A 57,671-nucleotide genomic window follows, 5' to 3' on the forward strand; every position below is an offset into this window, starting at 1 on the left:
TCAAGGTAACACAGGTGCTACTGGTGCTACCGGCGCTACTGGACCTCAAGGTGCTCAAGGTAACACAGGTGCTACCGGACCTCAAGGTGCTCAAGGTAACACAGGTGCTACCGGACCTCAAGGTGCTCAAGGTAACACAGGTGCTACCGGACCTCAAGGTGCTCAAGGTAACACAGGTGCTACCGGACCTCAAGGTGCTCAAGGTAACACAGGTGCTACTGGTGCTACCGGCGCTACTGGACCTCAAGGCGTTCAAGGTAACACGGGTGCTACTGGCGCTACTGGACCTCAGGGTGTTCAAGGTAACACAGGTGCTACTGGTGCTACTGGTGCTACCGGCGCTACTGGACCTCAAGGCGTTCAAGGTAACACAGGTGCTACTGGTGCTACCGGCGCTACTGGACCTCAAGGCGTTCAAGGTAACACAGGTGCTACTGGTGCTACCGGCGCTACTGGTATAGGAGTTACTGGACCTACTGGACCTTCTGGTGGACCTACCGGACCTACTGGGCCAACTGGACCTAGCTTCCCTATAGCAACAATTGTTGTAACAAACAATATTCAGCAAACAGTACTGCAATTTAATAACTTTATTTTTAGTACTGCAATTAACGTAAACAATATTATCTTCAACGGCACAGATACAGTTACTGTTATTAACGGTGGTATTTATGTAATTAGCGTATCCATTTCTACAACTGCGCCAGGATGCGCTCCACTCGGAGTAGGAATTTCAATTAATGGAGCAGTCGCAACTGATAATTTCTCTTCAAATTTAATAGGCGACTCACTTTCATTTACTACAATCGAAACATTAGCAGCTGGTGCAAGAATTTCTGTTCAATCTACTCTTAATGAGATTACGATCCCTGCGACAGGAAATACTAACATCCGCCTTACTGTATTTAGAATCGCTTAAATTTCATCATAGATTGTTTATGACAAATAAAAAAAGAGCGAGGAAACTCGCTCTTTTTTTGTTATGTACAATAATTCATTACTATTCTAATTCAATTGAAACATTTTTTTGTGGTACAAATGTAGAAATTGCATGTTTATAAATAAGCTGTTGCTTACCTTCTGTTTCCAGCAGGACTGTAAAATTATCAAATCCTTTAATTAGTCCACGAAGCTGGAAACCATTTAATAAGTACAGCGTAACAAACGTATTTTCTTTACGGAGTTGATTTAAAAACTGATCTTGAATATTGATTGATTGCTTCATGTCGAATCCTCCTCTTTTTCTCTACTTACTATTATTCGACTTTACTTGTAACTTTCCTTCTATGTATCGTAAAATTTCTGACGTTTTTTCACCGTCTGTAACATCAAACCACGTGACATCCATTTTATTACGGAACCACGTTAATTGACGCTTTGCATAACGACGCGAATTCGTCTTTAATTGTGATACCGCATCTTCTAAAGGGGCTCGATTCTCAAAATAATCATAGATTTCTTTATATCCAATTGCTTGAATAGATTGACAATCTCGTATCCCTCTATTATACAGACCTTCTACTTCCTCTAATAGGCCTTGTTCCATCATCAAATCCACTCGTAAGTTAATGCGATCGTATAGCATTTCTCGATCCATTGTCAAGCCAATTAATGAAACATCATAGAGTAACTCTTTTTCTTGTTTCTCAATTTGGTCACTCATTTTTTCACCCGTCGTGTGGAAAATTTCTAACGCCCGAATGACACGTCGTACATTATTTGCATGAATACGCTCCGCACTTTCCGGATCTACTTCTTGCAATTTTTTATGTACATATTCCACACCGCGTTCTAAAGCTAACTTTTCCATTTGCTCTCGGTATATCACATCACCAGCATCATCTGTAAACTGATAATCGAATAAAACAGATTGTATATAAAGACCGGTCCCACCAACTATAATTGGTAATTTACCACGTTCTGTAATTTCTCGAATATGTTTGCGAACACGTTCTTGAAATTCCGCGACAGAAAATGAATCTTCCGGATTTTTTATATCGACCATATAATGTGGAATTCCGTCCATCTCTGCTTGTGTTACCTTTGCAGTTCCAATATCCATCGTTCGATAGATTTGCATGGAATCACCACTAATAATTTCACCGTTCAACGCTTTGGCAAGATCGATACTTAACTTCGTCTTTCCAACAGCTGTTGGTCCAATGATGACAGCAACTTTTTCACGTTGCACTTCTCCCATAGCATTCAACTCTCTTTATGTAATATACTCCATCTATTGATTATACCCAATCTTACCAATTTTAACGGCATGATTGCAAGTTCTTTCATTTCGGTACATGAAATTACATATAAAAAAGAACATAGTTTGTCCAATTCTGCATATACATGATAAAAATAGTTTCGAGAGGATGAGTTAACTATGAAACAATCCACCATCAATTTTTCATCTTTGACAAAAGACCTCATTTTAGCTACTTCTACAAAAGAACAAAATTGTTCACAAGAGGAATTATACTTCGCCCTAAATTGTTTACTACGGGCTTTTCATTCTACTCTCCATGAAACAACATCACATCCAGAAAATAAAAATACAGAATATATACAAACACAATTTTGCAGTGCATATAAAATTATTACAGGTAAAACTATTTATCCCTTTCAATAATCCATAAAAAGCGGCTGCTTACATAATTTCAAGCAACCGCTTTTTATATTAATATCGATAACCTATTGTATAACTTTCACTTTTACAGATTTGCGCCCCCAGCTATTAGCACTACCATCTGAACCGACTAATACATCAATACGATTTCCTTTAATCGCACCACCAGTGTCTCCAGCAATCGCTTCTCCATATCCTTCTACCCATACTTTTGATCCAAGCGGAATTACTTTCGGATCAACAGCAATTACTTTCATATTTGGATTTGCTGTTAAATCATGCCCCATTGCAGTTAATACACGACCACCATACGAACCATTCTCACTCGGATCTGCTGTATATGCCGTCGCTTCTACTGTAATTTCACGACCACCAGTAGGCGCACTTGTTTCAGTAGATTTCGCAACTGGTTTTGCAGCCGGCTTTTCTTTTACCACAGGTTTACTTGATTCTACATTCTTAATAGAATCGTTACTCTTAACAGACTCTTTATTCTTAACTGCTGTATTATTTTTAACCGGCGCTTCTTCTTGAGCTACAACCTCTTTCTTTTCAATTACAGGTGCCGTTCCTGTTAAAAATGGCACGTGAACATATCCGACTTTTCCATTGTAGTCGAATTGTAACCATTCATTTTGAACTTGATTCGTCGTTTCAATCACATCATTTTTATTAAGTTTACCTAAAATTTCAGAATCAGTATTCGCTCCAGCACGAACATTTAATACGCCCGCCGTTACATAATATGTGCTCTTTGTAAAATCAGCACTTACAAACGCTTCCTTACCGTTTAACTTAATTTTTGTCCATCCATTCTCTGTATTTATAACATCTAGTGTATTCCCACTTAACACTTTACCTACAAGCTTTGACTCTACATTTGGGTTTTCTCTAACATTTAATACGTCTGTTGTTACAATTGTTTCCGCTTTAGCAGAACCCGCAAAAATCCCAAGACCAAAAACTGCTGCTGTTGCTATACTTAATAATTTTTTCATGAATAGCCTCCATTTGCTTTGTTTTCGTATTTTCATTATAGCAACAGATTTTTAGAATTTTTAGAAATCACACAATTACAAAGCATTCGTAATATACAATTAACGAGTTGTAACATAAATTTCCATATTAATAAAATGTATTTCTCATACAATCTCCAGTGGTTTTCATATATTTTTCATATACGAGCACAAGAACTTTTTTCCAGAAAAAATTACAGTGTTACTTTTTTGTTACAAAAAATTCACAATTCGTTACATCTTTTACCAAAAAACATCAATATTCCATTGTTAACTTATTTTTTTGTAATAAAAAGAGAGCAGCTACTAAAAGCTACTCTCTTTTTATTTGTTATTGAACTTTCTTTTTCCAAACACCTAGCATAATAGCCGAGACAATTGTTCCAATTAATATAGAGAAAATATATAGTAACGGTTTATTTACTAACGCTATTACAAATAATCCACCATGCGGTGCCGGTAATGTAATTTGGAATAACATAGATAACGCACCTGCAATACTTGAACCAACAACACAACTTACGATTACTCGAACCGGATCTGCAGCTGCAAACGGAATCGCACCTTCTGTAATGAACGATGCTCCCATAATATAATTTGTTAAACCAGATTTACGTTCCGCTTCTGTAAACTTTGATTTAAAGAATGTAGTTGCGAATGCAATCGCAAGTGGCGGTACCATACCACCAGCCATAACTGCTGAGTGCACTCCAAAATTCTGTGCTTCTATTGCAGCAATACCAAACGTAAATGCCGCTTTATTAATTGGACCACCCATATCAATTGCCATCATACCACCTAAAATAAGACCTAGTAATATAGCATTCGTACCATTTAAACCATTTAACCACCCTGTCAACATTTCATTTAATGCTACTACAGGCGGAATTACTACTTTTTGCATTACAACTCCTGTAATCAATAATCCAAAGACTGGATATAACAAAACAGGTTTAATTCCTTCTAATTGTACTGGTAGTCCTGAAAATAATCTTTTTAACCCTAAAACAACATATCCAGCTAAGAAACCAGCAATTAATCCACCTAAAAATCCAGCATTCGCATTCGCCGCTAAAAATCCACCTACAACACCAGGCATAAAACCAGGACGATCAGCAATAGAGCTTGCAATAAATCCAGCTAAAATTGGTACAAGGAATAAAAATGCACCTGTTTTTCCTCCACCAATTGACATGAACAATTCAGCTAAAGGACCTTCCGCCTTTATACCACCAAACGAAAATGCTAGCGCTATTAAAATCCCGCCACCAACAACGAATGGAAGCATATTACTTACACCGCTCATTAAATGCTTATAAATTCCTAATCCTTTTTCTCTCTCAATACTTTCTGTTTTCCCATCCTCTTTTACACCTTTAAAGATTGGTGCATCTTGTTTGACAGCTCGTTTAAGCAGATTTTCCGTTTTTCTAATCCCATCAGCAACTGGCACTTGAATGACATGTTTACCAGCAAAACGATTCATTTCTACTTGTTTATCTGCCGCAACAATAATAGCTGTTGCACGTTCAATATCCTCTTTCGTTAAACCGTTTTTAATACCTGTTGATCCGTTCGTTTCAACTTTAATCGCTATTCCTAACTCTGCCGCTTTTGCTTTTAAGCTATCCGCCGCCATATATGTGTGAGCGATTCCAGTTGGGCAAGCTGTAACAGCAAGTACGTACGGTTCATTTCCTTCTGGTTTTGCGACTTCAATCTCTTCTTCTTTTTCATTCTCTTTTTCATCAAATAGTTGAAGAAGCTCACTTTCATCCTTCGCTTCTAATAGTTGCTTGCGAAACCCTTCATCCATTAATAATGTCGATAAACGAGACAACGTTTCTAAATGAGTATTATTCGCTCCTTCACTTGCAGCAATCATAAAGAATAAGTATGCCGGTTGTCCATCAAGCGACTCATAATTGATACCGCTTACACTTCTACCAAAACAAATCGATGGTTGTTTAACAGCCTTTGTCTTCGCATGAGGTATTGCAATACCTTCCCCTATTCCAGTCGTACTTTGGGACTCCCGCTTTAAAATAGCTTCTTTAAATTCCGTTTTACTATTTAAACGATTTGCCCCGTTTAATTTCTCAACTAATTCATCTATGACAGCTTCTTTATTTGAAGCTGTCAAATCCATAATGACTGTATCCCTTTTTAATAGTTCTGTAATTTTCATATGTTGCTTCCCCCTATCGCTTAGCTACAATTACTTGCGACAATAATTCTTCTACTTTTTCCTTCTTACATAAATCAGCTGAAAATGCTGTTGCACTCCCTGTTGCAACGCCGTATTGAAATGCCTTTTCAATATCTTTTGTCTGTTCATATTTGCCTACAAACCCTGCAACAAGAGAATCTCCGGCCCCAACTGAATTAATTACAACACCTTTTGGAACAGTCGCTTCATATATACCTTCTGCCGTAAATAATAAAGCTCCCTCTCCAGCCATCGATACGATAACGTGTTTTACACCTTGTTCAATTAATTTTCTTCCATAAGGTAAAATGTCTTCTACTGTTGAAAGCTCCACTCCAAACAACTCACCAAGTTCATGGTGGTTTGGCTTAATTAAAAATGGCTTATTTTTAATTACATGTTGCAGTGCACTTCCACTTGCATCTACTACTACACGAATACCTTTTTCAGCTCCAAACGCAGCGATTGATTCGTAAAAGGTACTTGGAATAGAGACTGGTACACTCCCAGCGAGTACAACACAATCTCCAGGTTGCATACTCTCAATTTTTTTCATTAACTGTTCGAACTGCTCTTTTGTTACAATAGGACCTTGGCCATTTAATTCTGTTTCTTCTTTCCCTTTTATTTTCACATTAATGCGAGTATCTTCATCTACTTGGACGAAGTTTGTTGTTACACCTTCGTCATGTAATACCTCTTTAATAAATTGACCAGTAAATCCACCAGTAAATCCAAGTGCTATATTTTTAACACCTAAACGCTGAAGAACACGAGAAACATTAATTCCTTTTCCTCCAGGAAACTTCATATCTTTCTCCGCTCGATTTATTGTTCCTAAATCAAAAGAAGGAACTTGCACTACATAATCAATAGATGGGTTTAAAGTAACTGTATAGATCATTGTTTATCAGCCTCAATTACATTGGTTTGTTTTTTATATTTTTCTAAATCAATTTCTAAATGGTTTGTAATAATATTTGCATCTTCAACATTTGCAATTTTCGCAAACGCAACTTCTGAAAACTTACTTTCATCAATTAAGAAATATCCTTCGTTTGCTAATGTTAGTGCCATTTGTTTTAGGAGCGCTTCTTCTGGATCTGGCGTTGTAAAGCCAAGCTGTTCATGTACACCATTTGCACCTAAAAAACATTTATCAAAGCGATACTTCTGCATACTTTCCTGTGCCATAGCACCGATTAAAGCTTTCGTCCTACTCTTCATCATTCCGCCTAGTAAATACGCACGAATATTATTTTCAACTAAAGCTTCAATATGCATAAGTCCATTCGTAACGACAGTAACATCTTTATTGATTAAAAATGGAATCATTTCAAATGTTGTACTCCCCGCATCTAAATAAATACAATCACCTTGTTCAACAACGCTAGCTGCATAATTAGCAATTTGTTGTTTTATTTGAATGTTTTTGGATGATTTTTCAACCATCGTTGGTTCTTGCCCTTTTCCTGTTAAAACAGCGGCACCACCATGAACTCTTTTTAATAACCTTTGCTTTTCCAATTGTGCTAAATCACGGCGAATTGTCGACTCAGAGCTTTCTGTTCTTTCAACTAATTGCTGTAATTTTACAACTTTCTGTTCTTTTACAAGTTGCAATATCATTTGATGACGTTCAGGAGTTAACATTTTATTCACCTCTTCTTTGATTACAGTATAATGAAAACGGTCACAAAAATCAACCATAAACAATCAAAAATAATCACAAACATTCATAAACGTTTATAAAAAGCAAAAAAAGAAACCTATTCGATCAAACAATCAAATAGGTTTCTTTTCTAAATTCACTTATAAAGAAGCTTTATATATACTTAGAACATCATCTTTATTTAATTTTTTAAAGTTACCAAATTCACCATACGCCATCGCTTTATTAGCCATTATATCAATTTCATTTTCTCCAATACCGTAATCAGCTAATGTTGCTGGCGCTTCAATTGAAGTCCAAAATTGACGCAGTGCCTCAATTCCTTCTAACGCCACTTCTTTATCTGTTTTTCCATCTGTTTCTATTTCAAATACACGAATAGCGAACTGTTTAAAACGACTTACATTTTCATCTACGACATGCTTCATCCAGTTAGGGAATAGAATTGCTAAGCCGCCTCCATGCGGTATATCATGAACAGCAGAAACTGCATGTTCAATATTATGAGTTGCCCAGTCACCTCTTACTCCCATCGCTAAAATACCATTTAACGCCATCGTTCCGCAATATAAAATTGTTTCCCTATGTTCATAATTTTCTAAATCACTTAAAAGCTTGGGAGCTGTCTCAATTACTGTTTTTAAAACAGATTCACAATAACGATCTTGTAGTTCTGTATTCGTTCCATGATGGAAATATTGTTCTAATACATGTGACATAATATCTACCATACCATAAATCGTTTGATCTCTCGGCACAGATGCAGTATGAACTGGATCTAAAATTGAAAACTGCGGGAATGTAACTGGGCTTCCCCATCCATACTTTTCATTCGTTTCCCAATTTGTAATTACCGAGCCTGCATTCATTTCAGAACCTGTCGCAGCAAGAGTAAGTACAGTACCAAATGGTAATGCCTCACTAGCAAATGCTTTTTTCGTTACAATATCCCATACATCTCCATCATATTTACTACCAGCAGCAATCGCTTTCGTACAGTCGATTACACTTCCTCCACCAACTGCTAAAATAAATTCGACTCCATTATCTTTACAAATTTGAATCCCTTTCTTTACAGTTGATACACGAGGATTCGGTTCAACACCCGTCAATTCAAATACTTCTGCATTAATATCCTTTAAAATAGAAATCACATTATCATAAATACCGTTTCTTTTAATACTGCCTCCTCCATATACGAGAAGAACCTTCTTACCAAACTGTGGAATTTCAGTTTTTAACTGTTCTAATTGATCTTTACCGAAAATAAGTTTCGTTGGATTACGAAATACAAAATTTTGCATATTTCTTTACCATCCCTTCTATTTGAAAAGCAACTATACTTTTGTATACCATATTTTTTTCATTTCACAAAAAGATTTGCTTAACAAAAAAGCCCCAGCCTAAAGGCTGAGACTTTTATTGATAATAAGGTGAGATCATTAAGTACACAATAACACCAGATAAACTTACATATAACCAAATTGGCATTGTCCAACGTACAATTTTACGGTGACGTGTTAATTGATTTGTAAAACCAAATACAAGTGCAAACAATGCAAGTGGTACGATAATTGCTGCTAGGATAATATGTGTAATTAAAATGATGAAATACACATATTTAATGAATCCTTCTCCGCCAAAATGTGTTGCCGGTGCTAAGTAATGATACGATAAATACGACACACAAAATAGTAAAGTTGTCGTAAATGCTGCAAGGATGAAACCACGATGCATTTTCACATTCTTTTTAATAATAGAGAATAACGCTGCTAATAAAAATACGAACGTAAAGCTATTAAAAATCGCGTTTAACATTGGTAAAATCGTTACATCAAAATGTACTTCTCCTTCATAGCCAACAGGTCCAAAGAACAAAAATAAAATAATCGCATTTACAATTACAGAAAGCGTTATCACAATAGGAGCATAGCTTTTCTGATTTGTTGATTGATCCACCAAAATGGTCACTCCCTCTTCCTTCAAGTATGTATACGTAACCTCACTATTTTAACATATTATTCACAGTGTAAATGTGACAATAGTTTGACACAGCAAGACAAAACAAAGAAAAAAATCCTTCTTAATAAAACTTCTTAAGAAGGATTTTATCGCTTTATTATTCAAATAGCAACGCGATTAATTTTTGTTAAAAAATGTATCGCTATATGCTTGAAAAATTTCAGACACTTGATATCCCATTAATGAAATTGCTGTTAATGAAAAGAAACCAATCATAAGAAATCGAAACCACATATAAATCTCCTCCTTGTATTTAGCTTAAAAAACGTTAGCTACCTTACAAGTTGCGTGGCACTCTTCATCATCACTTTCCTTCTTCTTTACAATTGCTGTAATAAATCGAATCATAAAGAAAACTACAAAAGGAAATTGTTCGTAATTCACATTGGCATAGTTTAGCAACGGCTCGCGCTGCACATCGAACGGAGATGAGAAGGAATAGAACATACCTTGCTCTTCCATATATACAATTACAATTTTCATGCAAAATACTATTCCTAGAAACGAAACAATATCTTGCCATTCTGTCGTATATAACAGGTTATACAGCTCTAATACGTACTCTTCCATCATCATCCCCCCCTTCCTTTTTTACCATTTTGCTCGCCTTCGTATAAAAAGTCAAGAAAAAAGTTTATATCCACTATGACAATAGTAATTACTTGTTTCTATGATTATATATGATTCTTTTATAGCAATGACTGGGTGTAACTCTCTTCGAAAATAAGAAAATTAGAATCGAACAGATTCCTCATTCTTACTTTTAGGATTCAAAACTGTGCTATTTTTATTTCTATTAAAAATAAAATAAGAAAGTATGATAAGAACTGTAACAAACATTGTTAAAAGTGCTTGTGAACGTAAAGTATCAATTGCGAACATCGCAACTAAAACTGCTATAATAGCAGCAATTGTAACATACGTTACATACGGAAAAAGCCACATTTTCACTTTCAAATTTTTTTGTTCTACTTTCCCCATTTTTTTACGCATCTTTAAATGCGAAACTGCAATAACGAGATAAACTAGTAACGCAATCCCGCCAGATGCATTCACTAAAAACAAAAAGACTTTATCTGGAGAAATGTAACTAAAAACAACTCCAATATAAGCGAAGACCGTTCCAAATAAAACCGCTCGAACAGGAACACCACTACTGTTCAATTTTAAAAATGACTTTGGCGCATCTCCTCTTTCTGCCATTGAAAAAAGCATTCTTGAATTTGTATATAAGCCTGAATTTAAGCAAGAAAGTACAGCTGTTAAAACGATAAAATTCATAATTTGTGCTGCCGCTGGTATTCCTATATGTTCAAGTACAGCTACAAATGGACTTTTTAATATGTTAGCTGAATTCCATGGCAGTAGCGTAACAACTACCGCTATAGACCCAATAAAAAATACAAGAATACGCCAAATCACACTGTTTGTTGCTGTTTTTACTGCTTTTACAGGTTCTGCAGATTCACCAGCCGCTACTGCTACAATCTCTGATCCCATAAATGAAAATATAACAACAGTAATTCCAAGCAAGACCGAACTTATACCGTTTGGCATAAACCCACCTTGTCCAATTAAATTCGAAGTGCCGGGTGCTTCTGTTCCTGGAACAAATCCTAAAATAACAGCAAGACCTAGACAAAGGAACAAAACAATACTTATTACTTTAATAAAAGAAAACCAATATTCAAACTCTCCAAATGATTTCACCGAAAAAACGTTCGTCAGCGTTAATAAAATTGTTAATATTAAACTTAATAACCATAGCGGTATTTGTGGAATCCAATATTGGATAATACCAGCACCTGCTGTGGCTTCTATTGCAATAACAATTACCCAGAAAAACCAGTATAACCAGCCTATTGTATAACCCGCCCATGGACCAATTGCTTCTCTTGCATACGTTGCAAATGAACCACTTGTCGGATTTACAGCTGCCATTTCTCCTAGCATTCTCATGACGAAAATGACTAGAAGTCCTGCTAATGCATATGAAACGATAGAACCAGGTCCTGCCGAATGTACAACGGCACCACTTCCAACAAACAAACCAGCCCCTATTACGCCGCCAATTGAGATCATTGTAATGTGGCGTATTTTGAGATCTTTCTTTAGATTTTTATCCAACTCTTGTACATCCCCTTCCAAACTAAATTTTGAAATTTATGTAAGAGTACTGTGCGAAAGATTTTGTTCTATACGTTAAGATATATCAAAATATTCTGAATTTAACAATTGCAATTCAATCTCCTTCAAAAATTATTTCATTAGGTTTAATACTTTCCCACACACAATTGTTGAGAAAATTATAGTCCTCTTACAAAAGAAAGAATTTTCAGATATTATTAAACAAACAAGATTATACATCTAGACAACTTTTTGTATAGGAGTGTTGATATGTTAAACAAGTTCAAATTTTTTTGTTGTATTTTAGTACTGTTCTTACTACTACCGCTATCCCCTTTCCAAACACAAGCAGCAAACAATTTAGGTTCAAAATTACTCGTTGGATACTGGCATAACTTTGATAACGGTACTGGCATTATTAAATTAAAAGACGTTTCACCAAAATGGGATGTAATCAATGTATCTTTTGGTGAAACTGGTGGTGATCGTTCCACTGTTGAATTTTCTCCTGTGTATGGTACAGATGCAGACTTCAAATCAGATATTTCTTATTTAAAAAGTAAAGGAAAGAAAGTAGTTCTTTCAATAGGAGGACAAAATGGAGTCGTTTTACTTCCTGACAATGCCGCTAAGCAACGTTTTATTAATTCCATACAATCTCTAATCGATAAATACGGTTTTGATGGAATAGATATTGACCTTGAATCAGGTATTTACTTAAACGGAAATGACATTAATTTCAAAAACCCAACTACTCCCCAAATCGTAAATCTTATATCAGCTATTCGAACAATCTCAGATCATTATGGTCCAGATTTTCTATTAAGCATGGCTCCTGAAACAGCTTATGTTCAAGGCGGTTATAGCGCATACGGAAGTATCTGGGGTGCATATTTACCAATTATTTACGGAGTGAAAGATAAACTAACATACATTCACGTTCAACACTACAACGCTGGCAGCGGGGTTGGAATGGACGGTAATAACTACAATCAAGGTACTGCAGACTACGAAGTCGCTATGGCAGATATGCTCTTACATGGTTTTCCTGTAGGTGGTAATCCAAATAACATTTTCCCAGCTCTTCGCTCAGATCAAGTTATGATTGGGCTTCCAGCAGCACCAGCGGCAGCTCCAAGTGGTGGATACATTTCGCCAACTGAAATGAAAAAAGCTTTAAATTATATCATTAAAGGAGTTCCGTTCGGAGGAAAGTATAAACTTTCTAACCAGAGTGGCTATCCTGCATTCCGCGGCCTAATGTCTTGGTCTATTAATTGGGATGCAAAAAACAACTTTGAATTCTCTAGTAACTATAGAACATATTTTGATGGTCTTTCCTTGCAAAAATAATAAAAAACAACAATAGGTTATAGGACCTATTGTTGTTTTTATTTACCACAAATTACCACCTCTCGTTCATCAAAATCAAATTGAGAATGATGATGTGGAATTGAATACATTAGTTACTATTTTGCTTCAACACAAAAACTGAAAGTTCAGGTACACTCCAAAATCTAACAGGCATCCTAGTAGTCCCAATGCCACGATTTACATATAAATATAACAGCTTACTCTTCCCCTCTACTTCATACATACCTTCAACATAATTTTCAGCTAGTTTGGTAGTAATTAATGGACCTACAAAAGGAATTTGGACTTGTCCTCCGTGACTATGTCCTGACAGTTGAAGATCCATTGGGTAACGATTTATTTTGGTTACAACATCCGGCTCATGTACTAATAACATGTTGAAATCATTTTGTTTCAAGTTTTTTAAAGTTGAATCTATTTGTGGCTTCCCTAATAGAAAATCATCTAAACCTGATATTGTAATATATTTGCCGTTTTCCACTTTAATTTTCTGCACTTCATTTACTAATACAGAAAAACCAGCTTCCTCCATATATTTTTTGTAAAATAAACTACCGCCCCCGCCCCTATCATGATTCCCAAACACAGCATATTTCCCTAAGGGCGCGTAAATTTTCTGCAAAATAGCCTTTGCTTCTTCTCTTTCCGCACTATAAGACCCAAATTTATCTATTAAATCTCCAGTAAAAACTACGATATCTGGATGTATTTCATTCATCTTCTCCACCAAATGTTCAAGTTGCTTCAATGTAAACTCTGGCCCTAAATGTACATCTGAAAACTGCAATATTTTTTTATTATTAAACTCTTTAGGAATTGTAGAAGCTTCTATTTCATTCCACGTAACTGTTACTAGTTTTCGTTCTATTTCTGTCGCATAATAATACAAACTTACTGGTATCATTAATATACTTATAAAACTAATAATAAATATCTTTACGATTGATTTTTTTCGTTCTTTTTTTACATAATTCGTATTCATGTTTTCACCTCTAGAAACACTTTAAATCCTTATTGTTACATTCATGTCACAACATGAACAATGTTATCAATATGTAATTCCCTCTCTATTCACTTTGACAATTTTATACAGAAGTCATAACATATTTTTATAATACATAGATTTTTGAAATTTTTTCTATTCATTCCATCATTTTATTACGGAGGGGTTATTCATGTCTGTATTTACACCAGAAGAAATTACGGAACTTGCTGCGAATTCAGGAAGGAAAAAAGCTCATTTATCATTGCTCCCTATGCTAATTCTTGGTTTTTTTGGTGGCGCTTTTATCGCATTAGGGTATTTACTCGATATTCATGTTATTGGGACAATGCCAAAATATTGGGGATCATTTTCTAGTTTTCTAGGCGCTGCTGTATTCCCTGTTGGTCTCATTCTCGTTATTCTTGCAGGCGGTGAACTAGTAACTGGTAACATGATGACAGTTTCTATGGCCTGGCTCCAAAAGAAAATTACTTTATTTTATTTCATACGAAATTTAGTTATTGTTACATTTAGCAATTTCATAGGAGCTGTATTCGTAGCCTATTTTTTCGGTCATATCGTCGGCTTAACTGAAGGAGCTTTTTTAGCGAAAACTATTTCTATCGCTCAAGCGAAACTACAAGATACACCATTGCAAGCATTTATTTCTGCAATCGGATGTAATTGGCTCGTTTGTTTAGCTGTTTGGCTCAGTATGGGAAGTAAAGAATTTATCGGAAAGATTATCGGTATTTGGTTCCCAGTTATGACTTTTGTTGCGATTGGATTTCAACACGTTGTAGCAAATATGTTTGTCATCCCAGCCGCAATTTTTGCCGGTCATTTCACTTGGGCTGAATATTTTCCAAACTTTATTTTTGTTTTCTTTGGAAATTTAGTAGGAGGTATGTTATTTGTAGCACTACCTTACTTCATATCTTATAATAAGAAACTACCTTCTCATCAAGAGAAGACTGAAATGAAGAACAAATCTCTGTCCGCTTAAATGGAATGTCTATAAAATGTCCTAAAAAATATTACAAATTCCATTTTTTTTGCGAATATATGTACGTACACTTGTTCTCGAATGTTTTATACGTTATAATAACAACTTAAATAGCATTATTTACATATGAGGTGAAAAACATGAACAAAACAGAATTAATTAAAAACGTAGCACAAAATGCTGAGATTTCTCAAAAAGAAGCTACTGTAGTTGTACAAACTGTAGTAGAATCAATCACTAACACTTTAGCTGCTGGTGAAAAAGTACAACTTATCGGATTCGGTACATTCGAAGTTCGTGAAAGAGCTGCTCGTACAGGCCGTAACCCACAAACTGGTGAAGAAATGCAAATCGCAGCTTCTAAAGTACCTGCTTTCAAAGCTGGTAAAGAACTAAAAGAAGCTGTAAAATAATGAAAAATATCCTTCTCATTTATGAGAAGGATATTTTTTTCATAACATAATTAATAAAAATCTGACCATTATGCTGTTTCTTTTGTTCCTTTATGCAAATAAAACCTTTACTTTCAAAGAAAGGTTTTGCTGTAATACTCGCTTCTGTATAGATTTCCCTATGCCCTAGGTTCACTGCTTCTTTTTCTAACTTCTGTAATATGGATGAGGCTATCCTTTTCCCTTGATAATATTTATGTGTAAATAAACGATCTACGTAATGATCCTCATTATAATCTCCAAACCCTACAATCACACCGTTATGATCCGCTACATAACTAATATTCTTTTCTAAAGACTTTAACCAGCTTTCTCTATCTAGTCGATCTGGTGCCCATGCCTGTAGCTGTAACTCATTATAATCTTTTGCATTAACCGTATGAACTGTTTCATAGAACAATTGTAATACTCGATTTAAATCTTCTTTCTGAAATGTTCTAATTATAATATCTTTTAACATACATAAGTCTCCTTACCAAACTACCTCTTAACTTTTCTACTACATACGATTCAATAATTCTTCTTTATTATATCGTTTTAATTTCTATACGAACAAAAAAACAATACTTATTCAAAGTATTGTTTTTTAATTCTATTCAATTACTTAATGTAGCTTTTTAAGATTTTAATTTAACTCTTTGTAATCGTAATGCATTTAATACAACGGATACAGAACTAAATGCCATCGCTGCTCCAGCAACCCAAGGGGCTAAGAAGCCTAATGCCGCAATTGGAATTCCTAACGCGTTATAAGCTAATGCCCAGAATAAATTTTGTTTAATATTTCTTATCGTCATTTTACTCATAAAGATCGCATCAGCAATACTATTTAAATCACCGCGGATTAACGTTATATCCGCTGCTTCCATCGCTACATCCGTTCCCGTTCCAATTGCCATACCAATGTTCGCTGTAGCAAGAGCAGGAGCATCATTTATCCCATCTCCAACCATCGCTACTTTCTTACCATTTGCTTGCAGTTTTTTCACTTCTTCTGCTTTTCCTTCTGGCAATACTTCTGCAATTACGTGATCAATACCAACTTGCTTTGCAATCGCCTGAGCAGTTTGTGTATTATCTCCTGTAATCATCACAACGTCTAGACCCATTTTTTTCAGTCTTGCGATAGCTGCTTTTGAAGTATCTTTCACAGTATCTGCAACGGCAACTATACCAGCATATTCTTTATCGATTGCAATAAGCATTGCTGTTTTTCCTTCTCGTTCTAGCTCTTCCATTGATTTTGAAACTTCTTCAATATCAATATTGAATTTCTTCATTAATCGACGTGTGCCAATTAATAATTGTTTTCCTTCTACGACTGATTCGATACCGAATCCAGGAATCGCTTCAAACGTTTCTGAACTTGGAATATCAATTTTCTTTTCTTTAATTCCTTCTACAATCGCTTCTGCAAGTGGGTGTTCAGAATTTTTTTCTGCCGCACCTACTAAACGTAGTATTTCTTCTTCATGGAATCCATCTGCTACAATTATATCTGTTAACACAGGCTTTCCGTTTGTCACAGTACCTGTTTTATCTAGAATAACTGTATCTAATCGGTGCGTTGCTTCTAAATGCTCTCCACCTTTAAATAAAATACCATACTCAGCCGATCTTCCTGATCCTGCCATGATAGATGTAGGCGTTGCAAGACCTAATGCACATGGACAAGCGATAACAAGTACTGCTATCATTTTCTCAAGTGCTCCGCCAAAATCACCAGGTGTAACAAATATCATCCATACTGCAAATGTGATAATCGCAATCACAACTACAACCGGTACAAAAATACCTGAAATTTGATCCGCTACCCTTTGAATAGGAGCTTTTGAACCTTGTGCCTCTTCTACTACTTTAATGATTTGAGCTAATGCAGTATCTCTGCCTACTTTAGTTGCTTTCACTTTTAAAAAACCATTTTTATTTATTGTCGAACCTATTACTACATCCCCAATTGACTTATCAACAGGAATACTTTCACCCGTTAACATCGATTCATCAATCGCTGATTTTCCTTCTACAATCTCACCATCTACTGGTATTTTTTCACCAGGCTTTACATAGACGATATCACCAGCTACTACTTCTTCAATCAAAATTTTTATTTCTGTTCCATCTCGCACAACTGTAGCTGTCTTCGCTTGTAAACCCATCAATTTTTTAATTGCTTCTGATGAGCGCCCTTTTGCTTTCGCTTCAAATAATTTACCTAAAATAATTAATGTAATAAGTACCGCACTCGTTTCAAAATATAAATCTGTCATATGTTCCGAAGAACCAATAGATTGAATACTTAAATATACACTATAGAAATACGCGGCCGACGTTCCAAGTGCCACGAGGACATCCATATTAGCACTTTTATTGCGTAACGCTTTATAAGCCCCAACATAAAACTGTCCACCAATGATAAATTGAACAGGAGTTGCAAGTGCTAGTTGCACCCAAGGGTTCATTAACATATCTGGTAAATAAATAAATGACGTAAATGAGAAATGACTAACCATTGCCCATAATAATGGGAAAGATAAAATAAACGAAATAATAAACTTCTTCTTTTGTCTTTCAATTTCTTGTAATCGATGATCAGTTGATGCATCTTGATCATCTGGTTTCACTTCTAATTTATATCCTAGCTTCGTAATCGCGCTCTTCATTTCATTTACATTAACTTCATCAGGGTTAAAGTCTACTGTGGCTGATTCTAAAGCAAAATTTACTGTCGCCTTGTTCACACCATCTAACTTATTTAAACGCTTTTCAACTCTATTTGCACATGCTGCACATGTCATTCCTGAAACAGTAAATTCAGCTTTATCACTTACAATTCCATATCCTAATGATTCAACTTTTTCTTTAAATTGTTGCGGATTTGTTTTAGTTGGATCGTACATTATTTTTGTTTTTTCAAGCGCAAAATTTACATTTGCCTCATGAACACCTTCTACTTTTTTTAGACCTTTTTCAATTCTATTTGCACATGCCGCACATGTCATTCCTGATATTTGAAGATTGGCCTCTTTTTTTTCATTCATGTCTCTCACCTCTACATACCCTTATGAGGTATAATTATTAGCAAAATAAATCGTACTTCATTTAAAGTACGATTTATTTCCATATCTAAAAATAATTATTGAACATCGTATCCTTGATCTTCGATTACAGCAACGATATCTTTTAATGTTACAGCAGACGAGTCGATAGTAACTTCAACAGTTCCTTCTGCTAATTGAACCTTCACTTGTTCAACACCGTTTAGCTCTTTCACACTGCTTTCGATAGCATTTACACAATGTCCACAAGACATACCTTCAACTTGTAATGTTAACTGTTCCATTTAAAATCCTCCTCTTGTTTATTCATTGTTTGTTAATCACAATTACATCTTACCATACCCCCCTAAGGTAATCAATGGTTTTGTATCATGATTTTTCAATTATTTTCTAAAAGTTTATTTTACACACACTTTTTCACTACAATACACCAAAATCCAATATGAGGGTAAACAAAAAAACAAGCCAGTTAAATTGAAGTGACCCCTAAAAGTTAGACATGGTTATTTCATTAGGCAGCTTGATAAAAGTGAGTCCGGTATTGCACCGGGCTCATTTTTAATTTTGCCTTTATCCGTTTCGTATTATAATACTCTATATATTTTTCTAATTCTATTTTAAAATGTTCTACACTTTCAAACTCTTTTATGTAGAGGAATTCCGATTTCATGATCCCAAAGAAATTCTCCATTACTGCGTTGTCGTAACAGTTGCCTTTTCGAGACATACTCTGCACAATATCTCTTGATTCAAGTGTACGGACATATTGTTTCATTTGATAATGCCATCCTTGATCTGAATGCATCACTAGTTGGTGATGTTCAGGCAAACGTTCTAATGCTTTTTCTAACATCTCTGAAACAAGTGAATACACCGGTCTAGAGCCTATTGTATAGGTAATAATTTCACCATTATACAAGTCTAATACAGGTGATAAATAAAGTTTCTCTCCAAATAATTTAAACTCTGTGATGTCTGTTACCCATTTTTGATTCGGTGCATCTGCATGAAAATTCCGAGCTAAAATATTTGGTGCAATTTTACCGGATTTCCCCTTATAAGACTTATATTTTTTTATACGTACAACACACTTTAATCCAAGCTCTTTCATAATGCGCTGAACCTTCTTATGATTCACTTTCTGACCACGATTCGTTAACTCATCACGAATGCGACGGTAACCATAACGACCTTCATTTTCCTCATAAATCGCTTTAATCTCAGCTTTCAAATCGGCATCTACATCTGGACGATTCATTTTCTTTACTAAATCATAATACGTGCTTCGAGGAATAGTAGCTAGCTCCACGAGTGCCTTGACCGAATATTTATGCCTTAATTCATAGACTACTTGCGCTTTGTCTTGTTTTGTGATTTTTCCTTGTTTTGAACTAAGGCATTTAACTTTTTTAAGTACTCATTTTCCATCTCAAGCTGTTTAATACGTGCTTCAAGTGCTTCGACTGAAATTTCAACTGGTGCTTGTTTTGATTGTTTATTTGACTCTTTTTTCATGGATGGACGCCCCTTTTTCTTTGATTGAAGGGCATCAATTCCTTGTGCTTCGAGTTGTTTTTTCCAAACAATAATCGTTGAATGGGCAGGGATGTTAAAGATAGCTGCCGTTTCAAACAAGGACGTACCGTTTTCAATCATAAAATTTAGTACGTCTAGTTTAAATTGTTGGGTGTAATTTGTATACCGTTTTAGAAAAGCTTCCGCACCATTCTGCTTATATTGGTTTACCCAATTCAAAATTACGGTGTCTCTTATACCAATGACTTTACCTATTTCTCGATAACTTTCATTTCCGTTCAAATAACGTAGAACGATTTGTATTTTTTCATCAGCTGTAAATTTAGCCATAGAAAAACTGCACCTCCAATTGTTAGACTGTGTCTAACAATTGGGGTGCAGTTCAAATACTAGCTTGTTTTTACGCTTTTGAAAAACGTTCAAATACTGTCATTAATTCTTCAATTGCTTCGTCACCATTTCCATTTTTAATAGCTCCTGAAACACAATGACTCGTATGATTTTTGAGAACGCCCATCCCTACTTTTTTCATTGCTGCATTAATCGCTGAAATTTGCACTAAAATATCTACGCAATAACGATCATTTTCAATCATGTTTTGAATACCGCGGACCTGTCCTTCAATTCTCTTTAATCTATTTATAATCTGTTCTTTTTCTTTTTCTGATCTATGTGTTACTGCTTCATGCTCTTTATGATCCATATTATCACCTTCTTAAAGTTTCTCTTCATCCAATAAAACAATTGTTTTTTATGAGTATACCAATTATAGCATTAAATATCTACGCATGATACCCCATAAGAGTATATTTACACTTTATGATTATTCTTAACAACTCATTAGCTTCTTAATCTCAATTTTCAGTATACCCTTTCCTTTTTGCCAAAAAAATCATTATATCTCTCATCAAAATTCAATAAAGTGAAACAAGAATAAGCGGGGATTACCCGCCCCCGCTTATTCTTCGTCTATAATGTTTAAATTTAAATTTTCAGATATTTAATCCAAGAATTTTTCTTTCCATATATAATTATTGCTGATCACATACTTTTGTATCATTCACTACTGAAGTTCCTTCAACGGTTACCGTATGAAAACAGTCATTTACTCGAACTGTCACAACATTATCTTGCCGATCAATGATATGATATTCATTAAAATTTTTATTTAGAGCACTGCGAATTTGTTCTCCTTCATAAATTGGAATGCCATGCGATAGAACCCAAATAAGTCCAGCGATAGCAAGAATAGTTTTCATACGATCTACCTCCTTGGGAATATAGTGAACTTTTAATCCATGCTTTTTCAACTCTACGAATCATGATTGAAATAAACCAAGCCTTTTTGGAAATAAGTTCATTTCGTCTATTTTATGTTTATGCTAATTGTGACCGATGTGTGACAACTTTTTGTCTCTTTAGACGAAAAGTTGAAACAAAACTTTCGAAAAGGACAATTCTACATATTAAAAAAGGTTATGGAATGTTTTATCCATAACCTTTTTTCCTATACGTAACTAATAAACCTCAATCCTTTACTTAAAGACGTCGGCACAACAGATGCATGATTCTCCCCTTCAGCTTCATAAAACTTAAATTTAAGTTTATCGTGGTTTACTTGGAGAAGGCGCTCTGATAATTCATTTGCACCTACAACCATATGCTCTCGTTCAAGTGATCCAACTGTAAGGAACACTCCTGTTTCAAACTTAGCATTGTTTAATTCAATTATCAGGTTCTCTTCTTTTTTAAGAACGGATTTATTATTCCACCATATAGATGGACTACTAATAAAGTAATTTTGAAAAGCATTCAAGTTTGTAAATAGTATATGCAAAGCGAATAGGCCACCTAACGAATGCCCAAATAAAGTTTGCTTACCTTTATCAATCTCAAAATTCTTTTCAATTTGTGGTTTCAGTTCTTCTTCAATAAAAGTAAAGAAATTATGTGCTCCTCCTGTTTTAGGCCACGGTTTACCGTCTGGTTTTAAAGGGGCATCTTTTGAAATTACGCTAGGCGTAAAATCATAGCACCTTTCTTCCCCTGAAAATGCGCCTTCAATTGGATAACCCACTCCTACTATAATAGCTGGTGAAACACCGGTTTTTTCCGCTCTTACTGATTGTATTTTAACTGCTTCATGAAATGTTTGAAAAAAGGCATTGCCATCTAATACGTAAATGACAGGATATCCTGAATCCGGTGCTGGTTGCCTCGGCTTTGAAATATGAATTTGATATTCCTTACCTTCTAATTTTGAATACATTTTCCACTGCTCTGTATTAGATGTTATAATCTGCTGTTTTTCAACTGTAGTATTCACCCTATCCCCCCTTTTTTAACTTGTTACATATATTTCGATTTTTTCTTCTTGAGATACAACGCTATCATAACCGAAACAAACAGGAGCCCCGTTATACGGATCAATCATGACACGTGCATCAATATGAAATACTTCTTTTAACACTTCATTTGTAATGATTTCTTCCGGGCTACCAGTTGTAACAATTTCTCCTTCCTTCATTGCAATAATTTCATCTGAAAATCTTGCTGCATGGTTAATATCATGTAATACCATAACAACCGTACAATTATGTTCTTTATTTAACTTCTCCACAATTTGTAATACATCTAATTGATGAGACATATCAAGGTATGTAGTTGGCTCATCTAATAGCAACACTTCTGTCTCTTGTGCTAATGCCATCGCTAGCCATACCTTTTGTCTTTGACCACCTGATAAATTTGCAATTTGTCTCGTTCGAAATTCAGAAGTTTTCGTTATATCTAATGCCCAATCAATCATTTCTTTATCTTTTGTCGTTAACTTATTTACGTTATTTCGATGTGGATAGCGTCCATAAGAAATTAATTCTTCCACTTTAAGCTCACCTGGTGCAATTGGAGTTTGCGGGAGTAAAGCTAACTGCTTCGCAATTTCTTTCGTTGGAATTGTATGTAAATCCTGTCCTTGCAAATATACTTTACCGCTTTTTTGTTTTAAAATTCTTCCCATTGTTTTTAACAATGTCGATTTACCGCAACCGTTTGGACCTATAATTGTCGTTACTTTTCCTTCTTGTATTTCCACATTTAAATCGCGAAACACTGTAAGCTTTTCATAACTTGTTTCTAAATTTTTTGCACTTAAAATACTCACTTTTATTCCTCCTCTTACGCTTTCGCCTTATAAAGTAAATATAAGAAATACGGTACACCGACAATAGAAATAACGATTCCAACTGGTAGCTCTACAGGTGTAAAAACTGTTTTCGCAATAAAGTCTGAAGCAATTACAAGAAACATTCCGATTACGCCGCACGTAGGAATTATATACTTATGTTGAATACCGACAAGCCTTTTCGCTATATGCGGTGCCATTAAGCCAATAAAACCGATACTCCCTGAAACAGCAACACATGCGCTCACAAGCCCGATACTACTTAATAGTAAAATCGATTTCTCTCTTTCTACTGAAACACCTAAACTTGTAATACTCGTTTCTTCCAATTGAAATAAATCTAATAAATAAGCTTTCTTTTGTATAAGCGGAATTAAGATAATAAGCCATGGTAACATAGCCACAATATACTTCCAGTTTGCACTATATATGCTTCCAGACACCCACACTGCAGCCATTTCAAAATCAGTTGACTTCATTTTGAGTGATAAGTACATAGAAAAGGCTCCAAATCCTGATCCAATTGCAATCCCTGTTAATAAAAGTCGCTGCGAATCTAATTTACCGTTTTTCCAAGAAAACAGATAAATGATGATAGCTGCACCTAATCCGCCTACTAAACCAAACATTGGCATCATCATAATAGAAACCCAGTCTGTGCTTTTTAATTGCCCTTGAAAGAAAAACATAAAAATGACAATCGCTGTTCCTGCTCCGGCATTTACGCCTAAAATACCTGGGTCCGCCAACCCATTTCTCGTAATCCCTTGAATAACGGCACCCGCAACACCAAGGCCTAATCCTACTAATCCAGCAATTACGATGCGCGGAAGGCGAAACTCAAAAATAACTAAATCATGTTCTGGTACTGGATCAATTCTAAACAGTGTTTTAAATACATCTGTAATCGTAATATCGAACGTACCATTTGTTAAACTAATATAAATAGCACATAGTATTAAAAATATAATAATCCCCATCGTCATTCCGAAACGTTGACTTGAACTTTTAGGCATGTCTCTCTCCTCCTCTAGTACGGATTAAATAAAGGAAGAAAGGAATTCCAATTAAAGAGGTAACGACTCCAATAGGTGTTTCAAATGGATAGTTTACAAATCTACTCAAAACGTCACATAACGCTAAGAAAACGCCACCAATAACACCTGCACATGGCAAAATCCACTTATAATCTACCCCAATTATAAAGCGCGTAATGTGCGGAATAATTAAACCTACAAAACCAACTTTCCCCACTAAAGCAACTGCTGTTCCTGTTAAGAAAATTACCGATAAAATTGCCATCGCTTTAACTAGTTTTGTACGTTGCCCTAAATTAATAGAAACCTCTTCGCCTAATGAAAGAATGGTAATAGATTTTGATATTAACAGTGCTAAAATTATTCCAATTATCCCAAACGGTATCGTGATTTTAATGATATTAGGATCTACTTGATCTAACTTTGCATTAAACCAAAAACTAACATTTTGAGAAATTTGGAAATACGAAGCCATTGCAGCCGATGCACTACTTAAAAATGTTCCAATAACTGTTCCTATAATCGCTAACCTAACTGGTGATAAGCCATTTTGAAGGAGCGAACCAAAACCAAACACGATACCGGCTCCTAGTGCAGAACCAATCATTGAACATAAAACCATACCAATTGATGACATTCCCGGAAGAAAAATCATGCTAAGTGTAATAACAAAGGCAGCGCCATCCGTCACACCCATAATAGAAGGGGATGCAAGATAGTTTCTTGTCATCCCCTGCATAAGTGCTCCTGATATGGCTAGAAATGCTCCGACTAAAAGAGCTGCAACTACCCTTGGTAAACGTGAAGTAATAATAATATTATGATTTACATCGCTTGAATCAAAATGAAATAATGCGTTCCACACTGTTTCAGCGTCAATACTTTTTGCCCCATACAAAATCGAAAGTATAACTGTAAATAAGATGAGTATGGGTGCTATACATAATATAGTTACTGGTACTGCATTTGTTTTCTGCATATCATTCAACGCACCTTACTTATTGTATTATTTAGATAAATTTTTCACGGCTTCTTTTAAGAATGCTGTTTTACTCCAAGCTGTACCACCTTGTGCCATTGGATCTACAACATTTACAAATACTTTCTTTTCCTTCGCAGCATTCATACTTTGCCAAATTGGATTACTTTCAATTTCTTCTAACACTTTCGGGTTTTTATTTTCACTTGCCTCATATTGTAAGAAAATATAATCTGGGTTAAGTTCAGCAAGTTTTTCAAATGAAATTTTCTCTTGTGCTTTTACAGTTTTCAATTGTTCTGGAGCAGTTAGTCCAAGATCTTTATAAATTACAGGGTTGAAGTATACTCCTTCTGGATATAGGAATAATTCGTTTGCTCTTAGTCTTATGACAAGTACTTTTTTATCTTTTAACTTATCTCCTAGTTTTGCTTTTGCTTTTTCAGCGTCCGAATTGTAATCCTTAATAATTTTTTCTGCTTTATCTTTTTTACCAGTTAATTCTCCCATTAACTTTAAGTTATCTTCCCAATTTGTTGAAACGTGTGATACCGGGAATGTAGGAGCTACTTTCGTAAACTTTTCAGCTGTTTCTGCTGGGAATTTCGTACTCGATGTAATAACATCTGGTTTTAATTGTAGTAATGTTTCGAAATTGGGTTGCATTTTCTCACCAACAGATTTCGCACCTTCTAACTCTTTTTCAAGATATTTTGGTAATTTACCACCTACAGTAATGGCACCAACTGGTTTAATTCCAAGTACTGCCGCATCTTCCATTGACTCTAAACTAGCTGTCGCAATTTTATCTACTTTTGCTGGCACTGTATACTCTTTACCTAAATATGTGATTTTTCGTTTTTCATCTTTTTTCGTTTCCGTAGCTTTTGTCTGTTGTTTTTGCTCGCCTGAAGTTTTATCCGCACTATTACATGCCGCTAAACCTACACTTAAAACTGTAACCATCCCTAAAGTAAATAATTTCTTGTTCATCTTTATATGTCTCCTCTCGAATTTTCAAACTATATTCTCAATAAAATTTAACTATATGAACCTTGTCCCATATATATATTTCATTAGATTAATAATTTTATCCAGAACTCATTCCCGTTCACTTCCCCTAGACTATAATTCTTTTACACCTTCATCACTTGATAATCATTTTCACTGATAATGATTATCGTTACTAAGTATATATTTAATATGAAATTATTTCAAGAATGATTTGAAAAATTTTAACAAACTGAATTAAAAAAAGAAGTATCTCCCTAATATTAGGGAGATACTTCTTTTTTTAGAAATTTATATGTAATTCAACTGGACAATGGTCTGACCCCATTACTTCACTATTAATTTTCGCTTCTGTTATTTGGTCTTTCATTCTTTCCGAAACAACAAAATAATCTAAACGCCATCCGATATTTTTCGCTCTCGCGCCCATACGATACGACCACCACGAGTATGCACCTTCTTGATTAGGATAAAGGTAACGATATGTATCAATAAATCCTTCTTCTAAAATACATGAAAATTTCTCTCGTTCCTCATCAGAGAATCCAGGATTTTTACGATTACTTTTCGGATTTTTCAAATCGATTTCTTTATGAGCAACATTTAAGTCTCCACAAAAAATAACTGGTTTCTTCTCATCTAATCGTTTGATATAGGACCTGAAATCATCTTCCCATTTCATTCTGTAATCTAATCGTTCTAATCCACGTTTTGAATTTGGTGTATATAACGTTATCATGTAAAAATCTTCGAATTCTAAAGTAATAAGTCGCCCTTCTTGATCATGCTCTTCAATGCCTAAACCATATGTAACTGAAAGCGGTTCTTTTTTCGAAAAAATAGCAGTTCCTGAATATCCTTTTTTCACAGCATAATTCCAGTATGTATAATATCCCTCTAAATTTAAATCAATTTGCCCTTCTTGTAATTTAATCTCTTGTAGACAAAATATGTCAGCACTTGATTCCTCAAGATATTCCAAAAATCCACCTTTTGCGATAACAGCTCGCAAACCATTTACATTCCATGAAATTAACTTCATTTATAGTCCTCCTCTTGATGTTTATTTCCAAATTTCATGCTATCACAAAATAGAAAACAATCATATTTTCACCTTTGTAATCTTGCTCTTACATTTATGAATACATACATACGCACTTTATTCAGGTTATACTAATTTCAGAGGTGATGTTCTATGCACAATGAAGGAGTTACATTAACAAATGAGTATTGGCAAGCAATTATTCATAATGATTCTTCCTATGATAGCAAATTCTTTTATGCTGTGAAATCAACTGGAATCTTTTGCAGACCATCATGCAAATCAAGAATACCGAATAGAAACAATGTACGAATTTTTCATCATGCAGAGCAAGCATTAAGTGAGAACTTTCGCCCGTGCAAACGTTGTAAGCCAAATGGGATCACTTTACCTAATGAAGAGTGGGTAGAACAAATTAAAGACTATATCGAAAAGCATTATGACGAATCCTTAACTCTCGACATGCTTGCGGAAATGTGTCACGGTAGCCCTTTTCATTTACAACGTACTTTCAAAAGAATAATAGGGTTAACTCCTATAGAATATATACAACAATTCAGGGTTCTTAAAGCAACCGAATACCTTTTACAAACAAATCAATCTATTAAAGAAATTAGTACTGCTGTCGGGATAGAAAACCCAGAGTATTTCGCTACTTTATTTAAAAAGAAAACCGGATTTACTCCTACTGAATATCGAAAAAAGAACGAAATGAAAGAGGGATACGATAATGAATTCCTACAAAAATAATTATATATATTGGACGCTACTTACACATAAAAATTGGCGATTTCATATTGCTGCAACTGAAAATGGACTATGTTTCATTGGATCACAAGACGAAAACTTTGAAGAATTAAATATATGGGCTAGAAAAAAACTGCCCCAACATATATTGACCCATAGTCCAGATTACTTGCAAATATATACGCAAGAAGTTATCGAGTATTTAGAAAACAAGCGAGAAACTTTCACATTTCCTATCGATGCTTATGGAACTAATTTTCAATTATCTGTTTGGAATACGGTACGTGAAATTCCTTATGGAAAGACATATTCTTATACAGAAATTGCTGAAAGAATTCAAAAACCTAAAGCTGTGCGCGCCGTTGCTTCTGCTATTGCTGCTAATCCTCTTCTTATTACCATTCCTTGTCACCGCGTTATTGGGAAGAATGGGAAACTAACCGGATTTAGGGGCGGATTAGAAATGAAGAAAAAATTGCTTACATTAGAAAAGTTGCAGGTGGAATTCATATGACAACAGAATATAATAGCGCATTATCTATAGCAGTTCCAAAAGAATTTTGTTTCCAAGAAAATTTACGTTATCTATCACGTTCTAACAATGAATGTATGTTCCATATTGAAGATAACAAAATTTATAAAGTTATCCCTGTTCAAGATGTAAATCCTTTAGTTGAAATTAGTGTGAATACAGATGGAAATATTCAAATACGTTGTTTAGAAGAACCATATACATCTGAAAAATCGATACGTGAAGCTGTAGTTAACTATGTAAAAGAATGGTTTGATTTAACTACTGATTTAGCCCCATTTTATACATTAGCTAAACATGATTTACTCCTTCAAGGACCAATTGAACAATATTATGGCCTTCGTACTTTAGGCATTCCAGACTTATTTGAGGCACTTTCCTGGGGAATTATCGGTCAACAAATTAACCTAACATATGCTTATACGCTAAAAAGGAGATTAGTTGAGCAATTTGGAAGTTATGTAGAATGGGACGGTAGAAAACATTGGATATTCCCATCACCTGAAACAATTGCAAATCTACATGTAGAAAATCTTCAACAATTAAAAATGACGACTAGAAAATGTGAATATTTAATCGGTATTGCGAAGCTTATTACAGAGAGAAAATTATCAAAAGAGGATTTACTGCAAACACAAGATGTAAAGGTTGCTGAGAAACAATTAACTGCTATCCATGGTATAGGACCATGGACTGCCAACTATGTTTTAATGCGTTGTTTAAGATTTCCTTCGGCTTTTCCAATTGATGATGTTGGTCTGCATAATGCAATTAAATTTATAACAGGTTCCGAAAATAAACCGACAAAAAATGAAATAAAAGATTTCGCGGCAAACTGGGCTAATTGGGAGTCTTATGCGACTTTTTATTTGTGGCGAGTACTATATTAAAAGAACCAAGTAGCACATTCGTACTACTTGGTTCTTTTTTAAGCTTGCTCCTCAAAACGTCTTGCAATTTCCACAATAACTTGAACGGCTTTTTCCATAGTATCTACCGAAACATACTCAAATTTACCGTGATAGTTTTCACCACCAGTGAAAATATTCGGCGTCGGTAATCCCATATATGATAATTGTGATCCATCTGTGCCTCCGCGAATCGGATGAATATTTGGTTCAATGTCTAAACTTTTCATTGCTTCATATACAATATCAACAATTTCTCTTACCGGTTCAATTTTTTCAAGCATGTTATAGTATTGATCATTCATTTCTAAAACGACTGCATCTTTCCCATACTTCTCTTGCATTTGTTTCACAATATTTTCAATGGTATTTTTACGTGTTTCAAAATTTTCACGATCAAAGTCTCGAACAATATAATACGCTTTACTTTGCTCAACATCACCATTTAAAGAGAGTAAATGATAGAACCCTTCGTATCCTTCAGTATACTCTGGTGCCTCTTCTACTGGTAAATGCCCGTTAAACTCCATAGCCAGTTTAGTTGCATTGCGCATTTTATTTTTCGCTGTTCCAGGATGTGTATTCGTTCCGTTAAACGTTAACTTAGCACCTGCAGCATTAAAACTTTCATACTCTAAACCACCTAATGGACCTCCATCCATCGTATAAGCGAATGATGCACCAAACGCTTCTACATCAAAATGCGCTGGCCCACGACCAATTTCTTCATCCGGTGTAAATGCTACTCTTATTTTCCCGTGCTTAATTTGCGGATTATGTATTAAATGGTTCATTGCAACCATAATTTCGGTAAGACCAGCTTTATCATCTGCTCCTAGCAGTGTTGTACCATCAGTTGTAATAATCGTATGTCCTTTATATGATGGTAATTCTGGGAACTGCTCTGGTGTTAACACAACATTTAGCTCTTCATTTAACGTAATTGCATTACCATCAAAATTTTCATGAATTTGTGGTTTGACGTTTTTCCCCGTAAAGTCTGTTGCCGTATCTAAATGAGCTAAAAATCCGATTACAGGAACATCCTTGTCCGTATTAGCTGGAAGTGTTGCCATTACATAGCCATTATCATCCATCGTTACTTCTGTTAAACCAATTTCTTTTAGCTCTTCCACTAATAACTTACCAAACTCAATTTGTCCTGGTGTTGTTGGTACTGTATGACTTTCTTCATTTGATTGCGTATCAATTTTTACATATCTCGTAAATCTTTCAATAAGTTCTTGTTTCAAGTTCATTCACTCCCTTTTATGTTTCTCCCTCCATTATAATCCTTAAAACGAAATATTTTAACTTTTTTGACTGTGAAGATGTATATTTCATTTACATAGTTAACACTTTTAAACGAATGATAAAAAGACATAATATTTGTACATTAAAACTGTAACAGGTAACATACATAATTATAAAATATGGGAGGTTGTAAAGATGAGGCTAACTCTCTTTCGCTATTTTCTTTTTTTCTTAGGATTAATTTTCTTTGGCCTTGGAAACGCTCTTGCAGTCAAAGTTAAATTTCTCGGCTTGCACCCTTGGGAAGTTTTAAATATGGCTCTCTACCAAAAGTTTGGATGGACCATCGGTACGTGGAGTGTCATATGTGGGTTATGTCTCGTTCTAATATCTTTACTAGTAGATCGAAAATATATAAATGTGGGGACATTTTTGAATGCACTACTTATCGGTCCCATTATGGACTTTTTCTTACAATCAAACATGCTTCCAGACGCTAGTAATTATTTATGGATAAACTTACTCATTTTATTTTCTGGTATTGCCATTACAGGTATCGGGGGAGGTATGTACGTTGCGGCTGGGATTGGCGCTGGACCCCGTGATGGATTCATGCTTACTATTTCAGACAAAACAGGACTTTCTATTAGCCGTGCTAGAATCATAGTAGAATGTATTGTACTAGTTATTGGATTTATGCTAGGAGGTCCTGTTTTCATCGTAACTTTTCTGTACACCTTTATTCAAAGTCCAATCTTTCAGCAATCATTTAAGATGTTTCAAACACTTTTACATACTTTACATGGCAAAAAGAAAATTAGCGAACATATTTAAAGTACAGCTTAATACAAATAAATCCACCCTATTTACGACTCTCATCGCAAATAGGGTGTTTCTGTTTTTATCTCGCAATTTAAGAATATATACTACTCATTTACAATAAAAGTATATACATCATCATAAATACAGCCATTTACTTTAATCACATACTTCCCAGGTTTATTAAAACTAATTGTGTATTTATTTAACTGAATTGCTTCTTTATCTCCAGAAAGAATATCAATGCTTCTGCCACTTAATACATACAATTCATTTAGATTCATCGTTACATCAATTGTATTGAAATTTTCTACTTTCACTTGCTGTGCTTCCGCAACGCTTACACTTGGTTCTAAAAACAGTAGTCCACTTAATCCAATCGTCCCCGCTAAAGCAACTCCCGCAAACTTTTTAATCTGTTTCATTACAATGACCTCCTTATAGATTTTGCGTAAAGGTAATGTCCTCCCTTACACCACAAAGCCTATATGTAATGAAATGAAAAGTAAACGGGGACTGTAAGACAAAATTCTACATCTTTTTCTCCTATTGAATATAAATCCAACGTTTGGAGTTTTGACACATTTAAAATTGTTTCCCTAAACCAATTTCCCAATAATTTATTCAAATACTGAATAATTACTTATTGATTTAACATTCTAAAAATAGTTGATAAAGATGCTTTCTATTCAAAAAAAGACTTTGCTATAAAAGTAACTTTTACAACAAAATCCATGCAACTAATTTTATTCCGCTTTCCATAATCTCTTTACATTCATTAATTGTTCTTCTTTAAACTCCATCTTATATATATCCGGTTTTGACGTATTCATTAAAAATTCAAAACCATATTGTTTATCAAAATAGTTCATCATTAATGTCATAACAAGCCCATGTGTACCAATTACAATTTTGCATCCTCGAAAATCCATTAAGATTTCTTTTAATACTTTCACTACTCTTCTCTGGCAATCTGCATATGACTCTCCTTCCGTTCGTGCAAAGTCCGGATTAGAGAACATCTTCTGTACAAGTGGATACACCTCCTTGTCTGATATAACCTGATCCTCACTTGAAAACATACACTCTTTAAGATTTTCATATACTACTATTTCTTTTTCATGGAAATTAGCTGACTCCTCTATCGTTAGCATAGCCCGATTATAAGGACTGGAAATAAAAGTATCAATCCTCTCCGCTTTTAATATGTCAGTTACTCCACGGGCATCCATATGTCCCCTCTCAGTTAATCCACGCATTCTTTCATTTCCTTCTAGTTTTGGTGATTCACCATGTCTAACCATATAAATATATGTGCTCATAATTTCTCCTTAAAATTTTTTATAAAGTGAAACTTTAATCAACCCTCACTAATCGGGCTGCCCGGCAAATAGCGAGATAAGTTAATAAATCACGTTCATTTATCCCATTTCAACACTTAGGGGTAATACTAAAATACTTTATAAACTGTGCTGATTTGTTCGTCTAATCCATTCTCCTACTAAACTCTCAAATAATTCAGGCTGCTCAATTTGTAAATTATGCCCTGCCATATCTAACACTGCTAATGTTGCCCTTGGATATTCTTCAATAATTTCTATAATATTTTGATAACCTACTGATATATCTTGTCTTCCAGTCAGTAAAAGAACGGGATTTTCATATTTTTCATGCTGAAAATCCATAGTAAGAGAGTAATTCTTTTGCAACCTTTCAATAAATTCATAATTAGCAACATCTAACCCAGGCTTAATTTCTTCTTTAAATCGCGTATATGTATATTCATTTGCTATTACAGCTAACTCACAAAACTCCTCTCTTTCTGTGGAAGTGAGCGTATTTAAAAATTCCTCATCTTGTACAATTATCTGTTTATCTGGAAGAATCCTTTTTTCTGGCTCCGCTACAACAACAGGACATACTAATAGTAATCCGCTAACTCTCTCAAACATCTTTGCAAGTATACCTTTGGCTAAATAGCCTCCATATGATTCTCCTACCAATAAAAATTTTTCAGTACAAATGATTTCCTCAATAAATGTGATAAGCACATCTACTATACGATCTGAACTATTTATCCAATTTGGAGCATTCGATTTTCCCATTCCAGGTAAATCAATATATATTCGCTTATAACCTTCATATTTCTGAAATACTGATTCCATACATTTCATCATTAACCTATGGTCAGGAGCGCAGCCATGTATGATAATGACCGGTTTACCCTCCCCCACAATTTCATAGTATATTTCTGCATCTTTAATTCGATATATCATAAAAAAACCTCCCTATTTAGTGGCAATACTATTCCACTCTGTAAGAATACACGTTCTTATTTTATATCTTTTCCTAACATTTCTACAAATATTAATTTTCAGACTAAAAATAAAAATCCCCATCATTTTATATGCAATTTTGCATCTCCACTTACAAATCACTAAAAAAACTTTACAATTCAAAGGATGACTAAATATACAATTTCTATTTAAAGTCTTGATACCGTCTATACTATCCACCGCAATATTTTTTCAACTTTGAGAATACTTATACTCTTTAACACTTTCCTTATAAACATGATTTTTATAAGGAAATCTGATACAATTCTTAAATAATATTATTATGTATAGATATAACGAACATAGTGCATAATTAAAGAAGGTGATTTCATTGAAATTAAATAAAAATTTACAATTATGTATATTAATCGGAACATTAATATGCTATTCAATCTATTTTATGTTTTTCTATCTGTTCCCTACTCATTTTTCAAATTCAGATGTACGCTTCGCTTCACTTGTCGTTGAAGCCATTACATTTGTATCACTGATTTACTCTATATATTCTAAAAAAGTCAGTTCAAATCCGTTTTGGATATGTATTACAATAGCAATTGGTAGTTTTTTATTAGGGAAAATAGTATATACATATCAAGATAGCTTCTTCGAAATTCCAATACATCGTTTTACTATTTCTGATGTATTTTACATGGTTTTTCTACTTTTCTGTCTTATCGCTTTCTCCTATAAAATCTTAAAGGAATGCAATAAATGGGAAAAAGCGTTCTTTATTTGTGATATATGCATAGTGCTTACTTCCATATTTACATTAGAATGGTATTTATTTAATCAACCAAATTTAAATATATTCGCTCTTTCACTAGGAGATGTTTTCCTTTCATTTTTATATCCAATTGCAGATTTATTATTTCTACTGCTAGGTGTTAGTCTCTTTTTCCGTCCAACAATTTTTAATTCCAAACGGAAAATTTATATATTTATTTTTGTATTAATAAGTTCTGCAACTTTTAACTATATTTATTTTTACTTAAATAACCACTTATCAACAGAAACAATAACATTATTACGTCTTTTATATAGAATACCTATATTACTTATTGCAATAGCTGGCTCTATTTCAGAAGATCATAATAGCCATAAAAATTATTTCATTGTAAACCCTATAATAGGAAAAAAAGCTTTAGTTGTATTTCCCTATCTTGCTGTTGCAATACTAATCGGGTTTACATTAAAAGAACAAACATCATCTTCAACTCTCATTACAGGGAATTGTATTACTTTTATTTTCGTACTCATTCGTCATTCTATCGTACGTATGCAAAACAATTCCTTAACAAAACGTTTACAGGCATTTAATGCCCAACTAGAAGAAAAAGTTACTGTACGGACGTCTGATTTAGTTCATAAATCAGAGGCTCTTTCTCAAAAACAACAAAAGTTTAAATCATTATATGAATATCATCCTGACCCTATTTTCACCATTGATTTAAATGGAACATTCTTAAATGTAAATAAGGCTGGGAGTGTACTACTTGGGGCACCAACGGATGAGTTACTAGGCGAAACTTGTTTTTCGATCATTTTAGATGAAGATAAGCATAAGCTAGCATTGGCATTAGAAAAAGTGAAACAACAAGAATCGGCATTCTTACAACTTAGTTCTCAATATAAAGATGGCTTTACTTATTTTTTATACGTTACAATCATTCCTATTATAATAGACGGACAAATTTCAGGAAGCTATATTATGGTGAAAGATATTACTGCACTAAAAAAACAGCAAGAAGAAATAAAATATTTAGCATTCCATGACACTGTAACGAAAATTGGGAACCGTGCCTTTTTCCATAAGAAATTAAAGAGAGTTATAAAAAATGCTAAAATAACAGAAAGCGAGTTTGCATTATTATATTTAGATTTAGATCGCTTTAAAGCAATTAACGATACACTTGGACATTCGTCAGGAGATTACATATTAGAAGAAGTAGCAAAGCGATTCCAATCATGTCTTCCATCACATACTCATCTTTCAAGAATCGGTGGCGATGAATTTACAATCATAATTGAAAACTATACTGACGAAGATTACTTATTCCAATTATGTAACCAATTATTTGAATGCATGAAAAAATCATTTATCATACATGAGCATAAATTAACTTTATCACTGAGTATCGGTATCGCTATTTATCCACATTCCGGAATCGATACCGCTACACTTTTGAAAAACGCTAATGTTGCAATGTATGATGCAAAAGCAAAAGAGCTTAATTCTGTCTCTATTTATGACGATGTAATCGCTAAAAAAATTGAAAGACGATTACGATTAGAAAAAGATTTACCAAACGCACTACAAAATGAAGAATTGTTCCTTTTGTATCAACCTCAAGTTGATAGTGAATCTAATAAAATTATCGGTGCAGAAGCTTTAATTAGGTGGAATCATCCTGAATTAGGTATTATTTCTCCATACGAGTTTATTCCGATTGCAGAAGAAACACTACAAATTATTTCAATAGGAAAATGGACATTAGAGCAGGCTTGTAAGCAAATGAAACGTTGGCACGCACTCGGATATTCACATTTAAAAATAGGTGTAAATTTATCTGCTAAAGAATTTGAACAAGAGGATTTTGTAAAATCTATTTCTTCTACTTTAACAAATACAGGTTTACCAGCAAGCTCTCTTGATCTTGAATTAACAGAGCGAATTGCAATGATGGATGAGCGAGAAACATTGATAAAACTGCGTACACTAAAAAGTTTAGGGATTCACATTTCAATCGACGACTTTGGTACAGGTTATTCTTCGCTAGCCTACTTACCTTTATATCCAATTGATACGTTAAAAATCCCGAGAGAATTTATTACAATGTCTGAAACATGTGATGATGGAATGGAAATTATTAAAACGATCATCACATTAGCAAATACATTAGGAATGTCTGTCATTGCTGAAGGTGTAGAAACAAAAGAGCACGTAAATTTCCTTCAAAAAAATAAATGTCAGTTTATTCAAGGTTATTATTACAGTAAACCTATTCATATTCATGCATTTACTGAGCTATTAGAAAACGGCATTCACCCATAGTACATAACTAATTAGAATAAATAATAATGAATTTGAACAAATATAGTAAAAAGGAAAGAAGATACCTTCTTTCCTTTTTACTATTTATATTTCTATTAATTCACCACTCCATTTATTATATCTATTAATTGATGAATCCCCTCATCATTTGTTTTCTTATACCCATTCATGTTTTGAATATATTTCTCCTTATTTATATACAACTTATTTACTGCATGTATAAATGTATTCGTACTTACTCTGTCTTGGAGTATAACTTCCGCATATCCTTGCCGTGAAAAATATTCAGCATTTAAAACTTGATCTCCCCTACTGGAACTGTTAGTTAACGGGATAAGCAACATCGGTTTCTTCAAAAATAACAATTCAGAAATAGCAGTAGAACCCGCTCTAGAAACTACAACACTTGCCATATTTAGTATATGCGGCAACTCGTCGCCTATATATTCAAATTGCATATACCCCTCCATGCCAATAGATGGGTCTACCTTTCCTTTACCACATATATGAATAATATTAAAATTTAATAGTATTGTATCTAAACATTCCCTTACCATATCATTTATCCACTTAGCACCTTGACTCCCACCCATAATTAATAATACTGGTTTATCTTGCTGAAATTCACAATATCTTCTTCCTCGTAATACGTTACCCTTCTCAATTTCTTCCCTTACAATTGGTCCTACATAAACCTTCTTCTCATTACTTACATTTTCTCCTGTCTGAGGAAATGTTGTGCATAGCTTTGTAGCAAAAGGTAATGCTATTTTATTGGCAAGTCCTAATGTGCTATCTGGTTCACGTATAATTATAGGCACACGATTTAACCATGCTCCTATAGCTACAGGAACTGAAACAAATCCTCCTGCTGAAAAGATAACGTCAGGCTTTGTTTTCTTAATTAATTTATAACTTTGTAAACAACCTCGTATAATTTTAAAAGGATCTTTAAAATTTTCCCAATCCCAATATCTCCTAAGCTTGCCCGTTGAAACACTATTGTATTTAACATTTTGCACTAATGATTTTTCAATTCCATTTTTTGATCCAATATACTCGACTCTCCAGCCTTTCTCTATAAATTTAGGAATTAATACAATATTAATCATAACGTGTCCGGCTGTACCGCCCCCAGTAAAAAGAATCGTTTTGCTCATAACTTATACCCACCTTTATTATTAAAAATCTAGCTATCTCTTTACCTTTTAAATGTAAATAAACTTATTATTTTTTATATAAATCTTTAACTCCACCTCTATATCTTGTAAAAGATCTTTAATGAGTTCATAAAAATCATTTCCATACTCACTACACTCGTATTGAGCAAAGATTTGAATCACATATCTAGTTTCCGTCTCTAATGCTGACTTTATTTGATTAACCCTTTTTTCTTCTACATACGCTTGATATTTATGTATTGCCTCATAAAGACGCAATACATGCGCTTCTTCATCTCTCCAATCCAACGTATCAACAATTGAAAGAAATAGCGTATTTTGATTATCTATTATTTCATAATCATTCATATATTTCTTACACCCTTTTTTGTTTTTCATTGCATGCAGATGTCACTACACTTCGCATACTCAAGTACATCTTTTAATGATTGATGAAATTCAATTTCTGGGATCCAACCTAACCTTTTTATCTCCTCTATTGCTAAACTCTCATTTGAGTCGCTCCCATTTTTCTCTGTTTCCTCTATAAAAAAATTTAGCTGTGTTAATTCTTTATATTGTTCTAGTACATTTAATAAAGATCGTTTTACTCCTGATCCGATATTATATTGTTTTCCATTTATTCCATCTCGTAATAACACATGATACGCTTTAATCGCATCACGTACATCTAGAAAATCTCTACTATCTTTCAAACTGTTTACTTCAATAATGGCTTTACTTCTACCTGATTCTATATCTATCATTTTCTTTGCGAGAATCGAACAAATGCCATTCGATTCCCCTGGACCAATTAAGTTTGAGGGCTTTGCAATGATAATATTTGAATCCATTAATCCTCCCCAAGCCTCTGCAATAATGACTTGCATCGTTTTACTTAAACTATATGGATTTGAAATTTTTATTTCGTTCATACTATCTGCTTGCAAAGCAGATCCTATAACTAATGTTCTACAATGCGAGGCTTCTTGCTTAATTGCTTCTAATAAATATAACGTTCCTATTACATTAATCTCTATATACTCAAGAGCAGCTGTCCAAGATTCTATAACCGAATTCCTTCCTGCTAAATGCAATACGTAGTCTGGCTTTATTTGTTTCATTACCTTCATTACTTCGCTCTTATTAGTTAAATTACAAGTAATACCATTTCTAATTTTTTCTCTATGTGCACGATTTTGAAACATAGGAATTACATGAAAGCCCTGCTCTAAAAAATATTGGCAAGCATGGCGTCCTGTGAAACCATTTGCACCAGTTATTAAAAGGCTCGCATTTTTTTTCATCGCAAAAACCCTCCTTTTAATAGCATTTGTTTCACCTCATGTTTTGCAAGCAAGTCTTGTTGAGAACTAAAACTCTTCACATCCACTAGCGGATAGCTAGAATAATATTCTTGAAGTCCTTCGATAGGAATCGTCGGTAGTACCACAAAATAATTTTGATCAAAGCTTATACTTGTTTTACTCTCTACCTCAGATAGAAGCATTTCACTTAATTTTTCACCCGGTCTTATCCCTACCTCTTTCACCTTAATGTTTTCTTTTTTTGAATCTTCAATTAATATTTCTGCTAAATCTGTTATTTTACATGCCGGCATTTTCATAACAAAGATTTCCCCGCCTCTACCTTGATATACTGCTTTAAATAACAATCCAACAGCATCTTCAACTGTTAAGAAAAATCTAGTCATATTCGCATCGGTAATCCCTACTTGTGAAGATCTTTTAATTTGTTGTTTAAAAAGCGGTACTACACTTCCACTCGTTCCTAAAACATTTCCACCACGAACACAAATGAATTTTGTTTTCTTCGTTTGTATATTCGCATGAACCATTAATTTTTCACCAATTGCTTTTGTCATCCCATACGTATTTGATGGATCAGCTGCTTTATCCGTTGAAACATATATAACTTTTTCAACTTGCGTCTTTGTAGAGGCTTCAATTACATTTTGCGTACCATGTATGTTAGTTTTTATAGCTTCATAAGGATAATACTCACATACTGGAACGTGTTTTAAAGCTGCAAGATGGAATACATAATGTACACCTTGGCATGCATAGACTAGTTGATCTTTATCACGAATATCTCCAATAATAAATTTTAGCCTATCATCATTTATAAACTGTTGCTGCATTTCAAACTGGACCGTTTCATTTCTTGAAAAAACTCTAATTTCTTTCGGTGATTTTTCTAATAGTTGTTTTATAAGTTCATGCCCCCACGAACCTGTACCACCAGTAATTAAAATTATTTTATTTAACATTCCTTTTCCTCCTACGAAACATCTCAATTTAAATAATATTTATTGAATTATTTTCAATTGATTCAAATCATAATCGTCGTTTGTTACATTTAATTGACAAAATAAAAAAACAGAAACTATTAAACTTAGTTTCTGTTTTTCATTTCACCTCACAACAGTAAGATTTTTTATACTGTTTGCATGATAAATAAATTCCTTGTAAAAAACACCGCTCATTTATTTCTTATACTCGTAATAAAATAAATAGAATGATTCATAGCCAATAATCATGTTTAAATTTATGAAAAAGGGAGGTAACGGAATGGACCGAAACAATTCATATCATACATATAACGGACCTTCCAAAGCACTGCCTCTCTCCCTATTCGATGTAAAAAATGAATTGAAACAAAAAAGCAAACTTATTCCTTCTGATACCATGTATAAATTAACGAAAGAAGAGCAACTCATCATCAACAAAATAAAAATACAAACAGAACAGCTAAATAAAAATAATGTTACAAGAACACGCGCATACTACCAATTTTACATTCAATATCCAGAAATACATTGGGCACTGCTTGGGCATATGGTATCACGTAACGGCGGTTGGAATATGACTGATTTAAAGGGCGATTTATATACGAGAATTTTATCAGAGAAAGATCAATTCATATTTTTTTCTTTTTTAGAAAGAGGGAATTGGCTTATTTTCCAAGATGTATACCCTCAATTTTTACTTTACGAACAAAGTGTAAAGAGATCACAAAAGTTATTTCACCTTCTCCCTCACCTAAATGTTTCTACATTTATGGAAACGATGTGGAACGATTTTTGGAAAACAGGCAACAAAAAAACATTAGCGATTGCAACTATTGTTAATGAACAAAACTACTTAGAAAAAAGAGTGATTCAAAATGTACAATTTAAAAAGACTGTACTAAATAGTATTGGATTTAAACTCTTTGATTTCTTTCAGTTTAATCATATCCTTTTCCCATTCTACGAAAATGATAAAAAACAAAAAGTATTACTATTTGGTGATACAATGAAACATTTCACTTCCTTACATGAACGAATATTAATTGGAAAAAGATTGTATTCATTATTATTTCGAGATACACATGTTTTATCTCAAATAATAAGCTGGGCCCAACATCATCCGCATACAGGCTCAAGGAAAGATTACTGGCCCCATTTATTTTCAAGTGTAAATGAATCTTTTTCCCGTGAGTTTTATAAGCGCCGAATAAAGAAATGCCAGTTGCGAAGTGGCGCTTATCGTATATACAGTCCTTCACTCATCTATGCATGGCGAGATATGAAGCATGAAGAAGTTGACAGTGAAGATTGGTTTACCGATTGGCAAGTTGTAAATTACTTAGTTGATAAGGAGGAAAATATAAATGGACAAATTACAGAAGACTACTGCAAAACACTCGAAAAAATTGAACTCGCAATTCTCGCAAAGAAAAATGTCCTCCTCCGAGAAGAAGAATGAGTTTCTAGCATTAGTAGTTACAATCTTTCTCTCTTCTATTATTGGAACTTGTTTAGATGCTTTTTTTGTTCATAAACAAATATATTCCTTTCCAGCTAGACCCTTCTCATCCACATTTTTAGTTAATATAGCTTTTACATTGTTCGTACTGCCGATTTTAACAGTTATCTTTATACACATTTCAAAAAAATTATCTAAAGTTTCTAGAATTCTATTTATTATTTCGATCGGTATTTGCGCTAGCCTTTTTGAACAGATTGCTGAAAGTTTAGGTTTATTTGTACATAGTGCGAATTGGAACCATACATATTCTTTATTTGGTTATATGATTTTTTATTCTTTTATTTGGAACGTATATAATTGGATAAAAAAATAAAGAGACCATTATAGGTCCCTTCTTAAGCATACTCTTCCATTATTGCTAATGGTGCCAGTGTTTGAAGGCTTTTAGAGCGTAAACGATAGGCAACGACTTTCTTCTTATATTGCTTAATGACATCAACATGTTCCTCATAGCTATATAGAGAAAACCTAATCTCTTTATTCCCTTTCTTCGTATCAATGACTATTGGTGTCCCTTCTCCGTGCGGCGGGAAATAATGTTTATCTAAAAACAAAGCCTCATTAAATTCATGAATAACTTGTAGTTTCATTTCTCCCTCTATATTTTTTCCATCTATCGATATAGAAGTATTTTCCGCCTCAAGCTTTTGATGCAATTCAAATTTACTAATAATTGATTCTACAACAGAAGTGGGCATGCTAGAAACTAATACTTTAATAGCTCCAAAAACAAATAATGTAACTATAAACCATGTTGTCATTGTTATCATCTCCATTACATTTAAAAAATAAATTTCGTTCCATACGGTATTAGTATACTAATGAGTATTCCAGTTACAATCATCGTTACCGAACCGATTGTCGCCTCTTTCTCGCCTTCCTTCACGAGACGGCTCACACCGATAATATGTGATGCACAGCCCATTCCAACTCCTTTTCCAATCGTACTTGTTATACTGAAAAACTTAAGTACTGTTGGTCCGATAATAGCGCCTGTTATTCCTGCAACAACTACAAAACTAGAAGTCATAGATGGAATACCACCAATTTGATCCGCTAATGATAGGGCAATAGGCATCGTTGCTAACTGTGGTAAAGTAGTTAATATAAGTTCCTTATCTATATTTAAAATTCCGCCAATCACTACATTCATACTCGTTACAGCCACTATACCTATCACTACTCCAATAAGTATCGATAAAAAATTTTTCATAAGTATCTTTCGCTCTTTAAATAGAGGTATGGCTAATGCTACAATTGCAGGGCTCAATAAGCTTGAAAGAATGTCTCCTCCATTTTCCCTATACTCATGATGAGAAATACCAAAAATGAAAAATAAACAAATCATAATTGCCGTAACTGTTAACACCGGTAACGTAAATGCAAACGTAAATTTTTTATATAGCTTTGTCGCCAAGAAATAAATTGCTACAGTAATAATAATTAAGACCATTTGAATCGTGCACCTTGTCGATTTTATTTTTTTGTTGTTATTAATAATTGACTTATATACCCTGAAACAATCAAAGTTACTACAGTACTTGCAACTACTAAAAGGAATATAATACTCCCCTTACTTAAAAGAAAAGACCCGTATTCCATCAGCCCTGTTGTCGAAGGGATTAAAAATAACGGTAAAAATACGATTAACTTTTCCGCACCTAACTCAAACCATTTTAACGGTAAAATGCGAGTGGAAAGGAGCAGGAACAGCATTAACATCCCTATTAAACTTCCCGGTATTGATAGATGGAATATTTCCTGAATCCACGTACCCACTAAGCTAAATATATATAGCACGCCTACTTGAAGTAAAAGCATCACGTACTTCATTTCTTTCCCTCATTTCACTATCACACATCCATATTATGAAATTTCATTTAGCGTGTCGGCAAACCGTTTAATTCCAAGTTGAATTTGTTCTATATTCGCTCTACCAAACGTAAATCGTATATATTCATTTTTCGAACCTAAAACACTGCCCGGAACAAATGCGACACCATTCCGTATAGATTCACCTAATAAGTGATATTCATCAAACTTTCCTTTCACTTTACACCATACATGTATTCCACCCTCTGGCACGAAACATTCAACTCGGTCTCCCAATGTTCCTTCAAGCTCTGCAATTAATTCATCTCTTCTTTGCTTCAATTGTCCACGAAGTATCGTAATATGTGTATGAAAATCCTTTGATTCTAAAAATTGATTTGCTACCCACTGCGTAAATACACTATGGCCAAAATCAACTTGTTGCTTTGCATCTGCTAAACGCTCAATTACACGTGTAGGACCAATTATCCATCCAATACGTAATCCTGATGCAACAATTTTTGATAATGAACTTATATAAAGAACATTTCCATTTTGGTCCATTGATTTTAATGTCGGGTTCACTTCTCCATTAAAAGAAATTAAACTATACGGATCATCTTCTACAATTGGTATACCGAACTCAGAAGACAGTTCTAAAATTTTTTTACGTCTCGCTAATGAAAGCACAGTACCTGTTGGATTTTGATAATCTGGATTCAAAAATACCATACGAATGCGATGCTTTTTGTGCAAATCGATTAAGTCATCTGGATTCATTCCATGCTCATCAACAGGTAAATGAAATATGTTTAAACCGGCCGATTTAAACATTGGAAGCGAAAAACAATATGACGGATCTTCAATCGCAATCGCATCGCCAGGTTTTAATAAACATTGAACGATAAGATTAAGCGCCTGTTGTGCTCCAGACGTAATAAGAATAGAGCTTGAATCTGCTTCAATTTGTTTATATTGCTGAACATGTGCTGCAATTGTTTTTCTCAACATCTCATTTCCAAGTGGATGGTCATAGCCGAGATTTTCCATAAATGTTTTCTCCGCCAAAATTGTTCGAAATCTATCACTCGGAATTAATTCTGGTGACAGTTCACCACTCGCTAAATTAATTAAATCATCTTTTTGTGTTTCCGTTCGAATTTGTTGAACGAGTGGTACGTTAGGTAAGAACGATCCATCCTCCACGTACCTACCCCAGTTCGGTATTCGTTTATGTGAGACACCCCATATGTCTGTATTAACCCGTGTTCCGCTTCCCTTTTGCCGTTCTACTACTCCAAGTGATTTTAATTCTTCATACGCAGCTACTATTGTACTCCGGTTCACCTGTAATTCCTTTGCCAATATACGCTCAGAAGGTAACTTACTATCAGAAGGAAATTCACCTGAAGAAATGCCTCTTTCAATATAATCAGCAATTTGTTTATATACAGGTGTCTTATCTGCACGATTTGGTTTCCATTCCATCTAGTTTCCTCCTTTCAAAACGAACTATCCTCATTTTTCACTAACAGTATTCACCGTAAAAATAGTATTAATTAGTCACATTTTCTTATCCGTAAATGGATATATCCAAAATGGTTCTCTTTCTGATTACTCAATAGCTTCTGAAATTCCAACTTCATACTCTCATTTCAGTTCTTTTACAAACTATTAAATCATTACCGCGTACCATGTTACCCCGGCCAGTAGAACAAAAAGAAGAAGAATATAGATTGCAGATAAGTTTTTCACATTTCTTTTTGTAGACTTACCGTAATTCTCCTCCACGTTTCTTGCAACTAGTACAGTCCCAAATAGCGATACAATTACAATAATAACGACTAGTGGAATTGCAAAACTCATTGTCTTTTCACCTCTCTAAGACCCATCTATTTTAATTAAAGAACTTACATAAAAACCTTCCTCTTTAAAACGTTGATAACATACTACCTTTCTTCTCTTATCATAATAGATGTTTGCAAAAAGCGGACCAACCACTTTCGTGTTTTTTTGCTCATCCACTTAAAAAATAAAAAGCAACTGATCACTTAGGACCAGTTGCTTTTTTCATACGATAATTTTTCATTTAAAATTAATTCGATTTAAAAGTTTCGCCTTTTCATAATGAAACATCGACTGAGATAACTCAAAAATTGTTCCATTTACAAGATACACTGTATTTTCAATAAGAAGCGCCGGATCACCTTCATTTAATTCTAAAAGCTGTGCATTTTCTTTATTTACTTTTTCACAACTAATAACTTTATCAGCAAAACCAATATTTAATCGTAAATCTTCAATGAAATAACTGTATACAGAGCTTAATGCTATTTCTTCGTTCAAATATGGAATAATATCCTTTTTGAAATAACTTACTTCAATAGAGAATGGTTTAGCATCTACAATTCTTAAGCGCTTCAAAAAATACAACCTAGTTCCAGCTTCGCATTGCATCCGCTTTGCTATCTCTTCGTCCGCATCTATTACTTCCAGCTCTAACACTTTCGTTTCAATATTTTGTGAAACAAGATTTTTCGTTAATCCACGTAAACTTCCTAAATTAATGTAATCTGTTACAGAAGTTTCGCGTAAAAACATGCCACTACCTTGCACTTGAAAAATATAACCTCTATTCACAAGCTGACTAATTACTTTACGTATCGTATTACGGCTTACTTCAAATCGATTCATCAACGCTTCTTCTGTAGGTAGTTTTTTCGTTTCATTAAAAAGCCCATCTCGAATGTTTTGCTCTAACACATCTGCAATTTGTTTATACTTTGCACTCATACACTTTCTCCTAAAATACTCTTTTATCTGTTATAACTCTTCCCCTCTCGTTTCGATCACACGTTTATACCAATGAAACGAAAGTTTCTTCTTACGTTTTAAGTTATCATTATGATCGACAAAAATAAAGCCATATTGCTTTTTATATCCATTTAACCAACTTAAAAGATCAATCACTGACCATGCATAATAACCTTTTAAGTTAATTCCCTCTTCAATTGCACGCTTCATTACTTTTAAATGCGCTTCAATAAATTTAATTCTCGGAACATCTACAATTTCTCCGTCAATGATTGGATCTTCATCACCAAGTCCATTTTCCGTTACATACATCTTTATGTCACCGTAACGCGCTTTCAACATATGCAATCCCTCTAAGAAACCTTCGGGAGATATTTCCCATCCCCATTTTGTATATGTTTTATCATCCATTTTAACTGTTCGATAAAAACCATCAAAAGAAGGGTTACCTGGAGCAAGCGTTGAGTTTTCTCGAGAATGTTCCTCACTCTTTATATCCATATCGTATCTTTCTACTCGTATTGGTTGATAATAATTCAAGCCAATAAAATCATTTTCTTCTGCATTTTGTTTAATGATTTCTAATTCTTCAACCGTCCAATTAGGAGTCCATCCTTTTTCCTTTAATTGTTGTACAACATAAGACGGATACTCGCCTTTTAAAATTGGATCATAATACCAATACGTTTCATATTCATTCGCATGATTTGCTGCTCGTATATTTTCTTTTTGATCATCCACACTATAAGCAGGTAAGAAAACATGTGTAATCCCAATCTCACCATATTGTTTCAGCTGCTTGTACACCGCAACTGTTTTCGCATGTGCATAAAATACATAATGAGTCGCTTGAAAATACTTTGGAACATCATTTTGGATTCCTGGTGGATGTGCACCTTTTAAATAACCTAATCCACAAAACATTACTGTCTCATTAAAAGTAATCCAATGCTTAACTCTGTCACCAAATGCCTTAAAACAAGTTTCTGCATATTTTACGAAAGCCTCTGCTGTTCTTTTATTCGTCCATCCACCATCTTTTTCTAACGGTAATGGTAAATCCCAATGATATAAAGTGACAAACGGCACAATCCCGTATTTTAAACATTCATCAATTAAGTTGTTATAAAATTCAATCCCTTTTTCATTTACCTTTCCATCTCCAGTCGGCAATATTCTCGCCCAAGAAATAGAAAAACGATACGATTCTAATCCCATCTCAGCCATTAAGCGAACATCTTCCTTATATCGATGATAATGATCAACAGCTACATCACCATTTGTTCCATTGTATGTTTTGCCAGGAATTTTTGAAAACTCGTCCCAATTCGTAACACCTTTTCCATCTTCATTCCATGCACCTTCTACTTGATAAGAAGCTGAAGCAGCTCCGAATAAAAAATCATGTGGAAACTTCATAGTATATACCTCCATTTCATTACAACAAATCAAATTCATTCACATATATAAAATTTATAGGTACAAATTTTATATGTATGATTATATCTTATGTTTTTATTTTTTTCTATTATAAAAGTACAATTTCTATTGTTGGTTATTGGAAAAGAAAAAGAAGCGATATATTTTATCGCTTCTTACTCTCATCATCTTTATTCTTTTATTAATGACTTATTCGCTCTTATAACTTCTTGATACAATAATGGTGACCACTTTTCATTTATGTAGTCTTGAATTACCCAGCCTACTCTTGTAGGATTCTTTTGTTTTATATCGTTTGCAATTTCAGGATTTATATAAGAAGCGTAGTAATATGGACTATTCCATGCTGTACCACCAGAAGACAAGCTTGTAAAATTAATATATAGATGATTTAAATCCTCGCTATTGTTCATCGTTTCATCCATCGTATCTTTAATAGATTTTACTTTCTCATCATAATTCACTTTATATTTATCTTGTACTGTTACATTTACATTTTGGTTTACAGTTGTGGTAAACGTCTCATTATCTGGCCAATAAAAATTATTATATCCTCCAGATTCATTACTACCACTATATCTTTTTAGTAGTACAATTTTCCCACGAGCATCTCCAAGTTTTATATTTCCTTCTGTTTTTAAAAAGATAGGATCAACAAAATAATTTTTTTCAAACGTACTACTAAATGAACCTTCTGCCCCTTTCATATCCTCATACTCTTTTTTTAAAGACATAATAATTGTTTCACTCGGGTTATCTTTTAAAAATTGTTTCGCTTCATTTATGAATTCATGCAGTGTTACGTAAAGATATAATGGCCCATGATGAAGAACTATCGTATTATCATCTGTTAAACGTCCTCTTATATCAAAAATGCGAGATCCATGGTCCATTTGATAGCGAAAATCATATTCTTGCGTCATTCCCCACACTTGCTTAATCGGATTTTGCAACTTGAACGTCCCACTATCGTGTGTTCCTGGAATTGAAATTCGTGCTAACGGGATATTATCAGGTATAGGTTGCATCCATTTTGACCAATTTTCAAGCTCATTAACAGAGCTAGCTGCAACTACTCTCTTATCATGTAAAGCAAATACAAATGTGATAAATATTGTACTACATATGAATAATTTCAAAATTAACTTCTTATTGCTCATTATTATCCCTCACTTTTTCTGTTTTTACATCAAACTTATTGAATATAATATAAGCTAGTTCATAAAAAATAAATAACATTTCATCAATATGAAATATTGCATAGAAGTAAAGTTAAAAAATCATTCACATATACTAAATTAGAAAAATTTAAAGGAACTTCATCTGAAGTTCCTTTTGCTTATTTTATGTTCAATACATATGAACCATCTTTATTCTCATATTTATAGACGTATAAATAATATTTCCCTGGCTTTGCATTATAAGTTCCTTTAACTACATTTCCTTCATTTTCACCATATGCTACATAGTTATTTAAATCTGATTCATGATGAAGTACCCATGTCATTCCGATATTTTGTTCATTTAGTAGAGAAATATTAATATTTTCCGGCGAGTCAATTTGGAAAGTAAATACATCTACTCTATCACTAGTATGTAGCGTTCCTTTCACCGGTGTATGAAAGTTAACTTTATTTGCCTGTCTAGGCTCATTGTTTGGTTCATTTTCTGTTACTTGTAACTCATTTCCACCGTTTGATTTTCTTTGTTCATAACCTAAGTTTACTAGTATAGACTTCAAATCTGGTAAAACACCAATTTTATCTGCATATGGATCTTTAGATTTTGTTCCTGTGCTCTGGTTGCTTAATATTGCTCTTAGTTCACTTGGTCTATATGGTTGTCCTAAATGTTCTTTAGCAATGCTTTGTACTAAAGTCGCTGCCCCAGCAATAATTGGCGAAGCACTAGATGTTCCGCTAAAGCTTGAAGTATAAAGATTTACAGCACTTCTACTTTGCTCGGCTGTAGTTGTATCTACATTTTCTCCCCATCCGTACACATCAATACGGCTTCCATAATTCGAAAACCACATACGTTCATGAGGGAAAGATGAAGAGCCAGCTCCTACCATAATTGCACCCGAATCTTTAAAATCTTTACTATTACGATTTAAGACTTGCTTACCCTTTCTATCTTTGAACTGATCTAAATCATTCCACCCATTTGCTCCAGCCTCTATAATTACAATTCCCTTATCTGTACCAGCACGAATTGCATCAAAAATATCTGGTTGTACTTCAACAGGTAAATATTTATCACCATATCCATCAAAGGATGCTTGCGCCTCTAATAATAAAACATCCCCAGCTTCTAACTGATTTACAGCGCTTAATATTGCATCAGCCGTATTATACTGTCCGTTATCTCTTATTTGAGAGATAACCTTTGCTTTCGCTTTTGGCGCAATCCCAATATTCCCGACTTCATTGTCCTCAGAGGATACAATTCCTAGTACAGACGTCCCATGACCGACATGCTGATTTATATTTCTTCCAGACATTAATTCAATATTTTGATGTAATAAATCCTCATGATTTAATAGCCATCCGTATTCCATATCAACAAAAGTAATACCATTTCCATTACCGCCTTGAATTCCCCAGGCGAAAGGCGCATTAATACCGTATGGGGCTGCTTCAAGATAACCTTGTTTTTTAAATCTAGGATTGTTATTAGGATTAAGAGCTACACTTGATGATTGCACTTCAGGTGGCATTATTTTCTCTTGTTTCTTCATATACGCATCTTCTATTAAAGAAGATGCCTTTAACTTATCTACTATTTCTTCTTCATACCCACTATTTTGATTTTGAAGAATATAGTAGTTTAATAGACTTGTAGATACATGATTAGGTGCTTTCACTTCAAGGTTTTGTATTTGTTCCGGGCTTACAGATGTGAATAAACGAGTAAATGTTACATCTGGATATTCTGTCAAAAGATCTTTTATTACTTTATCATTCGTTTGAGATTGTATTTGTTTTTCAATACCATCTTCATATGGCAAATCCAAATTCGCTTTAAATTTTACAATGATTTGCTTATCTGTTTCTTGTTCTATCCCTAATTTACTCTGCTGTTCTATAGAATCAGCATATACACTATTGATAGTGCCTCCTGTTCCTAAAAGTGTTGTAATGATTACAGTTGACGCACACATTTTTTGAAATATTTTCATTACATCAATCCTCCTATTAATAATTATTAATCATTATATTAATCTATAATGATTAATTCTATAACGTATTCCCTTTCTACTAAATAGATTATAGTAATCAGAAATATGAACTTCAATGTATTTTCATATGCAATATTTCATATTCTGACTCTACACTAAACGAATATGAAACTTATAGTGATTATTTATTTTATATGTGCTAATATACTTACATTAATATATTACGCATATACACATTTCAAACTACATTACTTAATCGTTTCACCTTAATTTTTTCTTAGGAGGATTTACAATGAAATTACTAAAAATAAAACATATAATTCCTTTATCTGCGGCCGCAATTACATTCGTATGTAGTCAAAGTACAGCTGAAGCTTCTACCATTCATACAGTAAAAAAGAACGATACACTTTGGGGCATTAGTAAACAATACGGAGTTTCAATACAATCCATTAAACAGGCTAATAATAAAGGTAAAGGAAACGATAAAACCTTTATTGGCGAACAGTTACATATTCCAGGGTCCGTGAAATCAAATGAAATCACTGTTCCTCAAAACGCCAAGCCTGCGAACATTTCTGAACAAATTATTTATCAAGTACAACCGGGAGATTCATTAGAAACGATAGCAAAGCGTTACAATGTCACTGTCCAATCTATAAAACAAATTAACAATACAGTCGGAAACAAGCTTTATACAGGACAACATTTAAAAATCAACTCAAGTATTTCACAAAAAGAAAAAGACTTAATGGCACGCTTAGTTACCGCTGAAGCAGGTGGCGAATCCTATAAAGGAAAAGTAGCAGTAGCCAAAGTTATACTAAATCGTGTAAATGCAAAAGGTTTTCCAAATACAATAACAGGCGTTATTTATGAACCTATTAAATACGGATATGCATTTACTCCTGTTACAGATGGAAGAATTAATCAACCTGCAAGTGCAGAAGCAAAAATGGCTGTAGAAGAGGCTATCTCCACAAATGGAGTAGATTCAGACTGGATTTATTTCTACAATCCAAAAACATCAACGGACAAGTGGATTACGACACGTCAAACAGTAGCAGTAATTGGTAATCATGTGTTTGCTAAATAAGATTTAAAATCATTAACAGACCTCTTCACTTAAAAGGTCTGTTTTTTTCTATGTAAGATGTTATTAATCATATGACATAGTTATTTTTTAAACTGTTTCTTCTTTCAAATAAAAATTTTTGTATTTACTCCACCACTCGTAGAAATTAATAAAGCATCAAGTTCAAAAACTCCCACTTTATTAATAAAAGCTATTTCTTAACTTCATAAAATTGTTATACACTAGAAAAATAAAAAACAAACTATTCGTTAGCAGGTGGAAGAATATGTATGATGTTACGATTATCGGCGCTGGAGTAAGTAGCATTTTTATGGCTTATTCACTAGCTAAAAGTAACAAAAAAGTTTTAATTCTTGATAAAGGTAAAGCGCTAGAAGATCGCCATTGTCCTTTAGACGAAGGAAAAGTGTGTAATTGTACTACATGTGATAAATATTTCGGGTTTGGTGGTTTAGGCAAATCTGAAGGGAAATTTAATTATACAAACGGATTTGGCGGAGAACTTGAGAAAAAAGTCGGTAAAGAGGGTTTTATACAACTCATGGCTGAAGTAGATGAAATTCTATGTCAGTTTGGTGGAAGTTCGGTTTCAAAATATTCTACTGAAAATTCAAGTCTCACTAAGAGAGCTGAAGCGTGTGGTTTACAAATGCTAACAACAGAAGTAAGACATCTTGGTACTACACTTTCCAGTAACATTTTTCAGCAGCTCTATGAATTTTTACTGACGAAAATAAAGATCCAATTTCATATAGATGTACAACATATTCTGAAACAGGAAGACCATTTTACAATAGATACAAATCAAGGAACAGTTCAAACTAAGCAACTAGTATTTGCAACTGGGCGCTCTGGGGCCGATTGGTTAAAAGAAATGTGCAGTTCCCTAAATATTTCTCAGGAGCAAACACGTGTAGATTTAGGGATTAGAGTAGAAATGAAAGAACATCAATTACGTTCTATATTAAAAGATACTTTTGAAACAAAACTTTCTTATCAAGGTGAGCATTTCACAGCAACTACTTACTGTATGAATCCAAAAGGACGCATCATTCGAAAGTACGAAGAAGGTTTAGTTATGCCTGACGGTCAAAATTTTCGAGAGCAAGGAACTGGCACTTCTAATTTAAATTTCACTTTATTTATTCCTCGCTATTTTCCAACTCTCAAAGAAGCAAATGTATACGCAAGTTCAATTATTAAAGGCATTAACCAAGGACGAGATCGGATTGTTATACAGCGCTTAGAGGACTTACTAAAGAAACAACCTACGGCGGAAAACAGCATGGAACATAGCCGTATACAGCCTACACTACAGGGGGATTATGGAGATTTGAATCAAGAAATTCCTCAATTATATATTGAAGGGCTCAAAGAATTTTTATTACGTTTAGAACAATTTATACAAGAACCTATTGATCAACATACTTTACTATATGGAATTGATGGAAAGTTCTATGCTCCTACGATAAAAATTAATAATCATTTTGAGACTAGTATACATGGGCTATTTTTAATTGGAGATTGTTCAGGCGTTACGCACTCATTATCTCAAGCAGCTGCAAGTGGTCTGTATGTTGGAAAGTACTTATCTGACATTTAATTTCTATCATTAAGATTCTAGTCAAATATTCCTAATTTCAAAACACTTTACTTATATAGTAAAAATATATTAATAAGCCCTCCTATCCTTCCCGGCTAATGATTAACCGACAAAAAATCGGAATTTTACAAGATACATATGTAATATAACTACATATTTAAAACTGTTGGTATTCAATTCTAATAAATTGAATGTCAACAGTTTTAAAAGTCTCTATCCATTTTCACTTTCATTTGTTCGATATTTTGTAACATCATCATAGTGTTTAATATGGTAGGATGTCTATAAGTCAATTTCACTACAACTATGACTTGTTCTGCCCGTTTCTCAAAAAGAGTTATATTTATGCTACTACGCTTTAAAAATCCCCATTGTATGTATATGAATACTTCAAATTATTCCCTTTAAAAAACAGAGTCTAAATGGTTCATTACACTCTAATAGTTATAAAAACATAATATATAACTTCAGTTAAATAAATTGTATAAAGAAGGTGTAAAAATGAAGAATAAAATAAATTTACAAATGCAAAATATAAGCTTTGTTATAATAATGGCTTTAGCAGTATGGTTAAAAACATATCTTATTACGCGATTCAGTTTTGATTTAAAAATCGAGTCTTCAACGCAAGAGCTTATTTTGTTTATTAGTCCTCTAGCCGCATCATTAGCATTTGTTGGATTAGCATTATTTTCAACTGGTGAAAAGCGAAATTATATAGCGCTATGTATTAATTTCTTATTAACAATCGTACTCGTTGGAAATGTAATGTTCTATGATTTTTATAGTGATTTCGTTACATTACCAGTACTTGGACAAACCTCAAACTTTGGACAATTAGGCGGCAGTATTATAGAAATATTAAACTACAAAATTATACTCGCATTCGTAGACATTGTTTTCTTCTTTATTTTATTAAAAAAGAAATCATTGGTCTTTAAAACCGAACGTGTAACTCATTCTACACGCTTGTTATACTTTCTTTTAACAATTGGTGTATTCTTTGCGAATCTACATCTTGCAGAAAAAGAGCGCCCCGAATTATTAACGAGATCATTCGACCGAGTAATGCTTGTCAAAAATTTAGGCTTATATACTCACCAAGTATATGACTTAACACTGCAAGTAAAAGCCGGTTCACAAAAAGCGCTTGCTGATAGTAGTAAATTACAAGAAACTGAAAACTACGTAAAAGCAAACCAAAGCGAGTCAAACCCTAATATGTTTGGTGTAGCGAAAGGAAAAAACGTAATTGTAGTCACTCTTGAATCCTTGCAAACCTTCTTAATAGGAGCATCAGTCAATGGGCAAGAAGTTACACCATTCCTAAATGAATTCATAAATGAAAGTTATTACTTTGATAACTTTTTCCATCAAACTGGTCAAGGGAAAACATCCGATTCTGAATTTCTAATCGATACGTCGTTGTATCCATTAAATCGAGGGGCTGTATTCTTCACACACGGTAACAATGATTATACTGCGACTCCAGAAATTTTACGTCAGCAAGGTTATTTCACTTCTGTATTCCATGCGAATAACGCAACATTTTGGAATCGTAATATCATGTACTCTGCTCTTGGTTATGATCGTTACTATAATGAGCTTGATTACAAAATTACACCAGAAACAAATTTAAATTGGGGATTAAAAGATATCGAATACTTTGATCAATCAGTAGATATATTAAAAACTGTTAATCAACCATTCTATGCTCGTTTCCTCACTTTAACAAACCATTATCCATTTACGTATGATGAAGATACAAAATTCATTGAACCATACAACTCTGGTAATGGCGTATTTGATCGTTACTTCGTAACAGCACGTTACTTAGACGAATCAATTAAAAAATTTATTGAACGTCTAAAGGCCGAGGGGCTTTACGATGATTCTATTATTGTGTTATACGGTGATCATTATGGTATTTCCGAAAAACATAATCGTGCAATGGCACAGTTTTTAGAAAAAGAGCAAATAACAGAATTTGATACTTTAAATTTACAACGTACGCCTTTATATATTCATATTCCTGGACAAACAGAAGGTCAAACTATTTCAAAGCCTACGGGACAAATCGATATGAAACCTACTATTCTAAATTTATTAGGTGTTGATTCTACGAATGATATTCGTTTTGGCCATGATATGTTTTCAGATGAATATACTGGCTTTGTTGTTTTACGTGATGGTAGCTTCGTTACAGATAAGTATGCATACAAAAACAACACTTTCTACGACCGTATAACAGGTGAAATTGTAGATTTACCAAAAAAAGAAGCTCAAGCCCTCATTAAACGTGCCCAAAATGAATTACGAATGTCTGACAAAATTATTGAAGGCGATTTATTACGCTTCTCAGAAAGCAATAAAATTAAAACTGGCGAAGTACAAACTAAAATTAAAGAAACAGAAAAATAATCTATATATGAAAAAGGGAGCAACTTATTACAGTTGCTCCCTTTTTCTTTTATTCTACGCTTGTTTCTAAAGCTACATCCGTATAGGTATTATCATTACCAATATTTAAAATTACTTCACATTGACGCAATCTCAATTCAAAGAGCATGATAGAATCATGATAGATTTCAGGATTTGATTTCATCTTATGTAATATCTCTTGTTTTTCTTGTATTTCTATATGCGTGTTTTCTACAGCTTGCTTTAAGGAGTTAAATGGATTCCTAAAGAATATATTAATATCTCGCTCTTGTGTGTTTTCAAACAGCTCAAATTGCAAGAAAAATTTCTTCATAATAGAAGCCGTTACCTCAGTATAATCTTCATTTTCTACATACTGTTTGTATTTGTTATATAGCATAGATTTATTTTTAGGAAGAACTCCAAATAATTTACCGGCACTTTTCAGTAAAAATTGTGCTGGCGTAAATCGACGTAAAATATTTACTTCATCCATTTGTATTCTAGTCGTCATCCTGTCAGTATCTCTGCGCCAGTCATCAAGCACTTTAAAGTCACATTCTAACTGTATTCTATTTTCTCCAAATAGTGAATTAAGCCCTTCACTAAGTTCTTCTAAATACGTTTGACTTTGAAGAAGCTCATTATTAGAAGTTGCAATCCAATTTTGCATAGAAAGAGCAAGATTAGGTAATACAGTTTGTTCTAAATATTTATGCACTCTTTCATTCATTGCTTTATTTAGTTCCGTATCCATGTGCCCGAAATCACTTTCTTCACTAATTAAATTAGAACAGCTCTTTAATATCTTCGGAATATTTTCAGTAAGATCATTTGTAATTTCAGTTTTCATTGAACGATATGATTGTGTAATGAGATGAATTTTTTCCCGCTCAAATGCAGTAAGGTTATTAATGCTACCGTTTAGTTTCACTAGCATATCTTCATTCCAATTAATAGCATCCACTAGATTGTTTTCTTTCTCAACACGTTTATCCAAAAGATATGTAATTGTTTTTCGAATGAAATATAATAACTTTTCAGTACGTTCTGCATCTATATGTTTATGATTAAAGTTAAAATGAATAAACTCAGTTAAATCATTTAATTGTTGACTACTTGTATATAACGAAGAATAAGGGAAAATTCTCGCATGCGGGAAATATGTGTTTATTCTCGTTGCCGTATCATGTAATACCCTTTTCACTTCTGCTTCACTGTAAATGTTATCGATTTTATTTAATAAGAAATGAATTTGTAAATTTGGCGTATGTTCTTGAATACTTAATAGAATGTCACGTTCTTTATCAGTAAAAGGTGAATCCGCATTCA

At 33.8% G+C, this 57,671-nt stretch carries 56 protein-coding genes (1 of these 56 running past the window's edge); 15 read left to right on the forward strand and 41 right to left on the reverse strand.

The window, feature by feature from the left end; genetic code table 11:
- Window positions 1-919, forward strand: a 919-nt coding sequence (locus ACS2FK_RS00005) for a Gly-Xaa-Xaa repeat protein (RefSeq protein ID WP_438899281.1), incomplete at its 5' end; no start/stop codon positions are given.
- A gap of 81 nt (window positions 920-1,000) precedes the next feature.
- On the opposite strand, the gene hfq is transcribed toward ACS2FK_RS00005, so the two are convergent.
- The gene (gene hfq, locus ACS2FK_RS00010) at window positions 1,001-1,225 is read right to left on the reverse strand and encodes an RNA chaperone Hfq (RefSeq protein ID WP_000813896.1); all 225 of its coding nucleotides are present in this window, start codon (window positions 1,223-1,225) and stop codon (window positions 1,001-1,003) included.
- A gap of 21 nt (window positions 1,226-1,246) precedes the next feature.
- On the reverse strand, window positions 1,247-2,200 hold the full coding sequence (gene miaA, locus ACS2FK_RS00015) for a tRNA (adenosine(37)-N6)-dimethylallyltransferase MiaA (protein WP_000504953.1): 954 nt from the start codon (window positions 2,198-2,200) through the stop codon (window positions 1,247-1,249).
- A gap of 180 nt (window positions 2,201-2,380) precedes the next feature.
- Between miaA and ACS2FK_RS00020 the strand changes: the two genes are divergently transcribed.
- On the forward strand, window positions 2,381-2,626 hold the full coding sequence (locus ACS2FK_RS00020; protein WP_000814431.1) for a hypothetical protein: 246 nt from the start codon (window positions 2,381-2,383) through the stop codon (window positions 2,624-2,626).
- 62 nt (window positions 2,627-2,688) lie between these two features.
- On the opposite strand, the gene entD is transcribed toward ACS2FK_RS00020, so the two are convergent.
- The 8 genes from entD to gabP all read right to left on the reverse strand — a co-directional run bounded on the left by entD (window position 2,689) and on the right by gabP (window position 11,669).
- Window positions 2,689-3,621, reverse strand: a complete 933-nt coding sequence (gene entD, locus ACS2FK_RS00025) for a cell wall-binding protein EntD (protein ID WP_023522798.1) — start codon at window positions 3,619-3,621, stop codon at window positions 2,689-2,691.
- A gap of 349 nt (window positions 3,622-3,970) precedes the next feature.
- Window positions 3,971-5,827 carry a PTS fructose transporter subunit IIABC gene (locus ACS2FK_RS00030; RefSeq protein ID WP_063548405.1) on the reverse strand — a complete coding sequence of 619 codons (1,857 nt, stop codon included), beginning with the start codon at window positions 5,825-5,827 and terminating at the stop codon, window positions 3,971-3,973.
- 13 nt (window positions 5,828-5,840) lie between these two features.
- Complete coding sequence (gene pfkB, locus ACS2FK_RS00035) at window positions 5,841-6,752, reverse strand: 1-phosphofructokinase (RefSeq protein WP_023522800.1); 912 nt, start codon at window positions 6,750-6,752, stop codon at window positions 5,841-5,843.
- Window positions 6,749-7,501, reverse strand: coding sequence for a DeoR/GlpR family DNA-binding transcription regulator (locus ACS2FK_RS00040; protein WP_000957288.1), 753 nt, complete (start codon window positions 7,499-7,501; stop codon window positions 6,749-6,751). Before ACS2FK_RS00040 ends, pfkB begins: the two co-directional genes overlap by 4 nt.
- Before the next feature lie 159 nt (window positions 7,502-7,660).
- Complete coding sequence (locus tag ACS2FK_RS00045; RefSeq protein WP_001179068.1) at window positions 7,661-8,824, reverse strand: iron-containing alcohol dehydrogenase; 1,164 nt, start codon at window positions 8,822-8,824, stop codon at window positions 7,661-7,663.
- 115 nt (window positions 8,825-8,939) lie between these two features.
- A complete protein-coding gene (locus ACS2FK_RS00050; protein ID WP_000228315.1) occupies window positions 8,940-9,482 on the reverse strand; it encodes a DUF420 domain-containing protein in 543 nt (180 codons plus the stop codon).
- Between the two features lie 318 nt (window positions 9,483-9,800).
- Window positions 9,801-10,115 (reverse strand): hypothetical protein, encoded by a 315-nt coding sequence (locus tag ACS2FK_RS00055; protein ID WP_106824336.1) that lies wholly within the window; start codon window positions 10,113-10,115, stop codon window positions 9,801-9,803.
- Window positions 10,116-10,274: 159 nt separating this feature from the next.
- Complete coding sequence (gabP, locus tag ACS2FK_RS00060; RefSeq protein WP_000360114.1) at window positions 10,275-11,669, reverse strand: GABA permease; 1,395 nt, start codon at window positions 11,667-11,669, stop codon at window positions 10,275-10,277.
- A 270-nt stretch (window positions 11,670-11,939) separates the two neighbouring features.
- Here gabP and ACS2FK_RS00065 point away from each other — a divergent pair, with 270 nt between their 5' ends.
- A complete protein-coding gene (locus ACS2FK_RS00065) occupies window positions 11,940-13,022 on the forward strand; it encodes a chitinase (protein ID WP_023522801.1) in 1,083 nt (360 codons plus the stop codon).
- 109 nt (window positions 13,023-13,131) lie between these two features.
- Here the strand turns inward: ACS2FK_RS00065 and ACS2FK_RS00070 are convergent, their stop codons facing one another.
- Complete coding sequence (locus tag ACS2FK_RS00070; RefSeq protein WP_023522802.1) at window positions 13,132-14,025, reverse strand: metallophosphoesterase; 894 nt, start codon at window positions 14,023-14,025, stop codon at window positions 13,132-13,134.
- A 193-nt stretch (window positions 14,026-14,218) separates the two neighbouring features.
- On the opposite strand from ACS2FK_RS00070, the gene ACS2FK_RS00075 reads away from it, so the two are divergent.
- Both ACS2FK_RS00075 and ACS2FK_RS00080 read left to right on the forward strand, forming a co-directional pair.
- The gene (locus tag ACS2FK_RS00075) at window positions 14,219-15,034 is read left to right on the forward strand and encodes a formate/nitrite transporter family protein (protein ID WP_000110542.1); all 816 of its coding nucleotides are present in this window, start codon (window positions 14,219-14,221) and stop codon (window positions 15,032-15,034) included.
- A 140-nt stretch (window positions 15,035-15,174) separates the two neighbouring features.
- Window positions 15,175-15,447: an HU family DNA-binding protein gene (locus ACS2FK_RS00080; RefSeq protein ID WP_001043904.1), complete on the forward strand. Its 273-nt coding sequence runs from the start codon at window positions 15,175-15,177 to the stop codon at window positions 15,445-15,447.
- Between the two features lie 19 nt (window positions 15,448-15,466).
- Here the strand turns inward: ACS2FK_RS00080 and ACS2FK_RS00085 are convergent, their stop codons facing one another.
- The 12 genes from ACS2FK_RS00085 to ACS2FK_RS00140 form a co-directional block, all read right to left on the reverse strand.
- The gene (locus ACS2FK_RS00085; RefSeq protein WP_063548407.1) at window positions 15,467-15,946 is read right to left on the reverse strand and encodes a GNAT family N-acetyltransferase; all 480 of its coding nucleotides are present in this window, start codon (window positions 15,944-15,946) and stop codon (window positions 15,467-15,469) included.
- A 157-nt stretch (window positions 15,947-16,103) separates the two neighbouring features.
- Window positions 16,104-18,524 carry a heavy metal translocating P-type ATPase gene (locus tag ACS2FK_RS00090; RefSeq protein ID WP_001003176.1) on the reverse strand — a complete coding sequence of 807 codons (2,421 nt, stop codon included), beginning with the start codon at window positions 18,522-18,524 and terminating at the stop codon, window positions 16,104-16,106.
- Window positions 18,525-18,619: 95 nt separating this feature from the next.
- Complete coding sequence (gene copZ / locus ACS2FK_RS00095) at window positions 18,620-18,826, reverse strand: copper chaperone CopZ (RefSeq protein ID WP_000436973.1); 207 nt, start codon at window positions 18,824-18,826, stop codon at window positions 18,620-18,622.
- 227 nt (window positions 18,827-19,053) lie between these two features.
- Window positions 19,054-20,408, reverse strand: a protein-coding gene (locus ACS2FK_RS00100) for an IS3 family transposase (RefSeq protein WP_088021543.1) whose coding sequence is annotated in 2 segments (ribosomal slippage) — window positions 19,054-19,955 and window positions 19,955-20,408 — 1,356 coding nt in all. Because the reading frame shifts where the segments join, the coding sequence is not laid out codon by codon here.
- A gap of 70 nt (window positions 20,409-20,478) precedes the next feature.
- A complete protein-coding gene (locus ACS2FK_RS00105) occupies window positions 20,479-20,781 on the reverse strand; it encodes a metal-sensing transcriptional repressor (protein WP_000349637.1) in 303 nt (100 codons plus the stop codon).
- A gap of 328 nt (window positions 20,782-21,109) precedes the next feature.
- Complete coding sequence (locus tag ACS2FK_RS00110; protein WP_000849103.1) at window positions 21,110-21,337, reverse strand: hypothetical protein; 228 nt, start codon at window positions 21,335-21,337, stop codon at window positions 21,110-21,112.
- Between the two features lie 248 nt (window positions 21,338-21,585).
- Window positions 21,586-22,404, reverse strand: a complete 819-nt coding sequence (locus tag ACS2FK_RS00115; protein ID WP_063548415.1) for an alpha/beta hydrolase — start codon at window positions 22,402-22,404, stop codon at window positions 21,586-21,588.
- 15 nt (window positions 22,405-22,419) lie between these two features.
- On the reverse strand, window positions 22,420-23,241 hold the full coding sequence (locus ACS2FK_RS00120; protein ID WP_000025764.1) for an ABC transporter ATP-binding protein: 822 nt from the start codon (window positions 23,239-23,241) through the stop codon (window positions 22,420-22,422).
- Between the two features lie 14 nt (window positions 23,242-23,255).
- Window positions 23,256-24,278 (reverse strand): FecCD family ABC transporter permease, encoded by a 1,023-nt coding sequence (locus tag ACS2FK_RS00125; protein ID WP_023522806.1) that lies wholly within the window; start codon window positions 24,276-24,278, stop codon window positions 23,256-23,258.
- On the reverse strand, window positions 24,271-25,278 hold the full coding sequence (locus tag ACS2FK_RS00130; protein WP_023522807.1) for a FecCD family ABC transporter permease: 1,008 nt from the start codon (window positions 25,276-25,278) through the stop codon (window positions 24,271-24,273). The genes ACS2FK_RS00125 and ACS2FK_RS00130 overlap by 8 nt, the downstream gene beginning before the upstream one ends.
- A gap of 27 nt (window positions 25,279-25,305) precedes the next feature.
- Window positions 25,306-26,271: an iron-hydroxamate ABC transporter substrate-binding protein gene (locus ACS2FK_RS00135; protein WP_001035506.1), complete on the reverse strand. Its 966-nt coding sequence runs from the start codon at window positions 26,269-26,271 to the stop codon at window positions 25,306-25,308.
- 301 nt (window positions 26,272-26,572) lie between these two features.
- Window positions 26,573-27,331: an exodeoxyribonuclease III gene (locus ACS2FK_RS00140; RefSeq protein ID WP_000767621.1), complete on the reverse strand. Its 759-nt coding sequence runs from the start codon at window positions 27,329-27,331 to the stop codon at window positions 26,573-26,575.
- A 153-nt stretch (window positions 27,332-27,484) separates the two neighbouring features.
- On the opposite strand from ACS2FK_RS00140, the gene ACS2FK_RS00145 reads away from it, so the two are divergent.
- From ACS2FK_RS00145 to ACS2FK_RS00155, 3 genes are read left to right on the forward strand one after another with little or no spacing between them, the layout of a single operon-like run.
- Window positions 27,485-28,081 (forward strand): bifunctional transcriptional activator/DNA repair enzyme AdaA, encoded by a 597-nt coding sequence (locus ACS2FK_RS00145; RefSeq protein WP_016123262.1) that lies wholly within the window; start codon window positions 27,485-27,487, stop codon window positions 28,079-28,081.
- On the forward strand, window positions 28,062-28,592 hold the full coding sequence (locus ACS2FK_RS00150) for a methylated-DNA--[protein]-cysteine S-methyltransferase (RefSeq protein ID WP_001089840.1): 531 nt from the start codon (window positions 28,062-28,064) through the stop codon (window positions 28,590-28,592). The genes ACS2FK_RS00145 and ACS2FK_RS00150 overlap by 20 nt, the downstream gene beginning before the upstream one ends.
- On the forward strand, window positions 28,589-29,500 hold the full coding sequence (locus tag ACS2FK_RS00155) for a DNA glycosylase (RefSeq protein WP_023522808.1): 912 nt from the start codon (window positions 28,589-28,591) through the stop codon (window positions 29,498-29,500). The genes ACS2FK_RS00150 and ACS2FK_RS00155 overlap by 4 nt, the downstream gene beginning before the upstream one ends.
- A 38-nt stretch (window positions 29,501-29,538) precedes the next feature.
- Here the strand turns inward: ACS2FK_RS00155 and pepT are convergent, their stop codons facing one another.
- Complete coding sequence (gene pepT, locus ACS2FK_RS00160) at window positions 29,539-30,771, reverse strand: peptidase T (RefSeq protein ID WP_063548417.1); 1,233 nt, start codon at window positions 30,769-30,771, stop codon at window positions 29,539-29,541.
- Between the two features lie 196 nt (window positions 30,772-30,967).
- Here pepT and ACS2FK_RS00165 point away from each other — a divergent pair, with 196 nt between their 5' ends.
- Complete coding sequence (locus ACS2FK_RS00165; protein ID WP_001241256.1) at window positions 30,968-31,606, forward strand: YczE/YyaS/YitT family protein; 639 nt, start codon at window positions 30,968-30,970, stop codon at window positions 31,604-31,606.
- 92 nt (window positions 31,607-31,698) lie between these two features.
- On the opposite strand, the gene ACS2FK_RS00170 is transcribed toward ACS2FK_RS00165, so the two are convergent.
- From ACS2FK_RS00170 to ACS2FK_RS00180, 3 genes are all read right to left on the reverse strand, one after another.
- Window positions 31,699-32,016, reverse strand: a complete 318-nt coding sequence (locus ACS2FK_RS00170) for a hypothetical protein (protein ID WP_000809495.1) — start codon at window positions 32,014-32,016, stop codon at window positions 31,699-31,701.
- Window positions 32,017-32,337: 321 nt separating this feature from the next.
- Window positions 32,338-32,913 carry a histidine phosphatase family protein gene (locus tag ACS2FK_RS00175; protein ID WP_053563780.1) on the reverse strand — a complete coding sequence of 192 codons (576 nt, stop codon included), beginning with the start codon at window positions 32,911-32,913 and terminating at the stop codon, window positions 32,338-32,340.
- Between the two features lie 138 nt (window positions 32,914-33,051).
- On the reverse strand, window positions 33,052-33,867 hold the full coding sequence (locus ACS2FK_RS00180) for an alpha/beta fold hydrolase (RefSeq protein WP_063548419.1): 816 nt from the start codon (window positions 33,865-33,867) through the stop codon (window positions 33,052-33,054).
- Between the two features lie 391 nt (window positions 33,868-34,258).
- On the opposite strand from ACS2FK_RS00180, the gene ACS2FK_RS00185 reads away from it, so the two are divergent.
- Window positions 34,259-36,979, forward strand: a complete 2,721-nt coding sequence (locus ACS2FK_RS00185) for a sensor domain-containing protein (protein ID WP_063548421.1) — start codon at window positions 34,259-34,261, stop codon at window positions 36,977-36,979.
- Window positions 36,980-37,074: 95 nt separating this feature from the next.
- Here ACS2FK_RS00185 and ACS2FK_RS00190 read toward each other — a convergent pair whose 3' ends face one another.
- From ACS2FK_RS00190 to ACS2FK_RS00205, 4 genes are read right to left on the reverse strand one after another with little or no spacing between them, the layout of a single operon-like run.
- Window positions 37,075-38,139: an undecaprenyldiphospho-muramoylpentapeptide beta-N-acetylglucosaminyltransferase gene (locus ACS2FK_RS00190; RefSeq protein WP_000047555.1), complete on the reverse strand. Its 1,065-nt coding sequence runs from the start codon at window positions 38,137-38,139 to the stop codon at window positions 37,075-37,077.
- 48 nt (window positions 38,140-38,187) lie between these two features.
- A complete protein-coding gene (locus ACS2FK_RS00195; RefSeq protein ID WP_002094117.1) occupies window positions 38,188-38,538 on the reverse strand; it encodes a DUF6572 domain-containing protein in 351 nt (116 codons plus the stop codon).
- The gene (locus ACS2FK_RS00200; RefSeq protein ID WP_000739091.1) at window positions 38,535-39,446 is read right to left on the reverse strand and encodes an NAD-dependent epimerase/dehydratase family protein; all 912 of its coding nucleotides are present in this window, start codon (window positions 39,444-39,446) and stop codon (window positions 38,535-38,537) included. The genes ACS2FK_RS00195 and ACS2FK_RS00200 overlap by 4 nt, the downstream gene beginning before the upstream one ends.
- Window positions 39,443-40,429: a UDP-N-acetylglucosamine 4,6-dehydratase family protein gene (locus ACS2FK_RS00205; protein WP_000932607.1), complete on the reverse strand. Its 987-nt coding sequence runs from the start codon at window positions 40,427-40,429 to the stop codon at window positions 39,443-39,445. The genes ACS2FK_RS00200 and ACS2FK_RS00205 overlap by 4 nt, the downstream gene beginning before the upstream one ends.
- Before the next feature lie 301 nt (window positions 40,430-40,730).
- Between ACS2FK_RS00205 and ACS2FK_RS00210 the strand changes: the two genes are divergently transcribed.
- Together ACS2FK_RS00210 and ACS2FK_RS00215 are read left to right on the forward strand one after the other, a co-directional pair.
- The gene (locus ACS2FK_RS00210; RefSeq protein WP_000375774.1) at window positions 40,731-41,909 is read left to right on the forward strand and encodes a DUF2515 domain-containing protein; all 1,179 of its coding nucleotides are present in this window, start codon (window positions 40,731-40,733) and stop codon (window positions 41,907-41,909) included.
- Window positions 41,884-42,285, forward strand: a complete 402-nt coding sequence (locus ACS2FK_RS00215) for a CBO0543 family protein (RefSeq protein WP_015406501.1) — start codon at window positions 41,884-41,886, stop codon at window positions 42,283-42,285. Before ACS2FK_RS00210 ends, ACS2FK_RS00215 begins: the two co-directional genes overlap by 26 nt.
- Before the next feature lie 22 nt (window positions 42,286-42,307).
- Here the strand turns inward: ACS2FK_RS00215 and ACS2FK_RS00220 are convergent, their stop codons facing one another.
- The 9 genes from ACS2FK_RS00220 to ACS2FK_RS00260 form a co-directional block, all read right to left on the reverse strand.
- Window positions 42,308-42,733 carry a YfmQ family protein gene (locus ACS2FK_RS00220; RefSeq protein WP_000214633.1) on the reverse strand — a complete coding sequence of 142 codons (426 nt, stop codon included), beginning with the start codon at window positions 42,731-42,733 and terminating at the stop codon, window positions 42,308-42,310.
- A gap of 20 nt (window positions 42,734-42,753) precedes the next feature.
- On the reverse strand, window positions 42,754-43,425 hold the full coding sequence (locus ACS2FK_RS00225; RefSeq protein WP_000242939.1) for an LrgB family protein: 672 nt from the start codon (window positions 43,423-43,425) through the stop codon (window positions 42,754-42,756).
- A gap of 23 nt (window positions 43,426-43,448) precedes the next feature.
- Window positions 43,449-43,805: a CidA/LrgA family holin-like protein gene (locus tag ACS2FK_RS00230; RefSeq protein WP_000878380.1), complete on the reverse strand. Its 357-nt coding sequence runs from the start codon at window positions 43,803-43,805 to the stop codon at window positions 43,449-43,451.
- A 33-nt stretch (window positions 43,806-43,838) separates the two neighbouring features.
- The gene (locus tag ACS2FK_RS00235; protein ID WP_000454956.1) at window positions 43,839-45,272 is read right to left on the reverse strand and encodes a PLP-dependent aminotransferase family protein; all 1,434 of its coding nucleotides are present in this window, start codon (window positions 45,270-45,272) and stop codon (window positions 43,839-43,841) included.
- 186 nt (window positions 45,273-45,458) lie between these two features.
- Window positions 45,459-45,650, reverse strand: coding sequence for a hypothetical protein (locus ACS2FK_RS00240; RefSeq protein WP_063548423.1), 192 nt, complete (start codon window positions 45,648-45,650; stop codon window positions 45,459-45,461).
- A 219-nt stretch (window positions 45,651-45,869) separates the two neighbouring features.
- A complete protein-coding gene (locus tag ACS2FK_RS00245; RefSeq protein WP_001274912.1) occupies window positions 45,870-46,577 on the reverse strand; it encodes a GntR family transcriptional regulator in 708 nt (235 codons plus the stop codon).
- Window positions 46,578-46,607: 30 nt separating this feature from the next.
- Window positions 46,608-48,017, reverse strand: coding sequence for a glycoside hydrolase family 1 protein (locus tag ACS2FK_RS00250; RefSeq protein ID WP_000671631.1), 1,410 nt, complete (start codon window positions 48,015-48,017; stop codon window positions 46,608-46,610).
- A 191-nt stretch (window positions 48,018-48,208) separates the two neighbouring features.
- Complete coding sequence (gene plcA, locus ACS2FK_RS00255) at window positions 48,209-49,198, reverse strand: phosphatidylinositol diacylglycerol-lyase (protein ID WP_063548425.1); 990 nt, start codon at window positions 49,196-49,198, stop codon at window positions 48,209-48,211.
- A gap of 179 nt (window positions 49,199-49,377) precedes the next feature.
- Window positions 49,378-51,219: a S8 family peptidase gene (locus ACS2FK_RS00260; protein ID WP_000689202.1), complete on the reverse strand. Its 1,842-nt coding sequence runs from the start codon at window positions 51,217-51,219 to the stop codon at window positions 49,378-49,380.
- Window positions 51,220-51,511: 292 nt separating this feature from the next.
- On the opposite strand from ACS2FK_RS00260, the gene ACS2FK_RS00265 reads away from it, so the two are divergent.
- The 3 genes from ACS2FK_RS00265 to ACS2FK_RS00275 all read left to right on the forward strand — a co-directional run bounded on the left by ACS2FK_RS00265 (window position 51,512) and on the right by ACS2FK_RS00275 (window position 56,339).
- Window positions 51,512-52,315, forward strand: coding sequence for a cell wall hydrolase (locus ACS2FK_RS00265; protein WP_063548427.1), 804 nt, complete (start codon window positions 51,512-51,514; stop codon window positions 52,313-52,315).
- Between the two features lie 265 nt (window positions 52,316-52,580).
- Window positions 52,581-53,918: an NAD(P)/FAD-dependent oxidoreductase gene (locus ACS2FK_RS00270; protein WP_023522822.1), complete on the forward strand. Its 1,338-nt coding sequence runs from the start codon at window positions 52,581-52,583 to the stop codon at window positions 53,916-53,918.
- 501 nt (window positions 53,919-54,419) lie between these two features.
- Window positions 54,420-56,339, forward strand: coding sequence for an LTA synthase family protein (locus tag ACS2FK_RS00275; RefSeq protein ID WP_063548429.1), 1,920 nt, complete (start codon window positions 54,420-54,422; stop codon window positions 56,337-56,339).
- A gap of 49 nt (window positions 56,340-56,388) precedes the next feature.
- Here ACS2FK_RS00275 and ACS2FK_RS00280 read toward each other — a convergent pair whose 3' ends face one another.
- Window positions 56,389-57,671 carry the 3' portion of a dynamin family protein gene (locus ACS2FK_RS00280; protein ID WP_063548431.1) on the reverse strand. Its footprint extends 1,501 nt past the window's final position, so the window shows 1,283 of its 2,784 coding nt (coding positions 1,502-2,784); its start codon lies off the right edge, out of view — the gene reads right to left on this strand; it ends in the stop codon at window positions 56,389-56,391.

The organism is Bacillus cereus group sp. BceL220 (assembly GCF_051776965.1).
Lineage (GTDB): Bacteria > Bacillota > Bacilli > Bacillales > Bacillaceae_G > Bacillus_A > Bacillus_A cereus.

Excerpts from the sequence above, each read along its gene's own strand:
- ACS2FK_RS00020 (WP_000814431.1), top strand. The coding sequence starts at position 2,381 with ATGAAACAATCCACCATCAATTTTTCATCTTTGACAAAAGACCTCATT.
- ACS2FK_RS00205 (WP_000932607.1), bottom strand. The coding sequence starts at position 40,429 with ATGTTAAATAAAATAATTTTAATTACTGGTGGTACAGGTTCGTGGGGG.
- ACS2FK_RS00080 (WP_001043904.1), top strand. The coding sequence starts at position 15,175 with ATGAACAAAACAGAATTAATTAAAAACGTAGCACAAAATGCTGAGATT.
- ACS2FK_RS00110 (WP_000849103.1), bottom strand. The coding sequence starts at position 21,337 with ATGAAAACTATTCTTGCTATCGCTGGACTTATTTGGGTTCTATCGCAT.
- ACS2FK_RS00190 (WP_000047555.1), bottom strand. The coding sequence starts at position 38,139 with ATGAGCAAAACGATTCTTTTTACTGGGGGCGGTACAGCCGGACACGTT.
- ACS2FK_RS00155 (WP_023522808.1), top strand. The coding sequence starts at position 28,589 with ATGACAACAGAATATAATAGCGCATTATCTATAGCAGTTCCAAAAGAA.
- ACS2FK_RS00270 (WP_023522822.1), top strand. The coding sequence starts at position 52,581 with ATGTATGATGTTACGATTATCGGCGCTGGAGTAAGTAGCATTTTTATG.
- ACS2FK_RS00200 (WP_000739091.1), bottom strand. The coding sequence starts at position 39,446 with ATGAAAAAAAATGCGAGCCTTTTAATAACTGGTGCAAATGGTTTCACA.
- ACS2FK_RS00170 (WP_000809495.1), bottom strand. The coding sequence starts at position 32,016 with ATGAAACAGATTAAAAAGTTTGCGGGAGTTGCTTTAGCGGGGACGATT.
- ACS2FK_RS00225 (WP_000242939.1), bottom strand. The coding sequence starts at position 43,425 with ATGGTCTTAATTATTATTACTGTAGCAATTTATTTCTTGGCGACAAAG.
- ACS2FK_RS00165 (WP_001241256.1), top strand. The coding sequence starts at position 30,968 with ATGAGGCTAACTCTCTTTCGCTATTTTCTTTTTTTCTTAGGATTAATT.
- ACS2FK_RS00230 (WP_000878380.1), bottom strand. The coding sequence starts at position 43,805 with ATGAAGTACGTGATGCTTTTACTTCAAGTAGGCGTGCTATATATATTT.
- ACS2FK_RS00125 (WP_023522806.1), bottom strand. The coding sequence starts at position 24,278 with ATGCCTAAAAGTTCAAGTCAACGTTTCGGAATGACGATGGGGATTATT.
- ACS2FK_RS00245 (WP_001274912.1), bottom strand. The coding sequence starts at position 46,577 with ATGAGTGCAAAGTATAAACAAATTGCAGATGTGTTAGAGCAAAACATT.
- ACS2FK_RS00260 (WP_000689202.1), bottom strand. The coding sequence starts at position 51,219 with ATGAAAATATTTCAAAAAATGTGTGCGTCAACTGTAATCATTACAACA.
- copZ (WP_000436973.1), bottom strand. The coding sequence starts at position 18,826 with ATGGAACAGTTAACATTACAAGTTGAAGGTATGTCTTGTGGACATTGT.
- ACS2FK_RS00055 (WP_106824336.1), bottom strand. The coding sequence starts at position 10,115 with ATGATGGAAGAGTACGTATTAGAGCTGTATAACCTGTTATATACGACA.
- ACS2FK_RS00265 (WP_063548427.1), top strand. The coding sequence starts at position 51,512 with ATGAAATTACTAAAAATAAAACATATAATTCCTTTATCTGCGGCCGCA.
- ACS2FK_RS00180 (WP_063548419.1), bottom strand. The coding sequence starts at position 33,867 with ATGATATATCGAATTAAAGATGCAGAAATATACTATGAAATTGTGGGG.
- ACS2FK_RS00215 (WP_015406501.1), top strand. The coding sequence starts at position 41,884 with ATGTCCTCCTCCGAGAAGAAGAATGAGTTTCTAGCATTAGTAGTTACA.
- hfq (WP_000813896.1), bottom strand. The coding sequence starts at position 1,225 with ATGAAGCAATCAATCAATATTCAAGATCAGTTTTTAAATCAACTCCGT.
- ACS2FK_RS00030 (WP_063548405.1), bottom strand. The coding sequence starts at position 5,827 with ATGAAAATTACAGAACTATTAAAAAGGGATACAGTCATTATGGATTTG.
- ACS2FK_RS00045 (WP_001179068.1), bottom strand. The coding sequence starts at position 8,824 with ATGCAAAATTTTGTATTTCGTAATCCAACGAAACTTATTTTCGGTAAA.
- ACS2FK_RS00090 (WP_001003176.1), bottom strand. The coding sequence starts at position 18,524 with ATGAATGAAAAAAAAGAGGCCAATCTTCAAATATCAGGAATGACATGT.
- ACS2FK_RS00085 (WP_063548407.1), bottom strand. The coding sequence starts at position 15,946 with ATGTTAAAAGATATTATAATTAGAACATTTCAGAAAGAAGATTTAAAT.
- ACS2FK_RS00275 (WP_063548429.1), top strand. The coding sequence starts at position 54,420 with ATGAAGAATAAAATAAATTTACAAATGCAAAATATAAGCTTTGTTATA.
- plcA (WP_063548425.1), bottom strand. The coding sequence starts at position 49,198 with ATGAGCAATAAGAAGTTAATTTTGAAATTATTCATATGTAGTACAATA.
- ACS2FK_RS00210 (WP_000375774.1), top strand. The coding sequence starts at position 40,731 with ATGGACCGAAACAATTCATATCATACATATAACGGACCTTCCAAAGCA.
- pfkB (WP_023522800.1), bottom strand. The coding sequence starts at position 6,752 with ATGATCTATACAGTTACTTTAAACCCATCTATTGATTATGTAGTGCAA.
- ACS2FK_RS00240 (WP_063548423.1), bottom strand. The coding sequence starts at position 45,650 with ATGAGTTTTGCAATTCCACTAGTCGTTATTATTGTAATTGTATCGCTA.
- ACS2FK_RS00140 (WP_000767621.1), bottom strand. The coding sequence starts at position 27,331 with ATGAAGTTAATTTCATGGAATGTAAATGGTTTGCGAGCTGTTATCGCA.
- ACS2FK_RS00145 (WP_016123262.1), top strand. The coding sequence starts at position 27,485 with ATGCACAATGAAGGAGTTACATTAACAAATGAGTATTGGCAAGCAATT.
- ACS2FK_RS00250 (WP_000671631.1), bottom strand. The coding sequence starts at position 48,017 with ATGAAGTTTCCACATGATTTTTTATTCGGAGCTGCTTCAGCTTCTTAT.
- ACS2FK_RS00040 (WP_000957288.1), bottom strand. The coding sequence starts at position 7,501 with ATGTTAACTCCTGAACGTCATCAAATGATATTGCAACTTGTAAAAGAA.
- ACS2FK_RS00105 (WP_000349637.1), bottom strand. The coding sequence starts at position 20,781 with ATGGATCATAAAGAGCATGAAGCAGTAACACATAGATCAGAAAAAGAA.
- ACS2FK_RS00235 (WP_000454956.1), bottom strand. The coding sequence starts at position 45,272 with ATGGAATGGAAACCAAATCGTGCAGATAAGACACCTGTATATAAACAA.
- ACS2FK_RS00150 (WP_001089840.1), top strand. The coding sequence starts at position 28,062 with ATGAATTCCTACAAAAATAATTATATATATTGGACGCTACTTACACAT.
- entD (WP_023522798.1), bottom strand. The coding sequence starts at position 3,621 with ATGAAAAAATTATTAAGTATAGCAACAGCAGCAGTTTTTGGTCTTGGG.
- ACS2FK_RS00175 (WP_053563780.1), bottom strand. The coding sequence starts at position 32,913 with ATGAGCACATATATTTATATGGTTAGACATGGTGAATCACCAAAACTA.
- ACS2FK_RS00130 (WP_023522807.1), bottom strand. The coding sequence starts at position 25,278 with ATGCAGAAAACAAATGCAGTACCAGTAACTATATTATGTATAGCACCC.
- ACS2FK_RS00070 (WP_023522802.1), bottom strand. The coding sequence starts at position 14,025 with ATGAATACGAATTATGTAAAAAAAGAACGAAAAAAATCAATCGTAAAG.
- ACS2FK_RS00075 (WP_000110542.1), top strand. The coding sequence starts at position 14,219 with ATGTCTGTATTTACACCAGAAGAAATTACGGAACTTGCTGCGAATTCA.
- ACS2FK_RS00195 (WP_002094117.1), bottom strand. The coding sequence starts at position 38,538 with ATGAAAAACAAAAAAGGGTGTAAGAAATATATGAATGATTATGAAATA.
- ACS2FK_RS00135 (WP_001035506.1), bottom strand. The coding sequence starts at position 26,271 with ATGAACAAGAAATTATTTACTTTAGGGATGGTTACAGTTTTAAGTGTA.
- ACS2FK_RS00220 (WP_000214633.1), bottom strand. The coding sequence starts at position 42,733 with ATGACAACATGGTTTATAGTTACATTATTTGTTTTTGGAGCTATTAAA.
- miaA (WP_000504953.1), bottom strand. The coding sequence starts at position 2,200 with ATGGGAGAAGTGCAACGTGAAAAAGTTGCTGTCATCATTGGACCAACA.
- ACS2FK_RS00065 (WP_023522801.1), top strand. The coding sequence starts at position 11,940 with ATGTTAAACAAGTTCAAATTTTTTTGTTGTATTTTAGTACTGTTCTTA.